Raw genomic sequence first — 57,000 nt, forward strand, 5'->3', positions numbered from 1 at the left:
GGCGAGGCGTTCCGCCACGCGTTCAGCCTGGTCACGGCCCCGGTCGGAGAGGTGCAGGCCAGGGGCGCGGCCCGGCAGCACCATGCCGGTGGTGGGCGTTTCACCGTGCCGCACCAGGAGCAGAAGGGTGCTTTGCGGTTCCGTCGCCGCCGCAAATTGTTCCGGGGGAGTGGCTGCAATCATCAGGATCCAGAGTATCGTTCACCGCCGGCGCCGGCAGGAATTGTGGAAAATTCCTCGGTTCCCGCTGGTTCGGGGTCTACCGTAGAGGAGTGAGTGATCGCCCCGATATCTTCACCGTTGGTGAATTGCGTGCCGCCGGCCATGTCCGCAAGGACCTGCGCCACGAAATCCGCGACAACCTGCTGGCCGCGCTCGCCGCAGGCCGGGACCCCTGGCCGGGAATCTACGGGTTCGGCCGGACTGTCCTGCCCCAGTTGGAGCGCGCCCTGATAGCCGGGCACGACGTCGTCCTGCTCGGCGAACGTGGGCAGGGCAAGACGCGGCTCCTCCGCACCCTGGCAGGCCTGCTGGACGAGTGGTCGCCGGTGATCGAGGGATCCGAACTCAACGAACACCCGTACGAGCCAATCACCGAGCAGTCCCGTGCGCAGGTCCTCACCGAAGGGGACCGGCTGCGGGTGGCGTGGCGCCACCGCTCGGAGCGTTACGTTGAGAAGCTCGCGACGCCGGACACTTCCGTTGCGGACCTCATCGGCGACGTCGATCCGATGCGTGTGGCCGAGGGCCGCCGGCTCGGGGACCCGGAAACCATCCACTACGGCCTCATTCCGCGCTCCAACCGCGGCATCGTCGCCATCAACGAACTGCCGGACCTCGCGGAGCGGATCCAGGTATCGATGTTGAACGTGATGGAGGAACGCGACATCCAGATCCGCGGCTACGTGCTGCGGCTGCCCCTTGACGTGCTGGTGGTCGCCTCCGCGAACCCGGAGGATTACACCAACCGCGGCCGGATCATCACGCCGCTCAAGGACCGCTTCGGCGCCGAGATCCGCACCCACTACCCCATAGAGCTGGAGGACGAGGTCTCCGTGATCAGGCAGGAAGGCCAGCTCGTGGCCGACGTCCCGCCTGTCATCCTCGAGATACTCGCCCGATACACCCGCGCCCTCAGGCTCTCGCCGGCCGTCAACCAGACCTCGGGGGTTTCGGCGCGGTTCGCCATCGCGGGTGCTGAAACGGTTGCCGCCGCGGCCCTGCGCCGGGCCAGTGTGCGTGGCGAGGATCAGGCAGTTGCGCGGATCATCGACCTGGAAACGGCGGTTGAGGTCCTGACCGGCAAGATCGAATTTGAGTCAGGGGAGGAGGGCCGCGAACAGGCAGTGCTTGACCACCTGCTGCGCACGGCCACCGCCGAAGCGGTGCGGGCGCACTACCAGGGCCTGGACCTGGGCCCGCTAGTGGCCGCCCTTGACGGGCACCGGACGGTGACCACCGGAGACCAGGTCACCGCCCGCGAATTCCTGGAGAACCTCCCTTCGCTCAACGGATCAGGCCTGTACGACGAGATCAGCAGCAGGCTGGGCGCACAAAACGACGGTCAGCGCGCCGCGGCCATCGAACTTGCCCTGGAAGGCCTCTACCTCGCCCGGCGGATCTCCAAGGAGTCCGACGACGAGGAAACCGTCTACGGCTAGCAACCCGGAGAGAGGCGAACCATGAGCCTTCACCACCACTCCTCCAAGTACGGCCGATACGCGGGAGGGCCGGATCCCCTTGCCCCGCCCGTGGACCTGGCCGAGGCCCTTGACGCCGTTGCCGAGGATGTCATGGCGGGGTATTCGCCCCGGCATGCCCTGCAGGAGTACCTTCGCCGCGGCGGCCGGAACCGGGAGGGACTCGATGACCTTGCCTGGCGGGTTCAACAGCGCCGCAGTGAACTGCTCAGCCGTCACCGGCTGGACGGCACGCTGAATGAGGTCAAGAAGCTGCTGGACACTGCCGTCCTGGAGGAGCGTAAGCAACTGGCCCGCGACGCCATGATGGACAACACGGACCGTGACTTCCGCGAAATGCAGCTGCAAAACCTGCCCCAGTCCACAGCCGCGGCCGTCAATGAGCTGGCCTCCTACGACTGGCAGTCCAGCACCGCCCGGGAGGCCTACGAAAAGATCAAGGATCTGCTGGGCCGTGAGGTCCTGGACCAGCGCTTCGCCGGCATGAAGCAGGCACTCGAGGGCGCCACCGAGGAGGACCGCGCTGCCGTGGCCGAGATGCTGCAGGACCTGAACGGGCTGCTGGACAAACACCGCCGCGGCGAGGACACCGATGCGGACTTCCAGGAGTTCATGGCCAAGCACGGCCAGTTCTTCCCGGAGAACCCGCAGTCGGTCGAGGAACTGATCGACGCCCTCGCCCAGCGTGCGGCCGCCGCCCAGCGGCTCATGCAATCCATGTCCCCGGAGCAGCGGGAGGAGCTGATGCGGCTTTCCGCCCAGGCCTTCGGTTCGTCCGAGCTGATGGCGCAGCTGGGCCAACTGGACGCCAACCTGCAGGCATTGCGCCCCGGCGAGGACTGGACCGGTTCCGAACGGTTCGAGGGACAGGAAGGCCTCGGACTCGGTGATGGCACGGGCGTGCTCCAGGACCTCGCCGAACTCGACGAGCTGTCTGAACAGCTCTCCCAGTCCTACAACGGATCACAATTGGACGATCTGGACCTGGACGCCCTCGCCCGGCAGCTCGGGCAGGATGCCGCCGTGACAGCACGCACCCTCGCCGACATCGAGCGGGCCATGCAGGATGGCGGCTATTTGCGCCGCGGGGCCGACGGCGACCTGAGGTTGTCCCCACAGGCGATGCGGCGGCTCGGCAGGTCGCTGCTGCGGGACACCGCCAAGCAGCTTGCAGGACGGCAGGGCCGCCGGGATACGCGGGTGGCCGGGGCCGCCGGCGAGCAGACCGGGTCAAGCCGTCCGTGGGAGTTCGGGGACGCGGAGCCCTGGGACGTCACCCGCACCATCACCAACGCCATCCGCCGGACCACGGCCGACGGCGGGGATCCGGGCGGCGGGTTGCGGCTCAGCGCAGAGGATATCGAGGTGGCGGAAACAGAGGCACGCACCCAGGCCGCCGTCGTCCTGCTGGTGGATGTGTCGTTCTCGATGGCGGCCGAGGGACGGTGGGTGCCGATGAAACGGACCGCGCTGGCACTGCACCATCTGGTCTCCAGCCGCTTCCGGGGGGACAGGCTGCAGCTGATCACCTTCGGCCGCTACGCACAAAACATGGACATCGGCGAGCTCACTGCGCTGGCGTCGCGGCGCGAGCAGGGAACGAACCTCCACCATGGCCTGCTGCTGGCCAATCGCTTCTTCCGCCGGCACCCGTCAATGCAGCATGTCCTCCTGGTGGTGACCGACGGCGAGCCCACCGCGCACTTGCTGCCGGACGGAGACTCGTGGTTTGACTACCCGCCCGCCCCCGAGACTATCCGCGTCACCATTGCCGAACTCGACCGCCTTGGCCGGGCCGGCACCCAAGCCACGTTCTTCCGGCTGGGTGACGACCCCGGGCTCGAACGGTTCGTCCAGCGGATGGCCCGCCGCGTGGACGGCCGGGTGGTTGCGCCCGACGCGGGAGATCTGGGCGCGGCCGTTGTGGGCGAGTACCTCAGGGCCCACTTCCGCGACCGCCCCTACAACGACGCCGACTGGGTCTCGTAGCTGGCCAAGGGGTTGTGCGCCTGTGCCAGGCGGCCCAGCCAGTGTGCGCTTTCCTTCGGTGTCCGTTCCTGGGTTTCCCGGTCCACGGCGATCAGGCCAAACTTCGGGCCGTAACCGAACACCCATTCGTAGTTGTCGAGGGCGGTCCAGGCGATGTAGCCGCGGACGTCGATGCCGTCCGCCAGGCATGAGGCGACGCAGTCCACCGCAGCGCGCAGGTAGTCCACCCGCTGGGTGTCGTCTTCGGTGGCCAACCCGTTTTCGGTCACCATCACCGGAACGCCGGCAATGCGGTGGGCTTCCCGGATGGTTGCCTCGAGGGCCTGCGGGTAGATCTCCTCACCCATCTGGTTGGTGGGCACACCCTCCGGAGCCGGCGCATGCCCGTTCGGGCCGTAGACGGTGCGGCCGTAGGTCTGGATGCCCACAAAGTCGTCACCGCGGGACGCCGCCAGGAAGCGTTCGTTGACGTCGCGGCGAACCTGGTTAGCAAGTTCCTCGCCGCCATCGATGGACTGGATGTCCGAGTTTGCGAGCGTCCAGCCCACCGGAAGTTCCGGCCGCCGGCCTTTGATCGCGGCGGTGGCGGCGCGGTGTGCGGCCACCTTCACGGCGAACCCGGCCTCGGTGGAGCAGAACTGGAACGGAGCCACCGTGCTCGCGTCCACGCCAAGGCGTTCCGCGGCTGCGGCCCACACCGGCACGGAACCACGGTTCTCCGGGGTCTCGCCGCCAATGCCGAAGGATTCCAGCAGCCACGGCAGGTTGGGTTCATTCAAGGTGCAGGCGACGCCGATGAGGTCGCCCAGGTGCGCCATCACCCGGTCGCAGTACCGCGCAAACAGTTCTGCCGTGCGGGGGCCCTCCCAGCCGCCGACGGCGAGGAGCCAGCGCGGCGATGTGAAGTGGTGGAACGTGACCACGGGGGTGAGGCCGTTCTCGTGGCACGCTTCGAGCATGCGGCGGTAGTGGTCCAGTTCGGCGTTCGAGAACAGGCCCTCCTCAGGCTCAACGCGGGCCCACTCGATGGAGAAGCGGTAGCTGGTGAACCCGAGGCCCGCGATCAGGGCAATGTCCTCGCGATAGCGGTGGTAGTGGTCCACCGCGTCCCCGGAAGGCTCGGAAAACATGCTACCCGGCAGGTGCTCCAGGAACCAGGTGTCGCTGTTGACGTTGTTCCCCTCCACCTGGTGCCCGGCGCTGGCAACGCCCCAGAGGAAGTCCTGGGGGAATGGTGATGCGGTGGTCATGTAGTTCCTTTCGGTTCAGCGCCGACGAACAGCGCACGGGCTTCTCTGCCCTGGCTTCAATCCTTTCCTGTCGCGTGACCGGGGCCACAATACCTTTTCAATCAATGACATTCTCATGTAAGCGCCGAACGTCTCCGGCTGATGCTGGATGGGAGCCGGCCCGTGTGCCAGCCCCAAACACTTTTCCTCCCGTTGTCACCTCAGAATGCAAAGGCGCACCACATGAAACTGAACTCCACCGCCCGTGCGAGCTCCGCCGTTCTGGCCGGAGCGCTCCTGCTGGGATCGCTCACCGCCTGCGGCGGCGGCTCCAGCCAGGCCACCGCCAAAGCGGACACCAGGTCCCTGACCCTCGCCGTCGACAGCGACGCCGCATCGTTCGGCTTTGACCCGCTGCGCGTTTCGGCCGCCCAGCGGCAGTTCTTCGAGGGCCTCTACGAGAGCCTGATGACGCTGCAGCCGGACGGCTCGGCAGCTCCCGGGTTGGCCAAGGAGTTCAGCTACAACGCCGACAACACTGTCCTGACACTGACACTCAAGGACGGAGTGACCTTCACCGACGGGTCCAAGCTCGACGCCGACCTGGTCAAGGCGAACCTGGACCGCCGGTCCGATCCGGCGTTGAGCGCCTACTCAGCCGTGGCCAAGGGCGGCGCCCAGGAAATCACTTCCGTGAACGTTGTCAGCCCCACCCAGGTGGCTGTGACTTTCGCCAAGCCGCAGCCCGGCTTCGAGAAGAACCTGGCGTCGACCACCGGCATGATTGTCGGCAAAAATGGCGTCACGGACACCGCAAGCCTCGCCGCCACTCCTGACGGATCCGGCCCCTACACCCTCGATCCCGCCACGGTTAAGGGCAACAAATACGTCCTGGTGAAGAACAGCAAGAGTCCGGAAGCCACGAAGTACGCTTTCGACAAGGTCAACTTCAGTGTGGTCCAGGACCCGCAGGCCCGGGCCAACGCCCTGGTGTCCGGCCAGGCCGACGTGGCCATGCTGACCTCAAACACCGTTGACTTCGCCAAGTCCAAGGGCGTGGGCGTGACCCAGATCGGCGGCACCGTCAACACCATGATTTCCTTCGACAAGATCGGCAAGACCGCCCCCGCATTCGCCCAGGAGAAGGTCCGGCAGGCCATCCAGTACGCCATCAACCGCCAGGCCCTGGTGGACGCGCTGCACAAGGGTGACATCCCCGCCTGGAACGCCCTGCCCAAGGACTCGGCAGGCTTCACCAAGGACCTGGACACGCAGTTTGCCTACAACCCGGACAAGGCCAAGAGCCTGCTGGCCGAGGCCGGCTACGCGAACGGGTTTGACTTCACCATCATCGCCAGCGCCCAGACCCAGACGGACCTGCAGGCAGCCCAGAAGGACCTGGCCGCCGTCGGGATCACCATGAACGTGAAGATGGCCTCCTCCACTGACGAGGCCTTCGCAGCCGTCGCCACCACACCCCTGGGCTACGCGCCGCTGAACTGGGACAACCCCGTGGGCGTGATGTACGGAGCCATCCTGAACGGCTTCACCAACGTGCAGAAGGCCACCGATGAGAAGCTGACCGCAGCAACCGGCGAGTTGGCAGCCGCCAAGGATGATTCCGCTGTCAAGGCCGCGGCCACGAAGCTGAACACCCGGCTGGTGGAATCCGGCTGGATGATCCCGCTGTATGAGGCGCTCACCAACCAGGGCTACAACACGAAGAAGATCGCCCCGGTGACGTTTGCAGGCACCAACGCCTACCCGCTGCTCTCGTCCTACAAGCCAGCCAGCTAATTCCCGAACTTTCCGGGCGGCCATCCCTGCCGGGACGGGCGCCCGGAAAGTCCTGACCGATGGAGGTCACCATGGCACTATTCATCTCCAAGCGCCTGCTGATGGCGCTGGCCACCGTGCTGGTGGTTGCGGTGCTGGCATTCATGCTGGTGCACGCAATGCCCGGCAGCCCGGGAGCCGTTTCCCTCGGCGCCGGCGCCACGCAGGAGGCGATCGACGAGGTCAACCGGCGGCTCGGCTGGTCCGATCCTCTCATTGTCCAGTTCTTCAGTTGGCTCGGCGCCGCAGTCCAGGGTGACTTCGGCATTTCGCTCATTGATGGACGTTCCGTCAGCGCGGACCTGGCCAGCAGGCTTCCCGTCACAGCGTCCCTTGCTGCCGGCGCCACCCTGCTCAGCGGAATCCTCGGCATCGCGCTGGGCGTCACCGCGGCCGTCCGGGGCGGCATGGTTGACCGCATCATCAGCGGCGTCTGCGGCATGGCGGTGGCACTCCCGGCCTTCTGGATCGGCATCATCTTTGTGTACCTCCTGGCTGTCCAGTCCTCCGTCTTTCCAGCCACCGGTTATGTTCCCTTCGAGGACTCCCCGCAGGACTGGGCATTGTCCCTGGCCTTGCCGGTGATCACCCTGGCGGTGGGTGGCGGGGCGTTTATTGCCCGGCAGACCAGGGCCTCCATGCTCGAGGCGCTCCAGCAGGAACACATCCGCACCCTCCGTGCCACCGCCACCCCCACCTGGAAGATCCTCTACATCCACGCCCTGCGCTACGCCAGCCTGCCGATCGTGGCAGCCATCGCGCTGCAGTTCATCCAGCTTTTCGGCGGTTCCGTCATCGCCGAGCAGCTGTTCGCCATGCCTGGCCTCGGCCAGGCCGTCCAGAACTCCGTCAGCACCCATGACGCCCCGTCCGTGCAGGGCGTGGTGGTGATCGCCACGGTGGTGGTGGTCGCCGTGAACCTGGTGCTGGAACTCGCCACCAAGTTCCTCGACCCGAAGTTGCGTGCCTCATGATCCCCAACGTTGCCCCCGCCCCCGCGTACGCGGACCAGACAGAAACGACGACGGCGGCTGCCGTCCCTCCGCCAGCCCTGCGCCAAAGCGCGGCGAATAAATTCGCAGGCAGCAAGCTCTTCGGCTCACCCGCGAGCATCGCCGGGGTCATCTGGCTGGCCGCACTGGTGGCCGCCTCCCTGACCGCGCCGCTATGGCTGCCCTTCAAGACCGAGGACCAGGACTTCACCGCGGTCCTGTCCGGACCCACGCCCGCCCACTGGCTCGGCACGGACGAACTGGGCAGGGACCTCCTGAGCCGCATCTTCGCTTCCGCGGCCGGCACGTTGGGGACGTCCATGATCACGGTGATTGTCGCCGTCGGACTCGGAACCCTCCTGGCGATGCTGGCAGCAGCCGCGGGTGAACGCGTGGAGAACGTGATCAGCCGCGTCACCGAAATCATGATGTCGCTGCCCGGCACGGTGATCATCCTGGCCGTCATTGGCGCCGTGGGAACCAACATCCCGCTGGTCATGGGAATCCTCGGCGTGCTCATTTCGGCGGGCATCTACCGCGTGATGCTGGGCCAGGCTAAGTCCCTGCAGTCCCAGCTATACGTGGACGCAGCCAAGGTGGACGGTATGGGCTTGGCGGGCATCAGCCTCCGCCACGTGCTGCCGGGCCTGACCAACACCATCGTGGTCCAGGCCGCACTGATCTTCGCCGTCGGCATGCTCATCCAGGCCGGCCTCGCGTTCATCGGCTTCGGGCCGCCCATCCCTGAACCGAGCTGGGGCGGCATGATCCAGGGCGCCTCACAGCACGTCTACGATGCTCCCTGGCTGATGGTTCCCACCGGCGCCGTGCTGGCCCTGACAGTGCTGGCCGCCAATGCCATCGGCAACGCCCTCGGCAAGGCGCCCAACGCCACCGCCTCCCATCTTCCTTCCGCCGCCGCCCGGCGCCAGCGGACGAAATCCGTTGCCGCAATCGCGGCAGCTACTCCGGCTCTTGAGACGGCGGCTGCGAAGGACACGCTCAGTGTCCGCAACCTCTCTGTTGGGGTGGACAACGGAGTCCGGCTGGTCACGGACGTCTCATTCGACGTCGAGCCCGGCACTGTCCTGGGACTGGTGGGCGAATCCGGTTGCGGCAAAACCATGACCGCGCTCTCCCTCCTGGGCCTGTTGCCTTCCGGCGTGTCCGTGACGGGAGGCCAGATCCTCTGGAACGGCAGGAACCTGGCTGCGGCCACTGACAAGGACATGGAGGGCATCCGCGGCCGCGGAATCGCCCTCATCTCGCAGGAACCCATGCGCGCCCTGGATCCCATGTTCACCGTGGGCTACCAGCTCACCGCCGCCATCCGGCGGCTCGGCAGGACCGGCAAGGCCGAAGCAAAAACCGAAGCCCTTAGCCTGCTGGAGAAGGTGGGGATCGTGGATGCCGCGCGCATTTTGAAGACCTACCCGCACCAGATCAGCGGCGGCATGGCCCAGCGTGTGGCCATCGCCCTGGCCCTTTCGGGACGTCCCCGGCTGCTCGTTGCCGATGAACCCACCACCGCGTTGGATGTCACCGTACAGGCCGAGATCCTTTCGCTACTGCGCAGCCTGGTGAAAGACACCGGAATGTCGGTAGTCATGGTCACCCACGACCTCGGCGTGGTGGCCGACCTCTGCGACCAGGTGGCTGTCATGTACGCGGGCCAGGTGGTGGAAAACGGCCGGACGGACAGCATCCTGGACAACCCGCGCCACCCCTACACCCTGGCCCTGCTGGCCGCGGACCCGCACGCCACCGACGCCACGGACATGCCCGAGCGGCTGGCCACCATCACCGGCCAGGTTCCCCAGCCCAAGGACTGGCCAAGCTCGTGCCGGTTTGCTGCACGCTGCCAGTTCGCCGGCTCCGCCTGCCGGGTCCCCGTCCCGCTGCTGGCCTCCGGAACCGGTGACGGGCTGGTCCGCTGCGTCAAGGCGGATGAACTGGCCGTTGAAGGCCTGGACTGGGTGGCCACGGAGGTCCCGGGCCGGCACGTTTTGAGCCTGTCTGAAACCCGGACTGTTGAAAAGGATCACGCATGAGCACCGCAACCCGGGCCCGCCCCGAAGCCCCCCTGCCCACCCCTGCCCAGTCACTGCTGGGGGTCAAGGACCTGGTGGTCCGCTACGGACGCGGCCGCAAGGCAGCCGCCGCTCCCGCCGCCGTCGACGGTGTCAGCTTCCACATCGCGCCCGGCGAAACCGTGGGGCTCGTGGGGGAGTCCGGCTCGGGCAAGTCCACCATCGGCAAAGCGATCCTGGGGCTGCAGAAGGTCTCCGGCGGGTCCATCGCCTACCAGGGCAAGGACATCACCGCGGCCGGTGCCGCCCAGCGCCGGGCTTTGGGCGGCGAGCTGCGGGCCGTCTTCCAGGACCCCAATTCCTCGCTGAACCCACGGAACACGGTGGGTTCCTCGCTGGCTGAACCGCTCCGGCTTCGCGGGGTGTCCGCACCCGAGGCCCGGCAGCGCGCGGAGGACATGCTGGAGCGCGTGGGCCTGCCCCGTGAGGCCGTTGACCGTTACCCCAGCCAGTTCTCGGGCGGCCAGCGGCAGCGGATCTCTGTGGCCCGCGCCCTCATCTGTGACCCCAAGCTGGTGGTCTGCGATGAAGCCGTGAGCGCACTGGACCTTTCAACCCAGGCCCAGGTGCTGAACCTGCTGGCCGACCTGCGTGATGAGCGCGGTCTGGGCTATCTGTTCATCGCCCACGACATCGCTGTGGTCCAGTTCCTGGCCCAACGCGTGGTGGTCCTGTACCGCGGGCAGGTGATGGAAAGCGGGCCGGCCGCCGCCGTCACTGAGAACCCCAAGCACCCGTTCACGCAAGAACTCGTGGCGGCCTCCCCGGTGCCGCGGCCCGCCGAGCAGGCCGCACGCCGCCAGGCACGGGAGTCTTTGGGCGTCCGGACTGCTGCGGCAGCGACGGCGGCACCCGGCGGCTGCCCGTTCAGCCAGCGTTGCCCGCTCGCCACCGACCTGTGCCGGACGGAGCGCCCGGCGCTCCGGCAGGTGGGCGCCTCCGACGTCGCCTGCCACTACGCTTCCTGACCCTTTTATCTCAAACGACTGGCCCTCCGTCACCTCCTGACGGCAAGCAGAACGGAACACCCTCCATGCCACTGGCACCCTGGCAAGCAGCCATGATCACCCCCGATGAAGACTTCGACGGCGCCCCGCTGCTCCGCAAAGAGTTCCAGTTGGCGGAAGGGCACGGAGCCGTCGCCAGGGCGACGCTCCGCGCCACCGCATTCGGCATCTACGAGGCCTTCATCAACGGCGTTCCCGTAGGCGACGACGTCCTCAGCCCGGGCTGGAGCTCCTACGAATGGCGCCTCCGCTACCGCAGCTATGACGTGACCGGGCTGGTGGCACCCTCCACCGTGCTCGGCGTCTCCCTGGGGAACGGCTGGTACCGCGGGCGACTGGCCTGGCACGGCATGTCCGGGCTCTACGGCCAGGAACTGGGCTTCTTCGGGCAGCTGGACGTCGAGTTTGAGGACGGTCACATTCAGTCCATCGCCTCAGATTCCTCCTGGCAGTCGGGCCCTTCGGCCACCGCCTTCAATGACCTTTATGACGGGCAGACCATCGATGCCCGCCGGAACCAGCCCGGCTGGGCGGACCCGAACGTCGGCGCCGGAGACTCGCATGCCAGCACCACCTGGGCGGGCGTGCACACGGTCGAGTTCGACGTCGACCGGCTGGCTGAACCGGTGGGCCCGCCTGTGGTGCGCACCGACGTTCTCCAACCGGTGCGGATCTTCACCTCACCCGGCGGCAAGACGCTGGTGGACTTCGGCCAGAACCTGGTGGGCTGGCTCCGGTTTACCGTCCGGGGCGAGGCAGGGGAGACCATCACCGTCCGCCATGCCGAATTGCTGGAAGACGGCGAACTCGGTGTCCGCCCCCTGCGCTCCGCCAAAGCAACGGACACGTTCATCCTGTCCGGCGGCGAGGACTTCTTCGAGCCCACCAAGACCTTCCACGGTTTCCGCTACGCGGAGATCTCCGGCTGGCCCGGCACGCTCACCGAGGACTCTCTGGAGGCCGTGGTGGTACATTCCGAGCTGGAACGCACCGGCACCTTCGAATGCTCCAACGAACTGGTCAACCAGCTGCACCGCAACATCGTCTGGGGGCTCCGCAGCAACTTCCTGGACCTGCCCACCGACTGCCCGCAGCGGGACGAGCGGCTCGGCTGGACCGGCGACATCGCCGTCTTCGCGCCCACCGCGGCGTTCCTCTACGACGTCAAGGGCTTCCTGCAGGACTGGCTGCTGGACCTTGCCGCGGAACAGCGGGCCCAGGGCGGGCTCGTGCCCATCACCGTCCCCGACGCCCTGAAATACTGCCCGCAGCCGCCAGAGTTCCCCGCGCCGGAATCATCAGCGCTGTGGAGCGAAGCCTCGGTGTGGGTGCCGTGGGCGCTGTGGGAGGCCTACGGGGATGATGCCGTCCTGAGGAACCAGTACGAATCGATGACCTCGCACACCCGCCGCGTGGAGGGGCTGCTGTCCTCCACCGGGCTCTGGGACACAGGTTTCCAGTTCGGTGACTGGCTGGATCCGGACGCCGATCCGGACAAGCCGTGGGATGCGAAGGCGGACACCGGCGTCGTGGCCACCACGTGCATGTTCCGTACCGCATCCATCACCGCCAACACAGCGCGGCTGCTGGGCCAGCAGGCGGACGCCGAGTACTTTGAGCAGCTGGCTGCACGGGTGCAGGCCTCGTTCCTGGAGCATTACGTGGCTGCCGACGGCACCATCCGCAGCGACTGCACCACGGTCTATGCACTGGCGATTTCGTTCGGGATCCTGCCGAGCGCCGAGCATGTGGCCTTCGCCGGGGAGCGCCTTGCCGAGCTGGTCCGGAAGAACAACTACCGCGTGTCCACCGGCTTTGCCGGCACGCCGTTCATCACTCACGCCCTCACGGACACCGGGCACAGCGAGGAGGCCTACCGCCTGCTCCTGGAGGAGGGCTGCCCGTCGTGGCTCTACCCGGTGACCATGGGTGCCACCACGGTCTGGGAGCGCTGGGACTCCATGCTTCCGGACGGAACCATCAACCCCGGCGAGATGACCAGCTTCAACCACTACGCCCTCGGCGCCGTGGCGGACTGGCTGCATAAATCAGTCGGCGGGATCAGCCCGCTTGCGCCGGGCTACAGCAAAGTCCGGATCGCCCCGGTGCCGGGCGAAGGCATCGACTGGGCCAAAACTTCCTTGAAGACGCCGCACGGAACTGTCCGCGTGGAGTGGAAGCTCGACGGCGACGCCTTCCACCTTGAGGCGACCGTCCCGGCGGGCGTGGTGGCCGACGTCGTACTTCCGGGCGGTGAGCACCGCAGCGTCCCCGGCGGCACGCACCGCTTCACCGCGCCCACCGCGCTGGCCGTCCCGTCGTGAGCGTAGGCGCTGTGTCTGAAGCGTCCGGAGATTTACTGATCGTCGATAACGACTTCGCTGGCGACCCTGACGGCCTCGCTGCCCTGGCGCACATCCTTGTGCGGTCCGGGCCGGATGTTGCCGTGCTGGTCACCACATCGTCACTTGATCCGGGACTGGCCTCAGCGGCAGGCGTGGACCCAACAACCACAGCCGCGCGGGGACGGGAGCTCGTCGGGCGCCTCGTCGAGCTGATGGAGCGACACGACGTGCGGGTCATTGCCGGCGCAGAATCCGCCGGGATCACTGAGAAGCAGGTCAGCGCAGCAGCACAAGCGATCGTGGACACCTCCGACCGCTTTGACCGGACCACGGTGCTGTGTGGAGGACCGCTGACCAACGTAGCTGCTGCGCTTCGGCTCGACCCAAGCCTCGCCGAAAGGGCAGCGCTGGTGTGGGTGGGCGGCACGCTGGCAGAAGCCGGCGGGGGAGAGTACAACTCCGGCACCGACCCTGACGCGGCGACGGAGGTACTGGCATCGGGGATGCCGGTTGTCCGGATTCCCTTCGAGGAGTACGTAGGAATGACCGTTCCGCTGGATGCCGTGAAGAACGACCTTGCTGCCGCCTCGCCGGTCGGTTCGTGGCTGGCGGAGCGCCTGCTCGACGTGCCCCCGTTCGTGCAGCTCGGCAGCACGCTGACGCTTGGCGACAGCGTTCTGGTGCCGTTTGTTCCGCGTCTCGACGCCCGCACGAGTCAACCTGCGCCGGGAACCGTGGTCCACAACCAAATTGACGCCGCGGAATTGTGGGTGGACCTGATCCGTCGGCTCGGGGGTGCGTCGGCAGTGCAGCGGCTTGCCTGAATCTGCGACGATGTGCGAAGGAAAATTCACAGGAGGATGCATGCCGTACACCGTTGATTTCAAGAACGTGTCCACCGTTGGTCTGGAATCCTCGCCAGTCGCTGAAGCGCTGGCAGGGCTGCGCGCCAACGAGGCGCGCTACTTCAAGAACAAGTACGACCACGATTTCACGGTGACGCCCGCAGACGAGGCGCCGGAAACGCTCGACTGGATCCAAGGGATTCTCTCCAGCGAGCGCAACCTCGCAATCTCCTCCCGCCCGCTGGAGGTCTCATCCTTCGAGGTGGACGGCACCCGGATGGCGTACGTGTTCTATGAGTCTGGCCTGTCCATCAACGTGATGTACGGCATCGAGGACGGAAGCAAGCGGGCAGTCGGTTTCAAGCTCTCCGACGGGATGGACGTTCCGGAGGAGCTGGCGTCGAGCTTCAAGTTCGCGCGCCAAAAGTCAAAGCTCGCCGGCACAATCCGCGGTTCCTACTTTGTGATCAAGGGCCAGCACTGAGTCCAGGGCGTGCGGAGTCCGGAGGAATGCCTTCGCCGACGAAACCACGGCAACGCTAAATGATTGAGAGACGCCGCACCGATGAAGTCCAACCCCATCCTCTCGGGGTTCAATCCTGATCCGAGCATCGTCAGCACGCCAGCGGGCTACTACGTTGCCACGTCGTCGTTCGAATACCTTCCGGGGCTCCCCATCTATCACAGCAGGGACCTCGAAAACTGGCAGCTTGTGGGCCACGTAGCAATGCGCGAACAACAGGTCCAACTGGCCGACGTTCCCACCCCCGGGGGTGTCTGGGCGCCGACCCTCAGGTTCCGGGACGGTGTGTTCTACCTGATCGTCTCGGTCTTCCTCGGCGGCCGGGGCTGTGTCCTGTTCACTGCAACCGACCCCGCCGGGCCTTGGAGCGACGGGACCGTCATCGAGGCAGTCGACGGCATCGACCCCGATCTTGCCTGGGACGAGCAGGGCGTCGCTTACGTGACGTTTGCCCGGCACCCCGACGCGATCCAGCAGGTGCGCGTGGACCTTGCGACGGGAGTAGCGCTCGAAAAGCCACGTCTTTTATGGTCCGGTAGCGGGCTCTTTGCCCCTGAAGGGCCGCACCTTTACCAGCGCGGCGACTGGTGGTACCTGATTGCGGCCGAAGGTGGAACCGACAGGGGCCATGCGGTGACCGTCGCCCGCTCGCGCCGGCCCGACGGACCCTTTGACCCGGCCCCGCACAACCCCATCCTCACCGCCGCGGGAACAGGCGCTCCGGTCCAGAACACCGGGCACGCGGACCTGTTCGAACTTGCCGACGGCGGCACAGGCATGGTGCTGCTCGGCGTGCGTCCCGTGGGCCTCACCCAGGCGTTCTCGCCCCTGGGCCGGGAGACGTTCCTGACCACGGTGGACTGGATTGACGGCTGGCCCCATCCCCGGACGCCACAGCTGGCCGGCACGCGTTCGGAACGGCTCGAGTACCACTTCACCAACGGGGCGGGCCTGGAGGACCCGGCGTGGATAGCGGTGCGCAGGCTGCCTGCGGAATTCGCAGCACGCACGCCCGATGGTCTTGTTCTCAAGGGCGACGGGAACAGCCTGGATTCGCCCCGGCCCAGCTTGCTCGCCCAGCGGCAGCGCCACATCGGGATCGAATGCCGGGCGTTGCTCGACGTCAGTTCCGGCACGGGCGGGTTGGCTGTTCGCAACGCCGAAGACAACTGGTTCGGCATCGAAGCCAAACAGGACGGGGACGTTATCAGGGTCACTGCCCGCGCAGTAGTGGCCAGTTTTGAACGCACCTGGGACGCAGTAGTGTCCCATGGCGACGTTGAGCTGGCGATCGTGACAACGCCTCCCTCACGGGACTTCAGCGCCGGCGCCGTCGGCGGCGACAGAATCCGCCTCCTCGTCAGGGCTTCAGGGGCTGACGAGAGTGGGGAAGGGCTGCTTCTGGCCGAACTGGACGGCCGGCACTGGGCCTTCGAAACCGCCAAGGCGTTCACCGGCCGGACCGTCGGTGTCTACGCCGTGGAAGGTGAAGTCCTGGTGCGGCGTCTGCGATACACCGGTGAGGGCTGAGACCCTCACCCCTCGGAGTGCGTCCTCACACCGGGGCTGACTTCGGCGTGGTGGCCCAGGTTCCTCGACACCGCCCGCGCAGTGGCGCGGACCGCCGGGGCCAGCACGTTGGGCGGGGTGGAACCATCAGGGACCACGATCGAGAGCGCGGCCACCACGGCGCCCTGCGCGTCAAAGATCGGCGACGCCACCGAGACCGTCCGCGACGGGGCTGAGCGGCGGATCATCGCGATCCCGGTGCGCCGGACATCGGAGAGGGTGCGTCGCAGCTGGCCTTCGGGCATGGGGTCCACTCCGGGTTCGTTCTCCGGCGGTTTCCGCAGCGTGGCCTCCTGGAAGTGCTGGTCCGCGCCGGCCAGCAGCACCAGCCCGACGGCGGTTGACCGCAGCGGCGCCCTGCCGCCCACCCGGTACGCGACTTCGGTAGCGTCCTTCGAGGACAGCCGCTCGATCAGCACGGCCTCTTCGTTGTCACGGACGGCAAGCAGCACGTGGTGCCGCGTCACCTCGAAGAGGTCCTCGAGGTAGGGCAGCGCGATCTCGCGCACCCCGTGGCCCCGCGGCGACAGGGATGCCACTTCCCATAAGCGCACCCCCACGACGTACCGGCCGTCGTCGAGCCGCTCCAGCGCGCCCCACGCCACCAGCCGGGCGATCAGGCGCAGCGCGGTGGGCGCGGGCATCCCGGCATGCCGGGCCAGTTCCGAAAGGGTCAGCGCCCGACGGCGGTCGGAAAAGACGGCGAGCAGGCTCAGCGCCCGGTCAATGACCGGTTCGCCCTGCTTGGGCCGCTTCCCGCGGGTTGGGCTGGTGTCGGTGTCCGGTTGGACAGTCATGGCCTGTGGTCCTTGCGCTGTTATGAGTTCGGACGGCAGTCCGTGAGGTAGAGCACAATACCATTCCAACCAATGAAAGAACTGTGTGGGCCTCACCCCGCCGGATACCAAGCTGGAACTCCAGCCGCCCCACGTTCAGGAGCCCTTGCGCATGACCGCCCCCACCCGGCTTCGCGCCGAGCACCTCCGGGAAGCCCTCGGCGTCACCGTGTCCGAGCCACGGCTCAGCTGGACACCTCCGGCAGGAACAAGGGAACAGACGGCGTACCAAATCACGGCCAGCAACGGCTGGGACACGGGCCGGGTTACGTCCCGGCGGTGCCGGGCGCCGTACTCCGGACCCGCACTACAGTCGCGCAGCCGGTTCGAGTGGCGGGTCCGCACCTGGAACACCGGAACGGACGGAGCCGAAAGCGCCTCCGACTGGTCAGAGCCCATGACCGTGGAGCTGGGCCTCCTGCAGGCTTCGGACTGGACCGCGCAGTGGATCGGTCCTGAGGAACCCGCTGTTGGAGTGCCCGGCGAACGCCCCGGCTACGCCCTGCATAGGACCTTCGCCCTGGACGCAGCACCGGAGACAGCCCGCGCCTATGCCACCGCCCACGGAATCTACGAGCTCTTCCTCAACGGCCAGCGGGTGGGGGACCAGCAGCTCACCCCCGGCTCCACCAGCTACAACACCACCCTCCAGGTCCAGACGTACAACATCACCGCGCTGCTGCGGCCTGGCACCAACATCATCAAAGCCGTCCTCACCGACGGCTGGTACCGCGGAACATTCGGGTACACCCGCGACGCCGACATGTACGGCACGCAGACGGCATTGCTCGCGCAGCTGGAACTGGAGTCCGGAAACAGGCGAACGGACATCGGCACGGACTCGTCGTGGCTCGTATCCCCAACGGAAATCGTCAGTGCGGATCTGATGGCGGGCCAGCGGGTCGACTTCCGCATGCCGCACGCAAGGGACGGCAGAGCACCTGCGGCGAGCGCCGCCGTCGTCCGTCAATGCAGTTACGAGATGCTGACCGGCCCGGTGGCGCCGCCTACCCGGATCGTGGCGGAACTCCCGCCGGTATCCATCACTCGGCTGGCCAACGGACACCAGGTGGTGGATTTCGGCCAAAACATCCACGGCTGGGTGCGCCTCAGCAGGCTTGGTGCGGCGGGGGAGCCAGTCACCCTTCTCTACGGCGAGGCGCTGGATTCCAACGGCGATGTCACGCAGGACCACCTGCGTCCGCACGACTTCACGCGCCCCGGCCGGTTCCTGTCCGCCGGGCAGGTTGATGAGGTGACGGCGTCGGGCGGTCCCGGAGAAGTGTTCGAGCCCCGGCACACCACCCACGGCTTCCAGTACGTGTCCGTCCAGGGCCTGGCCCTGGACCTGGCGCCGGAGGACATGACGGCCTGCATGGTCCAGACCGACCTGGAGCCTTTGGGCACTTTCACCTGCAGCGACAGCCGCCTGAACAAACTGCACGAAATCGTGCAGTGGAGCTTCCGTGACAACGCCTGCGAGGTCCCCACCGACTGCCCGCAGCGGGAGAAGGCCGGCTGGACGGGGGACTGGCAGCTGTTCGTGCCCACCGCCGCGTACCTCTACGACGTGACGGGTTTCTCGCGGAAGTGGCTCAACGACGTCCGCGCCGACCAGTGGGAGAACGGCGTCATTGCGAACATCTCGCCGTCGCCGGGCCCGGAAACCACATCGGCTGATTTCATGGCCTTCGTGAACGGCTCGGCGGGCTGGGGCGACGCGATCGTGATGGTGCCGTGGGAGCTCTACCTGGCCACCGGCGATGCCGCCATCCTCGCCGAGAACTGGGACGCGATGACGCGCTGGCTGGACTATGTCCGGACCACGGCCGAATCCTACCGGCACGTGTCCCGGGCAACTGCCAGTCCAACACCGGCCGCGCACGAGAAATACCTCTGGGACACCGGGTTCCACTGGGGCGAATGGATGGAGCCGGACGGCCCGGAACCGGACCTGTTCGCCGCCCGCTCCGCCGACCACGGCATCGTGGCCACCGCCTATTACCGGAACACCAGCGCGCTGATGGCGAAGATTGCCCGGGTACTGGGCCGCGGGCAGGAAGCCGCAGGGCTCGCTGCACTCTCCGAGAACGTCCGGCAGGCCTGGGAGACGGAATACGTGGACTCCTCCGGGCAGGTCGTGCACCCCAGTCAGGCCAACTATGTCCGGGCGCTGGCCTTCCACCTTGTCGGCGGAGAGCAACGCCCCGCCGTCACCGCCCAGCTGGTCGCACTAATCCGGGCCGCCGGCACCCACGTGGGGACCGGCTTCCTGGCCACGCCCTACCTTTTGCCCGTCCTCGCCGGGAACGGTCAACTGGACCTGGCCTACGAACTCCTCATGCAGGACTCGGAACCGTCGTGGCTCACCATGGTGGACCGCGGCGCCACTACCATGTGGGAGCTGTGGAACGGCCTCGACGCCGACGGCACCGCGCACCAGTCCCTGAACCACTACAGCAAGGGGGCAGTGGTCTCCTTCCTCCACTCCTACACGGCGGGACTGCGGCAGGCTCCCGGCAGCGCGGGCTGGGAGCGCATCATCATCGAGCCGCGCCCCGGCGCCGGCCTGACCTCTGCAGCCACCTCGCACCACGGCCCGCAGGGCCTGATTGACGTGCAGTGGACAACGGACGACGGCGGGCTGCAGCTCAGCGCGAACATTCCCCCCGGCACCACCGCCGAAGTCCGCCTTCCCGGCCAGCCTGCCTCCGTCGTCGGACCCGGAACCTACAGTTTCACGGCCGCCAGCGGCCAAACCACCCACAACCAACAGCTTGTAAGGAGCGCCCCATGAGTGTCAACGAAGCCACCGAGGTCCACGAAACCGAGCCCTTTGATACGGTCCGGCCTGGCGGAGTGAAGGTTCCGCCGTTCCCGGTCTACAACGCCCCGGGCGTTCCCGAAAACGTCTCGGACGTTTCGGCGGTCCACCGGGAAGTCACCTACGCCCGGGCCATCGGCTTCCGGCCGCTCAAGATGGATATTTGGCTTCCGCGCCAGGCCGCCGGGCCCGTGCCGCTGGTGGTGTGGGTCCATGGGGGCGCCTTCCAGCTCGGTGACCGGCGCGAGCTGCCGCCCACTTTCGCGCCGGATTCGGTGTTCCGCCTGCTCAACGAAGCCGGGATGGCCGTGGCGACCGTTGACTACCGTCATTCCCTCGAGGCGCCCTTCCCGGCGCAGCTGCACGATGTGAAGGCCGCCGTCCGCTACCTGCGCGAGTTCGCAGCGGACCTCGGTGTCGATCCGGACCGGTTCGGGGCGTGGGGCGAATCCGCAGGCGGCCAGCTGGCGGCGATGCTGGGCCTGACCGGAAACCGGGAAGACTTGCATGGCGGCCTTGGCGCGCAGGGGCACGCCTGCAGCATTAGCGCCGTCGTGGATTTCTACGGAACCTCCTCCCTCGCTCAGATCCCGCCCAGGGACGAGTTGGCTGGACTGTTCCCGCCGGCGCTGACTGCCGCGGTGCCTGCCGGGATGCCGCTTCAGCCCGGACCCATGCTGGTGGGCGGCTCCGACGATCCCGCACTCCTGGCTGCGGCGAGCCCGGTCAGTTACGTGACGGCGGACGCCCCGCCGTTCCTGCTGATCCACGGCGACAGCGACGGTCTGGTGCCGCATGAGCAGACGGACCTGCTGGCGGCGGCGCTCACCGACGCAGGGGTGGAGCATGAAGTGGTCACCATCAAAGGCGCTGACCACTGCTTCTTCGGCGCGGAGGACCAGGTTGATGCCATCCTTGCTGCCGCCGTCGCATTCTTCGCGGAAAAGCTGGGCACGCCATGACAGCCGGGCCGCGGGAGGCGTCCGCTCCTGCCGACGGCGGACAGCTGGCACCGGACGCGGGCTTCGCGCAGTACCTGGCTGCTCCTGAGGGCCCGGAAACCCTCGCGGGACAAGCGGGCCCCGATGTTCCCCTCCGCACCGTCACCGCCGATGGCCGGCATGGGCCGGTGGCGATTCGTATTTATGGCGAGGTGGCCGGCGCGGCCGGAGCCGGGCTGGTGTGGCTGCACGGCGGCGGATTCGTCAGCGGCGGCCTGGACATGCCGGAGTCCGACTACTTGGCACGGGTGCTGTCGTCCACCGGGACGCCGGTCCTGTCCGTGGACTACCGGCTGGCCCGCGACGGCGTGCACTTTCCCGTGCCCCACGACGACGCCCTCAGCGGCTGGTTCTGGGCCCGCAGCAATGCCGCCGGGCTCGGGCTGGATCCGGAACTCCTGTGCCTGGGCGGAGCGGGCGCGGGCGGCAATCTCGCCGTAGGCGCGGCACTGTACCTCACCGACGCCGGAAAGCCGCTCCCGGCGAAGCTCCTGCTGGCCTACCCCTTCCTCCACGCCGAGCTGCCGCCGCCCGCCGGCGGACTGGACGAGGCCGTGATGGTGACACTGCCCAGGCACCTGCGCTTCACCCCCGAGGACGGTCTGCGGCAGGCGGAAAACTACGTGGGCGGCCCGGTGAGCATGGCGTCCTCGTACGCCATGCCCGGCTACGCCTATCCTTCCGGGCTGCCGCCCACGGCCATCGTCGCCTGCGAGTACGACGACGCCCGCGGCTCATCGGAGAGCTTCGCCGCCAACCTGCAGCGCGCCGGTGTCCCGGTGTCCTATTTCCTTGCCCGCGGTGCGGTCCATGGCCACCTCAACCATGCGGCAGGCAGCCCGGAGGCGCAGCCCGTGTTGGACTTCCTGGCCAAGGAGCTGGCCTCGGCGACGGCGCATTAGCGGCACACCGTCCGCACCTTCCCACGCGGGACCGATGCCGGTTACGCGCGCGCCGTCATGAATTCGCGCAGACCCGGCGCAAAGTGTCAGCATTATTGGATGCTCGAGGCAACCAAATCACAGAACACCCAGGGCGAGACGCCCCTTAACCCGGCACTGGCCGCGGAAAGCCGGATCGCCCGCGTCGCCGTAACGGTGTTTCCGCTCCTGGTGGTGATTGCAGGCATCGTGGGCTTCCTCGCGCCTGGCGCCTTCAAGCCCATGGCGCCCAGTGTGCCGTACCTGCTGGGCATCATCATGTTCTGCATGGGCCTCACGCTGACGCCGCCCGACTTCGCCGCGGTGGCCAGGCGTCCGTGGGCCGTGGCCCTGGGCATTGTGGCGCACTACGTGATCATGCCCGGCGCCGGCTGGCTGATTGCCGTCGGGCTGAACCTGGAACCGGAACTGGCCGTGGGCCTGATCCTGGTGGGCTGCGCGCCGTCCGGGACGGCCTCCAACGTGATGGCCTTCCTGGCCAAGGGCGACGTGGCCCTTTCCGTGGCAGTGGCATCCGTCTCGACGCTCATCGCCCCCGTGGTCACGCCTTTGCTGGTCCTGTTCCTCGCCGGTTCCTACCTCCAGATCGATGCCGCGGGCATGGTCCTGGACATCGCCAAAACAGTCCTCCTGCCGGTGGTGGCCGGCCTGCTGGCCCGGCTGTTCCTCAAGAAGCTCGTGGCGAAGGTTCTGCCCGCACTTCCCTGGGCCTCCGCCGTCGTCATCTCCCTGATTGTGGCCATTGTGGTGGCCGGCAGTGCCTCCAAGATCGTGGCAGCAGGCGGCATTGTGTTCCTGGCAGTGGTGCTGCACAACGGGTTCGGCCTCGGGCTGGGCTACCTCGCGGGTAAGTTCGGCCGCCTTGACAGCAAGGCACGCCGCGCGCTCGCCTTCGAGGTGGGGATGCAGAATTCCGGGCTCGCCGCGACGCTGGCCACCACCCACTTCAGTCCGCTGGCTGCCCTGCCGTCGGCCGTGTTCTCGCTGTGGCACAACATTTCCGGCGCCATTGTGGCCGCCTGGCTGGCGCGCCGGCCGCTGGGTGATGCCAAGGGCTGACCAGTCCCTTCACCGGTCCCGAACCTGTTTCATTGAGTGAAACCGGCCACGCGGGACCGACTCCCTGTACGCCAGAGTTGAGTAGTGACGCGGTCCACAGTGGTGGGCCGGCGCATGAACGAAACGGCGCGGTAAGACATGGAGTCAACGATGACGGCAGGGCGGGTTCTGAAGGGCATCGAGTTTGCTCATCCTGAAGGCTCAGCCCCGCTGCTGCTTGACCTCTACCTTCCCGCAACCCCGAAGCAGTCCGGGGCTTTGCCGGCGGTCATCCATTACCACGGCGGCGGCTGGCGTGTCGGGGCCCGATCTTCCCTTGGCCCTACCGTGGACGCGCTGGTTTTGAGCCCGATTGAGCGTCTGGTGGACGCAGGGTTCGTGGTGGCCTCGGCGGATTACCGGCTGAGTTCGGTGGCCACCTTTCCTGCCCAACTGCTGGACGCGAAGGCCGCCGTACGGTGGCTTCGGGCTCACGCGGCTGACTACAACGTGGACCCGGACAGGATCTACGCCTGGGGCGATTCGGCTGGCGGACATCTCGCCAGCCTGGTGGGACTGACGGGCGGATCCCCGCAGTGGCGGGACGATGCCGGCGGGCTCACGGATGTCAGCGACGCCGTTGCCGCAGTGGCCGCCTGGTACCCGCCCACTGACCTGCTCCGCATGGGCGAACAGGCGCTGCCTGACGCCGTGGCCAGCGCCGATGATCCCGGCTCGCGGGAGGCGCTGCTTCTGGGCGCCCAGCCGGCTGAAGCGCCGGAGCAGGCCGCCGCCGCAAGCCCCATCACCTACGCGGGAACGCAGGCCCCGCCGTTCTTCCTGGCGCACGGCACTGCCGACCGCTTTGTTCCGCCGGCCCAGTCCGGCACGCTGGCCGCGGCGCTGGAAGCCGCGGGCACCGACGTCGAACTTTTGCTCATTGAGGGCGCCGACCACATGTGGCAGCTGCCGGGGCAGGATCCTGCCGCGGCCGCCACGGCCGCTGCCGCCACCATGAATTTTTTCCGCCGCCAGGCGCACTCCTGACCCAAGCATCCCGGGCACGCGTGCCCGGGCAAGAATTGAAAGGCCCCTAATGCAGTTTGTTGGTATCAACCACCGTGGCGAATCCTGGGTTGCAGCCCTCGTGGACCCGCACCTTTTTCCGCTCGCACCCGTCGCCGAGTTCTGGACCGATCCAGCGGGCTGGCAGGACAAGGCCGCAACCTTAACGGCCGACGCCGGCACCTCGCTGGAGCGCGGAACCGTCACCGAAGTGCCGCTGGTTCCCGCGTCCGCACGCGTGATCTGCGTGGGACTAAACTACAAGGCTCACGCTGCCGAAGGCAGCTACAAGGACCAGGACCTGCCGCCCTATCCCACGCTGTTCGGGCGCTGGACCGCGTCGTTGTCCGTGGGTAACGTCCCGGTTCCCGTACCGGACGGCGAAGCAGGGCTGGACTGGGAAGGCGAAGTTGCGGCCTACATCGGCAAGCGCGTCGAGTCCGCGGACGAGGCCGCCGCTGAAGAAGCCGTCTTCGGGTACTCCACCTTCAATGACCTCACCGCCCGGCGCGCCCAGAAGCTGACGTCCCAGTGGACGCTGGGCAAGAACGGCGACTTCACCGGCCCGCTCGGCCCCTTGGTGAGCCGCAACGAGGTGGGGGACCTCCGCGACGGCCTTCAGGTCCGCACCCGGGTGAACGGCACCGAAGTCCAGAACGGCAACACCCGGGACATGATCTTTTCCGTGCCGGCCATCATCTCCCTGATCAGCGAAACCTTCACCCTCCACCCCGGCGACGTGATCGCCACCGGCACCCCGGAGGGCGTGGGCTACGCCCGCACCCCGCAGTGGCTCCTGCAGGCCGGGGACACCGTGGAAGTCGACATTGACCGGCTGGGCACGCTGACCACCCCCATCGGCGATGCCGCGCTCCGGGCGAGGGCCTGATGACCGCCGTTGTCTACGCCCGCCTGGAGGACCTTCCGGAGGACACCCCGGTCCTGATCTCCGGCGGAGGCCCCAGCGGATTGTTCCTTGCCCTTGACCTCGCCCAGCGGGGTATCCGCAGCGTTGTCATCGAACCGCGCACGTCCATCGATCCGGACCGGCCGCGTGCCAAGACCACCAATGCCCGCACCATGACGCACCTGCGCCGCCTGGGCCTTTCAACGGCACTGCGCGGTGCGGCACCGCTTCCGGTGGAGTACGCGCAGGACATCATTTTCTGCACCTCGCTGACGGGCCGCGAAATCCGCCGCTTCACCAACGCCTTCCAGCTCGAATCAGGCCGCTACGAACCCCAGCCGGAGTGCGGGCAGCAGGTGCCGCAGCCGGTGCTGGAATCCGTGCTTCGTGAAGCCGTGGCGGCGTCGGCGCGTGCCACTCTGCTGACGGGCCTCCGGGTCGAGTCGTTTGCAGGCTCGGGATCCGGCCGGCAGGTAACGGTGGCAGACACCGCAGGCCGGCGCCGCACCGTGGGGTGCACGTTCCTCGCAGGAGCCGACGGCGGTTCCTCCACCGTGCGCCGTGGCCTGGGACTGCGGCTGGAGGGAGGCTCTGCAGCACTGTCCAACATCAGTATTCTCTTCCGGTCCGCTGACCTGGCCGAAACCATCACCTTGGACCCCGCCGTCCAGTATTGGGTACTGGGCCCGGGGGCTGCCGGCATGGTGGGCCGCATGGACCTGGACCAGACCTGGTGGGCGATCATCCAGGGCGTGGAAGCCCAGGGCGACGACGCAGCGGCAGACCTGGATGCCGTGGCACTGGTCCGCTCCCTGGTGGGGGCCGACGTCGATGTTGACGTCATCGCCACGGATCCGTGGACCGCACGCATGCTCCTGGCTCCCTCCTACGGTCACGACGGCGTGTTCCTGGTAGGCGACGCCGCACACCAGAATCCGCCCTGGGGCGGCCACGGTTTCAACACGTGCATCGGCGACGCCGCGAACCTCGCTTGGAAAATCGCGGGTGTCCTTGACGGCTGGGCCGGACCCGGCTTGCTCGGCAGCTACGAGCTCGAACGGCGCCCCGTGGCCGGGCGCACCATCAACGACGCCGCAGCCAACGGCAAGGCCCTGGCCTACCACTTCGCGGACCCTGCCCTGGAGGCGGAAGGTGTCGCCGGAGACGCCGCCCGGGCCAGCGCGCACGCGGCGCTTGGCGTCAAGCAGAGTGAATTCGATTCCCTCGGGCTGGTGCTCGGCTACAGCTACGCGGCATCACCGCTGGTGGTCCCGGACGGGTCACCCGTTCCGGCCGAGGATCCCATCCGCTACACCCCGTCCGCCACCCCCGGCGCGCTCCTTCCGCACGTGTGGCTTGATGACGACACGTCCGTTTATGACGTTCTGGGCAGCGGCTTTACCTTGCTGGTCGACGCCGGAACATTGGCCGGCGCCGCCGTCGAGGACGTGTACGCCCCAGTTCCGACCACGGCAGCCGCCCTGGGTGTTCCGGTCACCGTTGGAACGCTGGGGCCGGCCCGGACCGGCACCCCCATGGCTGACGTCTGGGCCGCCGACGCTGTGCTCGTGAGGCCGGACCAGCACGTGGCGTGGCGGGGCTCGTCCGCGCAGGCTGCCGCCAACGCCCTGCGGATCGCCGCGGGCTGGACCCACCCACAATCTTTGGAACCAGAGGAGACCAGCCATGTCAGCGCCGTCATTTCGTGATTACCTGTTTCAGCCCGACCATCCGCGGGTAGCCAAGGTCCGCGGCTTGGATGCCCGGTCCTACGCCGAGGCGGCCAAAGACGATCCGTTCGCCGGCCCCATGATCGAAGGCTGGAAGAAGCTCTACCCCCAGCCTTTCACCGGCGTAACCAGCGACGGCGTGGTCCGCGAAGGCCTGTTCCCCCTTGCTGACGCGTTGCCCGGAGAGCAGGCTCCAACGCAGCACATGGTGGCGGCGGCCGAAAAGCTGCTGGCGCTCGCCTCGCTGGAACACGTGAGCAGGCTGAGCTACCCGGTGGCTGCCCACGAGTGGCAAAGCTGGGCCAACCCCGAGTTCATGCAGCACGACACGGGCCTGCGGCTGGACGAGCTGGATCCGGCTTTGCGCGACGCCGCGCTGGCCGTGGTGGAAGCGAGCCTGAGCCCGGAGGGTTATGCGCTGGCGCGGAACCTGATGCGGATCAACGGTTTCCTGGGTGACTTGGTGGACCTGCCGCTGCTCATGAACGAGTACAGCTACAACTTTGCCCTCTACGGGGTGCCATCCGAGACCGAACCGTGGGGCTGGCAGCTGTTCGGCCACCATGTGGCGCTCAATTGCCTGGTAGCCGGCAGTCAACTGGTGGTCTCGCCGGTGTTCCTGGGCGCCGAGCCGGACATCATCGACGCCGGACCGCACGAGGGCGTCAAGGTCTTCAAGGAACGCATCCGGTGGGCCCGGGAGCTCATGGCTGAACTGCCGGACCAGCTCCGGGCCGAAGCCGTGATCTTCGAGCACATGGAGGATCCCGCCATGCCCGAAGGGCGGCTGCATCCAGGGGACGAACGGCACCTCGCCGGCTGCTTCCAGGACAACCGCGTGATCCCCTACGAAGGCATTCCAGTCAGCTCGATGCCGGCATCGGCGCTGGCGCTGCTGGACAGGATTGTCGAGGACTCCATCTCCTATCTTCCCGCCGGGCCGCGCGCTGCCCGGCTCCGGGAAATCCAGGAACACTACGCCGAAACCTGGTTCTCGTGGATCGGCGGCTGGGAGGGTGAGGAGGCCTTCTACTTCCGCGTCCAGAGCCCCGTAGCCATCGTGGAACTCGACCACCACACCGGGGTCTTCCTCAACAACGACATCCCTGCGCCGTTCCACATGCATACGGTGGTGCGGACGCCCAACGGCAACGACTACGGCCGGGCACTGGTCAAGCAGTACGCAGCTAGCTAGACACCAACGCGGGGTCACTTCCGGCCAAATGAATTCACTTCGATGGGCCGGAAGTGACCCCGCGTTGGCTTAAAGCAGTTGGCCCGGACTTCCTTTCGGAGGTCCGGGCCATTGTTTTGCCTGGCGAGGAGCTAGGAGATTTCCAGGGCAGTGCGCCGCTGCGGGGGAGGACCAACCACTGTAAGGTCCAACTCCGCCTGTGCCCGGCCGAAGCCTTCCATGTCCATGTACGGCGTGCCGCCTTCTGAGTACATGTAGTCCTCGGTGGGCTTGTTGAAGTACTCAAAGAACCCGTTGAAGACCGACGGCGTCAGGAAACCCACCATCTGCGTGTTGTGGGAATCGAAAGCGAACGAGTGGATGGTGCCCGCCGGGGCGTGCACAAAATCCCCCTTGGTCAGCAGCATCTCGCGGCCGTTCGCATAGAGCCACATCCGGCCCTCCGTGCACAGGAAGTTCTCGGTGTGCTCGGAGTGGAAATGCAGCGGGATGTAGGGGCTCTTGGCGCCCTTGGTGTGCACGGCGAAGTAGTTCGAGCCCGTGTTGGCCGGCCGGGACAGGTACGTGAACATCGTCTGATAGCTGACCAGGCGCTCACCTTCGTGAGCACTGAGGAAGTACGGGCTCTGCGTGGGCGGCAGGCCGGCGTCGTGCTTGAACGTCGGGGTGACCCGCTCAACGTCCGGGAAGGTCATGCCGAACTCGGCGCCGATTTCCGCCTGTTCCTGGACGCTGGCCTTGTGGCCGGCGCGGACGGGAGGGATGTGGGAATCGATGGGCGTGCCCACGCGCTCATAGTAGGCCTCCGCGCCGCCGGGGGTCATCCAGTTCAAGAAGCGGGTGTAGTGGCTGGCCATCCGGTAGGCGTGCGGCGTGTTGGGCGGAATGACCACCGAGTCGCCCGGCGTGAGAATGCGGCTTTCGCCCGGGAGCCAGACATGCAGGATGCCGTCGAAGACGTAAAGGGTCTTGTGCTCCACCTTGTGGCTGACGAAGGGTGATTCCGCCCCCATGCCGCCGGAGATGTAGGCGGCGCTAAAGATCCCGCCGGTGTCGGCCGCGCGGGCAATCACCGTCACGAGCTGTCCGTTGATCTCGTAGCGGGCGCCTTCCCCGGAGGCCATGTAGTACGGCACAGCCTCGCCCGGCAAGGCATTGGACACCGGCAGCTGCTGGTTCATTTCCTCAACGCTGAGGGACATCGGTTCCTTCTTTCCTGGTTCGCCCTGATGTGGGGTCTCGAACCAGCATCCCTGACATCGCCGGCTGAGAGGAGACAGGTTTTCATTGGTTGAAAGCATCCCTGACCGCCTAGCGGCTTTGCGTCCACTGCAAAGCTAGCCAAAGAAATTTCTGTGCATTTGCATCCAAATCCGATGCCGGGCCAGTAGTGCAGGTGTAAGCCAAAAAACGCCCGCGAGCCGGGCCGATGAAGGAGAAGGACATGCGCAGAAGCATTTTCACGGCGGGAGCCGGCGCGGTGGCACTTGCGGCAGCAATCGCGCTCGCCGGCCCCGCCCAGGCAGCCGAAGGGGACGCCCATCTTTCAGTGCTGCACGGCGTGCCCGGGCTGACAGTGGACGTGTGGGTGAACGGCGCCCGCACCCTGGATGATTTCGCCCCGGGATCGCTCGCCGGTCCGCTGGCACTGCCGCCGGGCGCTTATGAACTAGCGATCACAGCCTCGGATGCCGCGGACGCCTCGGCACCCGTCATTGGGCCAGTCACCGTCAACCTGGCTGCGAGCGGCAACTACACCGCAGTGGCCAACCTCGACGCAGCAGGCAAGCCGACCGCGAACCTTTTTACCAATGACGTGTCACGGATTGCAGCAGGCAAGGGCAAGCTGACCGTACGGCACGCGGCCGCGGCGCCCGCCGTGGATGTGCTCGCCGGCGGCGCCGCCGTGGTGTCCAACCTTGCCAACCCGGCCGAGCAGACGCTCAGCCTGGATCCCGGCACCATCTCGGCTGCGGTGGCTGCAACCGGCACTACGGCCCCGGTGATCGGTCCCGCCGATGTAAAAGTCTCCGAGGGTACGCACACCATCGTTTACGCGTGGGGCAGCCTTGCGGACAAGAACCTGAAGCTCGCCGTACAGACCATCGAAGGCCTGCACTCGGCTCCCGGCTCGGTGCCGGGAGCACGTGACGGCTCATCTGACGCTGGAATGCCGGCCAGCAGCATCTCGGCCAACGCATCGGCCGGATCCATTGTGGTCTGGGTTGGATTCGGCGCCCTCGCCTTGGTCCTGCTCCTTGGTGGCCTCGGGATGGCGCGCACCATCGCCGAACTGCGGGAACGCTAACGCACCCGGCAGCAAGACGGGAACATCAGCATAGGTCCCGGCCGCCCACACCACCCGGCGGCCGGGCCGCCCTTCGTTATCAACCAGGCAGCAGACGCAAGCTGCGGAAAGGCCGGTCATGAAACCGAACACGACGACGGCAGGTAAGTCCCGCCGTCGTACTCCCATTCCGTGGGGGGTTGCCTTTGCCGCCGCTGCGGCGCTGCTGCTTCCGGCCTGTGCCCCGGCCCCGCCGTCGGTGCCACGACCCTCCATTGCGGCCGCGAGCGTTAGCGCGGCGGACGCAAGTCCTGCCCCCGCGGCCACCCCGCCGGCAGAAATCCCTACCCCGGCCCGACCCCCTGCCGTCATTCCGGTGCAGCCGGCCACGCTGCCGGCGGCCGCCGACCCAGCCCCTGTTCCGACGTCGCTCACGGTGGCCGGTACCTCAATCAACATGACTGTTGTGCCCGTGGGCGTGGCAGCCGGTGCAGCCATGGAGATACCGGCCGCCTTCGACCGGGCCGGGTGGTACCGATATGGCGCCGCCCCCGGGGCCGCCGCCGGTACAGCCGTCATAGCCGGACACATCGACACCACCTCTGAGCGGGCGCCGTTTTCGCTGCTGAAGACACTGGCAGCTGGGACGGTCATCGAAGTGGGACGGCAGGACGCGCCGGCACTGAACTATCGAGTGGTCTCGGTGGAGCTCATGGCCAAGGACAACTTTGACGGTGATTCGCTGTTCCGCCGTAGCGGCCCGCACGAACTGAAAGTGGTTACCTGCGGCGGCCGGTGGCTAGACGAACGAATGGACTACAGCGACAATGTGATTGTCACCGCGGTCCTTGAGTGAGCGTTGATACAGCCGTGGTTCTCGTCACCGATGCCGGGAAGGAGTCCAGCTTGGCACTCCCTGACCAGGCGTCCTCCGGGTGGGACGATGTGTTGACTGCCTCCTTCATGGCGGGAGATGAGCGTGCCCTGGCAGCGGCCTACCGGGAGTTCGCGCCGCTGGTGCACACGCTGGCCCTGCGTGCCATGCGTGACCGCTCCTCGGCTGACGACGTCACGCAGGAGGTCTTCATCCGGGTCTGGCGCTCACGGAACACCTTCAACCCGCAGGTGGCACGGCTCCCCGCCTGGATCGTCGGCATTACCCGGAACGCCATTGCCGACGCCCAATCCGCCTCAACGCGGGAATTCCGGAAGGTCCTGGCGGTCGCCGGGGTGCGGGGGCCGGGCGAGGCAGACGCGGGGCAGGAAGCCGCCGAGGCTCTCGCCGACAGGCTGCTCCTGGACGGAGAACTGGACAGGCTCGGCGAACCCCAGGGATCCATCATGAAGCTGGCCTTCTTCGAAGACCTGACGCATGAGCAGATCTCCCGGAAACTTGAACTTCCTCTTGGTACCGTCAAGAGCCATATCCGCCGCAGCTTGTCCCACTTGAGAAACAGATTGGAGGTAGACCATGCCGCATCTTGATCCGGAACGGTTGAGCCTCCTCGCGCTCTACGGCGACTGGCTGGACGACGACGGCCGGGACCACCTGAGCAGCTGCGCCGGCTGCTCAGCGGACTACGCCGCCCTGCTCCGCGCGGTGACCGCCGTGAAGACTGCACCGGACGCCAGCAGCCTCGAGGTCCCGGGCCCGCAGGTATGGGCCGGCATTCACCGGGAACTGGGCTTGTCTCAGGCTGTGCAGGAAGATCCGCTGGCCGCCGCACCGGAAAAGGCTGCTGGGCCGGTGCAACCTGCCGCACCGGAGCAGCCCGCTGCACCGGAGCAGCCCGCTGCGCCAGGACAGGCCCAAGTACGCGAAGGCAGCGCGCCGCTGTACGCCGTTCCCGACCGTCAGCAGGGAGCGACGCCAGGGCAGCCCACGGCCCGTGCCGCCCGCCGTCGGACTGCCGCATGGTGGCAGCGCCCCGGCACCTGGCTGACCGCCGCCGCGGCGACGCTGCTAATTGCCGGAGGTACCATATGGACGCTGAACCAGGCACCCCAGCCACTCGCGAAAGCCGACCTGACACCGCTGGCCCAGTACTCCGCCACAGGCTCGGCCAAGGTCGTCAAGGCGCCGGACGGCTCCCGCATGCTGGAAGTGAAGCTCAGCAAGGACGAAGCCAAGGGTTATCAGGAAGTCTGGCTGATAGCCCCCGACCTCTCCCGGCTGGTTAGCCTGGGCGTCATGAATTCGGACTCGGGTACCTTCGAGGTGCCTGCCAGCCTGCAACTTGCCGACTTCCCGATTGTCGACGTCTCTGACGAGCCCATGGACGGAAATCCTGCGCACTCAACCGTCAGCATCGTCAGGGGCACGCTCAACTCCTGAGACGCCCCGCATGGTTAAGCCAGGGCTCGGACCGTGGCGCCGCCTCGCCGCCGGTGGCCGCAGGACTTGACACCCGACGTCGTCCTCCGGCTGGAAGACCGGCCAGCCAGCTACGATGATGTGGCTGCCGGTCCCAACCCGGCCGCAACGCTCAAGAGCAAGGAACGCTGATATGGCACAGACATACTTCGACGTGGTTGTCCGCTACCAGGTGAAGCCTGAAGAAACGGAAACCGTTCTCCGTCTGCTGGGCGAGATGGCCGCGGCCACCCGCGCGGAGGAGGCGAATCTGTCCTATGAGTACTTCCAGAGCGTTGAGGACCCCACGCAGATCGTGATCCTTGAGCGGTACACAGACGCCGCCGGCTTTGCGGCCCACCGTGAATACGAGCACGTCCGTAGCATCGGCGCCGCACAGATCATTCCGCGGCTGGCACGCCGTACCATCCAAACCTTCGAAGCCACGGCCGATGCTTAGCTCCGTCCTTTACCGGGCCGGCGCTACCCGGCCGTACGCCGTCAGTGCCCCGCTGGTACTGGAGGACGTTGCGGTGCCGCAGCCGCGCGCGGGCGAAGTGCTGGTGAAGATCGAACGGGCCAGCCTGTGCCACTCCGACCTGTCCGTCGTGGACGGTTCGCGGGTCCGGCCGCTGCCCATGGCCCTTGGCCACGAAGCTGCCGGGACTGTGGCCCAGGTCGGTCCCGGGGTGTCCGGCGTGAAAAGCGGGGACCGTGTAGTACTGGTTTTTGTGCCCGGCTGCGGTCAGTGCCGCGCCTGCGCCGGCGGCCGGCCTGCCCTCTGCCACCGGGGCGCTGAAGCCAACGGTAGCGGCGACCTGCTGCATGGGGAGGCCGTGCTCAGGACCGCTGCCGGCGAACGGATCAACCACCACCTGGGCGTTTCCGCCTTCTCGGAATACGCCGTGGTTGCGCGGGAGTCTGTCGTTGTCATCGACGACGACGTCCCTTTTGACGTTGCCGCCATGTTCGGTTGCGCTGCGCTGACGGGTATTGGTGCCGTGCTCAACACCGCCGACGTGAAACCGGGCCAGTCGGTCATTGTCTTTGGACTGGGTGCCGTTGGCCTGATGGCCGTCATGGGTGCCGCCCAGATTCCCGGGACGACTGTCATCGCCATCGACCCCCTGGCCGAGAAGCAGGAGCTGGCACTTCGCTGCGGTGCGGACTACGCCGGAACTCCGGACCAGGCGGCCGCCCTGGTGGCCGGACACGCAGGCGACGGGGTCGACGTGGCAGTCGAGGCCGTTGGCAGTGCCCGCGTTATGGAGGCCTGTCTGGGACTCCTGACCAGGGGAGGCGCCCTGGTATCAGTGGGTCTGCCCCACCCGGACCAGACCATCACTGTGAACGCGCTGCAATTTGCCGGTATGGGCAAACGCCTGCTCGGGTCCTACATGGGCGACTCGGTCCCTGCCCGGGATATTCCGCTCTACCTCCGGATATGGCGGGATGGCCGGCTGCCGGTTGAGCTCTTGCACACCGACACCAGGCCGATTACCCAGATCAATGAAGCACTCGACGCACTCGCCGACGGCCAGATCGTGCGGCGCCTCTTCCGGATGCCCGGCGAGGCCTAACGCGGGTCCCCGCTTTCTTCCGGTGGCTGCCGGCGCGCGGCGTTCGAGCAGGCGCCTGACTCGATGAATCCGGTCACGGTGTGTGGCCCGTGGGGATGTCGTTTGTGGCGGCCCATTCACTAACGTCCCGGCGTTCGATCGCGGCCGCCATCAGCTCAGGAAACAGGTCCGGCGTGCAGGCGAAGGCCGGGACGCCGATGCCCGCGAGCGCAGCGGCATGAGTGGCATCGAAGGTGGGATGGCCACTGTCGCTCAGGGCAAGCAGCGCAATCAGCGTGGCACCCGACCCGACGATTGCGGCGGCCCGCTGCAGCATTTCCTCGGCGATTCCGCCCTCGTAGAGATCGCTGATCAGAACGAGGATGGTGTCCGTCGGCTGGGTGATCTGGTCCTGGCAGTATGCCAGCGCCCGGTTGATGTCCGTGCCGCCACCGAGCTGCACTCCGAAGAGCACATCCACCGGATCGTCCAGTTCCTCGGTCAGGTCAACCACCTCGGTGTCAAAGACCACCAGCCGCGTTCGCACGGAGCGCAGCGAGCTGAGGACGGCCCCGAACACACTCGAGTACACCACCGACTCAGCCATTGAACCGGACTGGTCGATGCAGAGGATGATTTCCCGCTGCACCTCGGTGCTGCTCCGGGCGTAACCGACCAGCCGTTCGGGCACCACAGTGCGGTAGTCCGGCTGATAGTTCTTAAGGTTGGCGGCGATAGTGCGGTTCCAGTCGATGTCCGCGTGCCGGGGCCGGCGTGTACGCGCGGCGCGATTCAATGCCCCGGAGACCGCCTGGACTGTCTTGGCCCGCAGCCGTTCCTCCAGCTGCCTGGTTACCTGCCTGACTACCGCCCGGGCGGTCTCGCGGGAGCGCTCGGGGATCACCCGGCCCAGCCCGATAAGCGTGCTGACCAGGCTGATGTCGGGCTGAACGGTACGAAGCATCTCCGGTTCAAGCAGCAGCTGCCGCAGGCCTAGCCGGTCCATGGCATCCGCCTGCATCACCTGCACCACGGTGGACGGGAAGTAGCCCCGGATGTCGCCGAGCCACCGGGCAACCCGCGGGGTGGACGCACCGAGGCCTCCCGGGCCTTTGTTTGGCGCATCATAGAGCGCCCCCAGCACGCTGTCCCGGCGGGCGTCCTCGGCCGAAAGTACAACGCTTTCGCCGCCGCCCCTCCTGATGCCGTCAGCCTCATGCCCGCCGAGCACCAAACGCCAGCGGCTGAGCCGGTCACGGCCCTCCGGATTCGTGTCAGTCATGCGATCGCCTCCCAGCCCAGGATTCGTGCCATCGTGCGGATTGCGGGGCCCGCGTTGCCCAGGTCCGGCTCCGCGGCGTCGGGCCCCTGCGACGGTCCGTGTCCGCGGCTGAGCTGTTCGCCGATCTCGCGCCGCTCAGGCCGGCTGAATTCGGAGAACGTCCTGCGCAGCAACGGCAGGACGTCGTCGAACATGTCGTCCTGGACGCCGGCAACCCACTCATCGACGATCCGCAGGAGGCGCCGGTCGTGGATCAGCAGCACCGCGTCGCCGGACAGGAAGCCGTCCAGCCAGGCTGCGGCCTCAGGCGCCGGCGTCGCGATGGACAGCCGGCGGCTGAGCCGGGCGGCCACCTCGTCCCGTTCCACCAGCCCGGCGTCCAGCAGCAGGCGGGTGGCGCGGCCTGCCACCGACCCGTGGATCCGGTCCGAACCGGCGACGGAGGACAAGGCCTGGTGCCAATCGTCCAGTGGCAAGTCCGGCAACAACGACAAACCGTACTGGGCTGAATCCATGGCGCGCCGCATGGCTGTTGCCGCGGTGTCGTCCAAACCGGCGCAGGCAGTCGGCAGGCCCACGCAGGCCCGCACCACCGTGGCATCGAGGATTGTGTGCACGCCGGTGACATCCACTCCGCGCACGTTCCCGTACCGGCAGGTCCGGGCGAGCGGGGCGATGGTTGCCAGGAGCGGCGCAACATCCTGCTGCACTGCGCTTCGCTCGGCGAGGACCGACACCACAGCGCCAATGGCGTCCGGCAGGTCAGCGAGCAGGCAACTTTCGAGCAGTCCGCTGAGGTCCGCGAGGCTACCGGAAGCCTCGGCACGTTCGGACACGCATGCTGCCGCTGCCCCGGCGATGGTGGTCCCGTAACGGCCGGCATCCACCACCGCCACGGCCAGTTCGGGCTGCCAGAGGAGGGTCCAGGCCTCCTTGAAAGTGCCCGTAGTGCGTCCGGTGTCAGCCGGCGTTCCCCAGTCCACGCCCAGAAGGACCAGCCGGTGCAGCAGCACTGAACGGGCCAGCTGGGCAGGTTTGCGGAGGTCGATCGACACGACCTCTTCCATGGCTTTGGGCTGTAACCGCAGGCGGCGCTGGGTTGCAGCCAGGTCAGCGGCGAGCGGGACGGTTGGAGCGGACTCCGGCACGCTTCCCAGCCCGAGTCCTATGGTGAGCTCACGGCGCACCAAAGCCAGGGGGAGGGGGGAGCCGTCACAGAGAACGGCCTGGGCAGCGTCGTCCAGTTCAACCAGACCGGGGCTGGGACGTCCCCGGACGGCGGCCAGGGCGACAGCCAACCGGCTCGCCTCCACCACGGAGGCCGGCGACGCATCGAGGTTTTCCCGGCGCAGCGTCTGTGCGACGCGGACCAGCCATGTGGTGGCCACATCAGCCACGGGGTCCTGGGCCGTCCAGTGGGCGAACAGATGCTGATACCAGCCGGGTGCCGTGACACCGGCGCCGTAGCCGGTTTCCAGGCTGAGCCGGTCCGAGGTCCAGGGCACCCACGTGACCGACACCTTGGTCTTGGGCAGGCCCGACAGCAGCTTGCTGTCCGCCGTCGCCGCGGGAAAGTTCGCCGGAACCAGGGCGGGGGCGTGATAGGCCCCGCACACCACCGCGATCCGCGCGTGTCCCTCGCGCATGGCGGCCCGCAGGAGCCGCCGCATGGCCGCTTCGCGCCGGCTGTTCTCGAGAACATCCGGGTGTCCGTCGGCCCTGTTGTCCGTCGCGCGGATTTCCGCGATGGCGTCGGTAATGGCCGCGAACCTTTCGATGGGGTCGGACGTGCGGTGCTCGACGGCGTCTTCCCACCAGCGTTCTGCATCGCTGTACCCGGCGGCCTGGGCCAGCATCGAGATCGCGTCGGGCCGGTAGGGCTGGTGCGACGGTGATGGCTGAACGGACTCGGCCTCATCGCGGGCCGCGTGCAGTGCGAAGCTGTGTGCTGCCGGCAGGTCGATGGTCCGAACCGGTATCCCCACTGAGTGGGCCCACCGGATCGCTACCCACTCCGGCGAAAATTCCGCCAGCGGATAAAACGTGGCCAGGCGCGGCTGATCCGCGGCGTAGATGAGAGCCGCCACCGGCGGGACCATCCCGGGATCGGCAACAAGCGGTATGACCGGATCGAGCTCAGGGGGTCCCTCCACCAGCACCAGATCCGGCCGGATGGTTGCCAAAGCCTCGGCCACCGAACGCGCCGAACCCGGCCCATGGTGCCGGATCCCCAGGACATGGACGTCCGTCATCGATCAGTTCGAGCTTTCGAGGTCGCGGCAGGCCCGGTAGAGGTCCTTCCACTCCGGCCGGTTCCGGACAACCGTCTCCAGGTACTCCTGCCAGATCACCCGGTCCTGAACGGGGTCCTTGACCACAGCTCCGACCAGGCTGGCAGCCACATCCTCGGCGCGGACGCTGCCGTCCCCGAAGTGTGCTGCCAGGGACAGGCCATTCGTCATCACCGAGATCGCTTCGGCGGTGGATAACGTGGCGGACGGGGATTTGAGCGTGGTTCGCTGGTCCTGGGTAAGACCGGCACGCAGCTCGCGCATCACGGTGACTACCCGGCGGATTTCTGAAAGTGCCGCCAGATCCGCCGGAAGTTCAAGGGCCGTACCGAGGCTGCGCACACGGGTGGTGACGATCTCCACTTCCTGGTCGAGGGTGTCGGGCAGCGGCAGCACCACTGTGTTGAACCGGCGGCGCAACGCCGAGGACAGGTCGTTGACGCCTTTGTCGCGGTTGTTCGCGGTGGCGATGACGTTGAATCCCTTCCGGGCCTGTACTTCAGCATTGAGTTCCGGGATCGGCAGGGTCTTCTCGCTCATGATCGTGATCAGGGAATCCTGCACATCCGAGGGGATCCGGGTGAGTTCTTCGACCCGCACCAGGCTGCCGGACTCCATGGCCCGCATCACCGGCCCGGCTACCAGGGCGGCGCGGGACGGACCATCGGCGAGCAGCCGCGCGTAGTTCCAGCCGTACCTGAGTGCCTCTTCAGGTGTACCGGCGGTGCCCTGCACCACCAACGTGGATGTACCGGAAATGGCGGCGGCCAGGTGCTCGCCGAGCCAGGTCTTTGCGGTGCCCGGCACGCCCAGCAGCAGCAGGCCCCGGTCAGTGGCCAGCGACGCGACGGCAATTTCCACCAACCGGGCTGAACCCAAGTACTTCGGGCTGACCTGTGTCCCGTCACGCAGGGTGCCGCCCAGGATGTACGTGGCTACCGCCCAAGGGGACAGCCGCCAGCTGGGCGGCCGGGGCCGGTCGTCGGCGGCGGCCAGTGCCTCCAGCTCGTCGGCGTAGGTGGTCTCCGCATGGGCGCGGAGAATCTCCGGGGCGGCGGTCTGGGCATCGGTCATCGGAAGGCCTCCGTCAGGGATTGTCGGAACGAGTGGTATTGCACGACATCGCGGAACACGCGGCGCCGTGCGGCGTTGTCGTCGGATTGTTGAAGCAGGCGCTGACATTGGGCTGCGGCTTCCCGCGGCAGTGCCAGCGGGAGGAACGGGGCCACCAGCTCCGCCAGGTAGCCCCCGCCTTTGGCGGCGAGCAGCTCGACGACGGCGTTGGCCAACGTCAGTCCCCACGGCCTCGGCGCGTCGCGCAGCAGTCCTGCCAGGGCCATGGGCTGCAGCGCTCCGCTGTTGATGTGGCGCAGCAGCGCCGCTTCCCGTTCGTCTGCCGGCAAACAGCCCAGCAGCCGTGGATCAGCGCGAAGATCGAGCAGGGGGCGCGCCCATTCCGCGTCGGAGCGAAGTGCCGCGGCCGTGAAGATGCTCTCCACCACGCGGGGTTCACGGTCGAGCATTGCCAGGGTCGCCGCCGGGCTCCGCCCGGAGACGGAGGTCCAGACGTCCAGCGGGGCGCCGCGGATGATCGTGTCCAGCCGTCCCAGCCGGTTGGGTTCGCCGGTGCGGGGCAGCGGGGCGATTCCGTCGCGCACGGCTGCGGGGTCGGGGTCGGGTGGCAGGTCGATTTCGAACTGCTTGCGCAGCAGCCCTTTGACGCGGAGCAGGGCCGTCAGCCGGGCGGCCATCCGCTGGGCGCGGGCGCTGGCGGGGAGCCGGTCCAGCAGGGCCGAGGCGGCATCCCGCACGGTTTTGGCTTTGTCGTCCAGCGCCCGTTCCAGCAGGACTTCGTCATCCGGGCCGAGGCCGGTACCGAGAATGCCCAGGTGTGCGGCCCGTTCCTTGGCGCTGATCGAATCCCAGTGCTCGGCCAGCCGGTCGCGTGCTGCGGCAGGATCGCTGCGGCGCAGCTGTTCCAGTTCGGTCGCAGCGTCAGCCGCCTTGAGCCCTGACCAGTCGGCCGGAGCCGGGGGAGCCGCTCCCGAAGCCGTGGAAAGGAGTTCCTGGAGCCAGCGGCCACGGCTGCCGATGGCCGGAAACAGCTGCGCCGCCACCGCCGGCCGTGCCTCCGCCAGGGTGAGCAGGGCGGGGAGCAAACGGTGCGGGACGCTCAGGCCGGAGTCGGCCGCAAACTGCAGCCAGTCAGCCACCAGCCGCGTTCGCAGCTCCTGGCCCACCGGGGGCTGGTTGAGCAGCAGGTCCAGCAGGCGTGCGGCTTCCCCGGCGGCCTGAGGCGTAGCGTCGGCCGGCGCGGGATCAGGAATCCCTGGGGCGTCCGGCGCGTCCGGCCGCCGGGCTGCGCGGCTGACGACGTCGGCCAGCGCCGCCTGGTCGAGCAGCAGTTCCTCAGGGGCCAGGCCTGCGGGAGGGCGGATACCAATCACCGGCGCCGGTGGCGGTACTGCGTGCCGCCCTGTTCCGATCAGCGCTGAGCTGCGAAGGTCCGCCAGCCAGGTCATGGTGTCACCACCGCTCCATCGACGACGACGGAGAGCGGCCGGACGCGGCCGTCCTCCAGTTCCCCGAACAGATGGACCGGATGGCCGCCGGTCTGTGCCAGCAGGGACGCCACGGGCGCGTCAAGCAACGGGAGGGCGTCACCGGCACCGTCCCGAAGCCAGCCGTGTCCACCCGGGAAAAGCCGGACGCCGCCGAACACCACCGGGTGACGCTGACGCCACGGTGAGAGCGAGACGGCTGCCGCTTCCATGGCGAGCGCGTCGGCAACACTGCACCCAGCGCCAAGGCCGTCGGACAGTCCCCGCGGGGATATGGGCCCGGTGAACATCGCCCGCCGGGGTTCACTGCCGGGATACCGGGCAATTGGCACGTCCAGCAGGGCGCCCGCCAGTTGGGGTGTGGCGAGGGCTTGCCCCTGTGCGGCGAAGTCGAGCACCATCACGACTGTGCCGTCGGGTCCGCGGAGCCACGTGCGCTGTTGTTGGAGCCGGCCGTCGTCCCCACGGTGGGCACCAAGCACCAGCCACGGACCGGGAAGGGCCTCCGCTGCCTGGACATCGGCCGACGGGGTTGTCCAGCCGAGTGCCGCCCGAAGGTCCGCGAGTTCGGGGGGAGCCAGTTCTTCGCGTTTGCTCCATGCTTTGGTCATTGCCCACCAGCGGCCACTCCGGTACAAAAGGTGCTCGGCCCAATCGGCGCGGCCATGCACCTCAGATCCCATGGCCCGCACCTGCTCGGCCAGGCCGGGGAGCTGAGCGTCAACCAGGCGACCCGCCGCACCGTCCCACCAGGCATAGGGCTGGGTGTGGGCGGCGGCCAGGCCTGTTCGCACTAGATCAGTAAGCCAGCGGGCGAAGTCGGCCATTCCCGCGTCCATCAACGACATTCTGTCGGCCAGCCGTTTGGCTTGGGCGGCGGGATCAGCCGGCTGCTCCGACTGGCGCTTCTCCTTGGCGGCGGTCCGGTCCGCCCGCTGGCTCGCCCACTCTTCGGCGAACGCGGCAGTCTCCGCCCCGCCGTCGGCCATTTCCTCCCGGGCCCACATCAGGAGCAGCGCCAGCGCGTGCTTGCAGGGGAATTTTCGGCTCGGGCACGAGCAGCGGTACGCAGGGGCGGCTACGTCCACGCTGACCTGGTAGGGAGTCTTTCCGCTGCCCTGGCATTTGCCCCAGACCAAGGTGTCGTTGCTGCCAGTCTCTGACCACGGGCCCGGACTGGCAAGTTTCCGGGCAGCCGCCAACGAAGAGGGGTCAGTCGCGACGCCGATCACTTTCGCTTCGCTCCAACGCCCCATGGGACACATTCTGCCCGACGCCTGCAACTCCGCAAACAGGCGGGGCGGTGTGGCGGGCCTATGTCTGTGGGAGCCGCTTCCGTGTCAGGATCAGGTATGTCCGAACGCCTGATGCTGCTCGACACCGCGTCCCTGTACTTCCGCGCCTTCTACGGGCTGCCGGACACGATCCGCCGCACCGACGGCACACCGGTCAACGCCATCCGCGGTCTGATGGACATGATCGCTCGGCTCACCACTGATTATCAGGCGACCCACCTCGTGGCGTGCTGGGATGACGACTGGCGTCCGCAGTGGCGCGTGGACCTCATCCCCACGTACAAGTCGCACCGGGTCGCCGAGGTGGTGGCCAACGCCCCTGACGTTGAAGTTGTCCCCGATGCGCTCGAGGCACAGCTTCCCATGATCCGCCGGGTACTGGCGCTCGCCGGCATCGCGGTGGTCGGAGCCGCGAACCATGAGGCCGACGACGTTGTGGGCACTTACGCCAGCGACGCTGACTTTCCCGTCGATGTGGTCACGGGCGACCGCGACCTTTTCCAGCTCATCGACGACGACCGCCAAGTGCGGGTCATCTATACCGCGCGCGGTATGCGGAACCTCGAAATCCTGACTGACGCCGTCGTGGTCGGCAAATACCGGGTCCTGCCCCAACAGTATGCCGACTACGCGACCCTCCGCGGCGACGCCTCGGACGGGCTTCCGGGTGTCGCCGGCATCGGCGAGAAAACGGCAGCGGCCCTGCTCGGCGAGTACGGCACGCTCGACGGGCTGCTCGCGGCTGCGGCGGACCCGGGAAGCGGGCTGTCCGCCTCCGTGCGGTCCAAGCTGGGCGCGGCCACTGACTACCTCAAGGTCGCGCCGACGGTGGTGAATGTCGTGCGTGATCTCGCGCTGCCATCACTGGAGCAGGCAGGCGCGCAACTGCAGCCCGTCGCCGCCGATGCGCGGACGGAACTTGAGCGACTCGCCGGTGAATGGAACCTGGGCGGCTCGATCGCCCGGCTCCTGGCCGCCCTCGACCTTCGTTAGTGACGGCGCCTACTTGTGCGAATACGTGAGGCAATCTGTCGTGTGCTAGTCAGCAGGAGGCAGGAACTGGCTGTTCCGGATGCGGGACGGCCCGCAGGCCACGGCGACCGGCGGAATCTTCCAGGGCCCGCGCTCACGCAGCGGGGGCCGTCCGACGGCGACATGTGGCACCCAATGGGGATACCTGAAGCCGAGTGCCGGTGAGCCGAGGATGAAGTCATCCACGTTGTCGACCAGGAGGGCGTCCAGCATGGTCCGCAGGCCCTGCACCAGGGAAACCTGGTAGTCATGCACGCGCTGGGGCACCTGCACTTCGAGGCCGGAAATCCTGCCGCCGCCCAGCACGATCAGCCGGTCCGAGGTTGCGCCGAAGCCTTCCAGCTCAGGCAGGGAACGGAGCCAGCGCACGGTTGCCCGGCTCGCATTGCCGGCCGGGGTGACGCCCTTGGTCCAGTCCTCGATGTCGTGTGCCAGGTCGTCGAGGATGCCAAGATGCAGCAGGGTCAGATGCAGTCCCTGCGGCCTGCGGAGCGACTGGACGAAGCTACCCAGTGACTCGTAGTCAGCCTGGCCGGAGCCGACGCCAAGGACAGGCACCTCCACGGTGATGCGGGGCGGCGCTTGCATGCGGACCTCCTCAGGCCGGTGTTCCCGCTGCCATTATCCTCCGCCGGGGAACCTCTCCACGTGGGAACCTATTGCCGTTCAGACCGCAAGGGTGTCGAATCAGAGGACACGATTCGGCCCGGTGCACGGCACGACGCCAGGAGGTTCCCATGTCAGTGAAAGGCGCAAAGGACGCAGCACGGATACCGGGACGGAACGGACCCGAGTCGCGGAGGGGAGACGCGGCGGCCAGCCTGGCAGCAGGCAGCCCGGAACAGGTGCGCAACGTGGCTCTCATCGGGCATTCGGGGGCGGGGAAGACCTTGCTGATCGAGGCATTGCTCGCGGCCCACGGCATGATTTCCCGCAAAGGCTCCATCGCCGACGGCACCACCATCAGCGACTCGGACCCGGCCGCGGTCCGGCAGCAGCGCTCCGTGGGGCTCGCCGTGGTGCCGCTGCTCATTAACGACATCAAGGTGAACCTGCTGGACACGCCGGGCTATCCGGACTTCATCGGCGAATTGCGGGCAGGGCTGCGGGCGGCGGACGCGGCACTCTTTGTTGTCTCTGCCGTGGACGGCATCGACGCCACTACCACCGCGCTGTGGGGAGAGTGCCACCACGTAGGGATGCCGCGCGCCGTGGCCATCACCCGCGTTGACCATCCCCGGGCGGATTACGACGGCGTCCTGACCGCCTGCCAGCAGGCCTTCGGGGACTCGGTGGTGCCGCTTTACGTCCCGGTCCGCAGCGGCGGCGGGATCACCGGACTGCTGGGGCTGCTGCAGGGGACGGTCTCTGACTACTCAGAAGGGGAGCCCGGCACGCCGCCCCGGGACGCGAACCCCGGCGAGCTCGGCGGCTCAGAAGCGGCACGGGGCCAGCTCATTGAAGGAATCATCGCCGAAAGCGAGGACGAAACCCTGATGGACCGCTACCTCGGCGGCGAGGACATCGACACGGATGTTCTGGTCGCCGACCTGGAAACCGCCGTCGCCCGCGGGTCGTTTTTCCCGGTGGTTCCCACCTCGGCAGTGACCGGGCTGGGTGCCCCCGAGCTGATGGAAGTCCTGACCAAGGCGTTCCCGTCCCCGCTGGAACACGGGCTGCCGGAGGTGACGGACCTGTCCGGCGCTCCGGTGGGAGAACTCTCCTGTGACCCCGACGGGCCGCTGGCGGCGGAGGTGGTCCGCACGACTGTTGATCCTTTCCTGGGCCGGGTCTGCCTGATCCGGGTGTTCTCGGGCACCTTGCGCGAGGACACCCCGGTGCACGTTGCGGGGCACGGGCTGGCGGACCGCGGCCACCAGGACCATGACACGGACGAGCGGGTCACGCATCTGTACTCCCCGCTGGGCGCCAACCTCCGGCCGGTGGCCCAGTGCGTTGCCGGCGACATCTGTGCGCTGGCCAAACTGGGAAGTGCCGAGACCGGCGACACCATCTCGTCCCGGGAACAGCCACTGCTGCTGTCCACGTGGGAGATACCTGAGGCGCTGATGCCCGTGGCTGTGGAAGCGGACTCGCGCAGCGACGAAGATGCCCTGTCGCGGAGCCTGGCGAAAGTTGCCGCAGGGGATCCCACCCTGCGCGTGGAACGGAATGCCGAAACGCACCAGTTGATCCTGTGGTGCATGGGCGAGGCCCATGCCGACGTGGTGCTGGAGAGGCTGCGCGAGCAGGGCGTGAAGTTGCACACCCAGGATGTGGTGACCCCCCTGCGGGAAACCTTTGCCGGCCCCGCCGCAGGTCACGGCCGGCACGTCAAGCAATCGGGCGGCCACGGGCAGTATGCGGTGTGTGACATCAATGTGGAACCGCTCGCACGCGGCGGCGGGTTCGAATTTGTGGACAAGACAGTGGGCGGGGTGATCCCCGGAACGTTCATCTACTCCGTGGAGAAGGGGGTCCGGACCCAGATGCAGAAGGGCCTGGCCGCCGGCTTCCCGGTGGTGGACCTGCGCGTGACCCTGCTGGGCGGCAAGGCCCACAGCGTTGACTCGTCCGATGCCGCGTTCCAGGCGGCCGGCGCCCTGGCGCTGCGGGAGGCGGCAGGAGCAGGGCGCATCCAGCTCCTCGAGCCAGTCTCCTCGGTCAGCATCACGGTTTCGGACGAGCATGTTGGGGCGGTCATGAGCGACCTCTCCGGACGCCGCGGCAGGCTGACCGGCACAGCGTCGGCAGAGGGCGAGCTGACCGAAATCAACGCTGACGTTCCGGACCAGGAACTGGTGCGCTATGCCGTGGAGCTGCGGGCGCTGACTGCCGGGACCGGGCGGTTCCGTCGCCGCTACCTGCGGCACGAGCCGGTGCCCAGCAGCTGACGGGGGCCATGACATGAACGCCGCCGCCCGCAAGATCCAACGCATCTACCTCACCCTGACGTTGGGCAACACGTTGGCGGCCTCATTCATCTGGGGGATCAATACGCTGTTCCTCCTGGACGCCGGGCTCACCAACCTTGAAGCCTTCACGGCCAACGCGTTCTTTACCGCCGGCATGGTGCTGTTCGAAGTACCCACCGGGGTGGTCGCTGACGGCTGGGGGCGCCGGGTGTCGTTCCTCCTCGGCACGGTGACACTGGCGGCATCGACGTACCTCTACTATCTGCTGTGGCAACTCTCCGCGCCGTTCTGGGCGTGGGCGGTGGTTTCGGTGCTGCTGGGCCTGGGCTTTACGTTCTTTTCCGGGGCAGTTGAGGCCTGGCTTGTGGACGCCCTCCATTTCTCGGCATACGAGGGCGACCTGGAGACCGTACTGGGGAGGGGACAGATGGTGTCAGGCGTCGCGATGCTGGTGGGCTCGGCGGCCGGCGGCGTGATTGCCCAGGCCACCAACCTTGGCGTCCCGTTCCTGATCCGCGTCGGGGTGCTCCTGGCAATGTTCGGTGTGGCCTTTCTGCTGATGCATGACGTCGGGTTCACACCGGAACGCTCCGCGCATCCGCTGCAGGCAACCAGGGCAGTGCTGACGGCATCCATCGACGGCGGCCTCAAGAACCCACCCGTCCGGTACATCATGCTCGCAGCGCCCTTCAGCGCCGGCGTCGGCATTTACGTCTTCTACGCGCTGCAGCCCTTCCTCCTTCAACTTTTCGGGGACCCCCGGGCCTACTCCATTGCGGGCCTCGCGGCGGCCATTGTTGCCGGCGCCCAGGTGGTGGGCGGCTGGCTGGCACCGACGGTTCGGCGCCTGGTCCGCAAGAGGACAACTGTGCTGATGGCGACCGCCGCCCTGGGCGGGCTCATCCTCATGGCGTTGGGGTTCACCCGGCTGTTTTGGGTGGCGTTGCTGCTGCTGACCCTGTGGGCACTGGTCACCGCGGCAGCCACCCCAGTTCGGCAGGCCTATCTCAACGACATGATCTCCTCCAAACAGAGGGCCACAGTGCTGAGCTTCGACTCCCTGATGGGATCCAGCGGCGGGATCGTGGTGCAGCCGCTGATGGGCCGCGCGGCGGACGTGTACGGTTACTCGTTGTCGCTGGCCATGAGCGGCGTGATCGAACTGTTCGCGGTGCCGTTCCTGCTGGCAAGCCGCCGGCGGCGCTCGCCGGCCGACACCGCCAGCGGCCACTAGAACACCCATCTAACGCGGGTAGCGGGGCGGCTTGGATTTGGCCTTGAGAGTGGCATTCAGGGGGAGTAGTGTGACGCAAACCACACTTCGCAAAACTCTGACGAGGGAGCATCATGCCTACTTTGCGACGTCAAGTGGCTGCCGTCACGGCAGTTCTGGCTTTGAGTGTGACGGCAGGCGCCGTCAGTACCTCCGCCTTCGCGGACGGTAACCGGAAGACAGACAAGACCGCGACGGCCACCGGATACGGCGGAGCTGTGAGCACTGTAGACCGGGACGCTTCCGCCGCCGCCATCGAGGTTCTTCGCCATGGCGGCAACGCCGCCGACGCCGCAGTGGCCGCAGCCGCCACCCTGGGCGTGACCGAGCCGTACAGTGCCGGCATTGGCGGTGGCGGCTATTTCGTTTTCTACGATGCCAAGTCCGGCGAGGTACAGACCATCGACGGCCGTGAGACGGCTCCGGAAAAAATGCCAGCCGACGCGTTCATCAATCCCGCCACGAAGAAGGCCTACCCCTTCGGCGAACTCGTCTCCAGCGGCGTCTCCGTGGGCGTCCCCGGCTCGCTCGCCACATGGGAAAGGGCCTTGAAACGGTGGGGCACCCTGGACCTCGGTGACGCCCTCCGGCCTGCCATCGACGTGGCCCAGGACGGCTTCGTCGTGGATGACACGTTCCGCCAGCAGACCCTCGACAACAAGGTCCGGTTCTCGGCATATACCCCCACCCGCAGCCTCTTCCTGCCCGGTGGCGACGCTCCCGCCGTCGGAAGCATCTTCCGCAACCCGGACCTCGCGGACACGTACCGACTCATCGCCAGCAAGGGGACTGACGCGTTCTACTCCGGTCCGCTGGCCGAAGAGATGGCGGCCACTGTACAGGCTCCGCCGAAGGACCCCGACTGGGTGCCGCCTGCCGGCGCTGCGGCGGCCAGCATCCCGGCCTTTCCCGGCTACCTGACGACGGCGGATCTCGCCGCCTACACGACGCTTGACCAGGACCCCACGCATGTTGAGTACCGCGGCTACGACGTGTACGGCATGGCGCCTTCCAGTAGCGGCGGCACCACGGTAGGCGAGGCGCTGAACATCCTGGAACCGTTCAACCTGGGCGAAATGTCGACGGCGGGCGCGCTGCACCATTACCTCGAAGCCACCGCGCTGGCTTTCGCGGACCGCGGCAAGTACGTCGGGGATCCGGCGTTTGTTGATGTCCCCACCGGTGCCCTCACCGACCCGCTGTTTGGGAAGGAACGGTCCTGCAATATCAACCCCGCAAAGGCGGCCACTAAGCCTGTTGCGGCAGGGGACGTGTCAAACTACGACGGCGTCTGCACGCTTGCGCCCGCACTGGCGGCCCACGAAACGGACACCGAAAATGTCTCCACCACCAACATGACGGTCGCCGACAAGTGGGGCAACGTGGTGGAATATACCCTCACCATCGAGCAGACGGGTGGTTCGGGCATAGTGGTTCCGGGCCGCGGGTTCCTGCTGAACAACGAGTTGACGGACTTCTCCTACGACTCCACGAATCCTCAGGACCCGAACCGGGTGGAGCCCGGCAAACGCCCGCGGTCCTCGATGTCGCCCACGATTATCCTCGAGGATGAAAAGCCGTTCCTCGCACTCGGGTCGCCCGGCGGATCCACGATCATCACCACTGTCCTGCAGACTATCCTCAACCGGGTGGACCTGGGCATGACCGTCTCCGAGGCCATTGCGGCGCCGCGCGCCTCGCAGCGGAATACCGCCAATGTCACGGCCGAGCCGGGGTTCATCAGCGCCTATGGAAGCCAGCTCACGCCGTACGGTCACAAACTCGTGCCGGCCGGTGACGCATTCACGTCGGCTGCTGAGATTGGCGCCGCCACGGCTATCGAGTTCGACCGGCACGGGCTGATGACTGCCGCCGCCGAACCCGTGCGGCGCGGAGGAGGCTCGGCGATGGTGGTCACGCCGGAACGCTAAAGCGCTACCGGCCCATCCCGGGGCGGACAGCAACGAACTCGATTCCGGCCTGCACTTTCTTCGTCGGCCCGCGCGAAAAGCCCTTGGCATCAAGCTGGTTCTGCGCCCGGTACACCGCCAGAGCCTCATCGTAGATCTCGTTGAGCCTGCTGCCTTTGAATTCTTCCTGTGAGCCGTCACTGAAGGTGACGGTCACGGGGGTGTTGGCCGGAAAATGCCGCTTCATGCGGATGAAGCCGTCGGAGTCCTGCTGGAGGTGGATCAAGGGGGTCCCGCTTTCATGATGGATGACCTCCAGTCTGACGTATGCGCCCGCACCCGCACTCACACGGTTCCGGGGATAGCGGCGACAATATACAGGTGACTTCATCGACCAGCCCCGACGACGCCCTGGCTGACGTCTCCGATCCGGGCACTTTTGGGCTGGGGACTATTGAGCAACGCACTATTGAGCAGGGCTCCTTCGACTTGCGGGCGATCGGGACGGGCCTGGCGTTTGCGGCTTCGCTTGCCGAGCTGGCAGAGGTGCTGCGCGCGGGCGGCCCGGCAGCAACGGCAGTGGTGCAGGCCCCTCCGGGTACGGGTAAAACCACGCTGGTCCCGCCCCTGCTCGCCAACCTGGCATCCAGTCACGGGCCCGCGTCGTCGACCGGTCTCGCGCCTTCCCAGGGGGCCTTGCGGGTGGTGGTCACCCAGCCGCGGCGCGTGGCCGCCCGCGCGGCGGCCCGGCGCCTGGCCGCGCTGGACGGCACACAGGTGGGGGACCGGGTCGGGTACACAGTCCGCGGCGAACGGAAAGCCGGGCCGGGCACCCTGGTGGAGTTCGTCACTCCCGGAATCCTGCTGCGCCGGCTCCTGGCTGATCCCGGGCTGGAGGCCACCGGTGCCGTCATCCTCGACGAGGTGCACGAACGCGGACTCGAGACCGACCTGCTCCTGGGCATGCTCAGCGAGGTCCGCCAGCTCCGCGGGGATCTCACCCTGGTGGCCATGTCCGCCACGGTGGACGCGCCCCGCTTCGCCGCCCTGCTCGGAGGAGCCCCGTTTCCGGGAGCCGCGGTTCCGGGAACAGAGCACGACGGCGGCGGCCCGGCTCCCGTCGTCGACTGCCCGTCAGCCCTGTACCCGCTGGAAGTTCAGTGGGCTCCCGCCGGGATCCCGCGGCTGGACGGCCGGGGCGTGGCGCGCGGGTTCCTGGACCACATAGCGGACACGGCGGCGGACGCGCACGCCGGCGCCCTGTCACGGGATCCCGGCACGGATGCCCTGGTGTTTGTCCCTGGAGCCTGGGAAGTTTCGTACGTTGCGGGCCGGCTCCGCGGCAGGGCTGCCCCCGGGACCGAAGTGCTGGAGCTCCACGGCCAGGTCAGCCCGGCCGAACAGGACCGGGCCGTGTCCGGGCGCCGGAAGAGTGGCCCGGCGCGCATCATCGTGGCCACCGACCTGGCCGAATCCTCCCTGACAGTTCCGGGTGTGCGGCTGGTGGTCGACTCCGGACTGACCCGTGAACCGCGCCGGGACGCCAGCCGTGGCATGTCCGGGCTGGTGACGGTCTCCTGCTCCCGGGCTTCGGCGGAACAGCGGGCCGGCCGTGCCGCGCGGCAGGGGCCGGGGCGCGTAGTGCGTTGTTACGACCAGAAGAGCTACGGTGCTGCACCGGCGCACGTCACCCCCGAAATCAGGGTTGTAGACCTGACGGGCGCCGCGCTGATCCTCGCCTGTTGGGGATCACCCGGTGGCCAAGGGCTGGCACTTCCGGATGCGCCACCGGCGGCTGCCATGGTGGAAGCCATCGAAGTGCTGAGGGAACTTGGCGCCGTTGCCGGTGACGGGCATCCCACCAAACTGGGCAGGACGTTGGCCAGGGTCCCGGCCGATCCCAGGCTCGCCCGTGCGCTACTGGACGGTGCAGTGGCAGTGGGCCATCACGCGGCGGCTGAAGTAGTGGCACTTGTGGCGGGAGACCAGCGGGCCCAGGGGGCGGATCTCACCACCCTTCTCTCCACCCTCCGCGCCGGCAGGGAGCCTTCCGCCCGGCGTTGGGCGGAGGACGTCCGGCGGCTGGAAACCATCGCGCGAAAGGAAAGCGCCGCCGTCGGCCCCTCCTTGATCACCGCTCGGGTGACGTCCGCCGAAGCAGTCGGCGTCGTCGTCGCGCTGGCGTTCCCGGACCGGGTGGCGCGCCGGGTGCCGGGGGAGGGCCCGGCGCGCTACCTGCTGTCCTCCGGTACCCGCGCGGGACTGCCGGCCGGCAGCCCACTGTCCGGGTACGAATGGCTGGCCGTGGCGGAGGTATCGCGGGCCGCGGGCCGTGACGCCGCCGGGACCGGTGCCCTGATTCGCTCCGCAGCTCCGCTGACAGCGGACCTTGCGCGGGCGGCCGCCGGGCACCTGCTTATCGACACCGTCGAGGCGACATTCAGCCAGGGCCGGGTCATGGCCCGGCGCGAGAGGCGGCTCGGAGCCATCAGCCTGTCCTCCACCCCTGTCCGCCCGTCACCCGCAGAGGGACGGGCAGCAGTCGCCCGCGCGCTGTCGGAGCAGGGGCTTGGAACCATCGGCTGGTCGACGGCGGCAGACGCGTTGCGCCGCCGTCTCGCCCTCCTGCACCGTGAACTCGGCGCGCCGTGGCCGGACGTTTCTGAGCGGGCGCTGCTCGCAGCCCTGGACACCTGGCTGGGGCCCGAGCTGGAGAAAATGGCCGGCGGGGCTGCCGTCAGCGGCATTGACCTCACCGACCCGCTGCGCCGGTTGCTGCCCTGGCCGGAGGCAGTCCGCCTGGGCGAGTTGGCCCCGGAGACACTGAAGGTGCCCAGCGGATCGATGGTACGCATCGATTACCCGGACGTGTTGGAGAAGGCGGTGCCCGAGAACACAGGTCCGGGTGCCACCGGAGGACCGGGCGCGGACGACGGCGGCCGTCCGGTCGTGGCGGTCAAGCTGCAGGAATGCTTTGGCTGGGCCGAGACCCCGCGGCTGGTGGACGGCAGGGTGCCGGTCCTGTTCCATTTGTTGTCGCCGGCCAGACGTCCCCTGGCTGTGACTGATGACCTCGCATCCTTCTGGTCCGGGCCCTATTCGCAGGTCCGGGCCGAGATGCGGGGCCGCTATCCCAGGCACCCCTGGCCGGAGGATCCGTGGACGGCACAGGCGACCGCCAGGACCAAGGCCAGGATGTGAGATGTCCGATACGTAGCTGAAACCTTGCGTCGACCCCCTGAAACATCCCGCCGTTAGGCTCGTGGCTACTTGGACACAGTGGTCCAGTCACCATACGAAGGGATGCACCAATGTTGATTTTGAGTAGCCTAAACCTCCTGTTTGATGCTGGACGCCGCGGGCACGCCCAGGGGAGCGGGGAGAACGAATTTCCCACCGGACAGCTGACTTCCACGGCTTGGGAAGGCTGGTGGCACGACGACGCGGCGTGACCCGCGCTTCAGCCGCGTGACCGCATAAAGTCCGCGACCGCCGGCGCCAGGGACGCGCCGATCTCGGCGGCGTCACGTTTCTTTCCCGCCACGGCAAAGGAATGGTCGCCGCCGTCGATCCACTGCAGCACCGCGGACGGGCCGATCCTTGACACCACAGCTTCCAGCAACTCCGGCGTTGCGAAGGTATCGCGGGAACCCTGCAGGAACAACATGGGCAGCGTGAGGCCATAGAAGTGTTCGTCGCGGAGCTTTTCGGGCTTGCCCGGCGGGTGCAGAGGATACCCGAGGTAGATGAGCCCGGCAGCTTCCATTCCCTCCGCGACAGCCATGGAAGCCATCCGCCCTCCGAACGATTTGCCTGCGGCCCAGATCGGACCCGTGTTTTCGTGGGACTGCGCCTGGCGTGCGGCCTCCTCCATGGCAGCGCGCCAGGTGGCGATCGCCGCAGGCGGGCGGTCCGGGAACTTCCGCCCCGCTTCGCGATAGGGGAAGTTGAAGCGCAAGGTGGCAACGCCGTCGTCGTTCAATGCGCGGGTGAACCCGCTCATAAAGGGATGCTCCATTCCCGCGCCGGCCCCGTGCGCCAGCACAAGCGTGGCGAAGGGGCGCTCCGGGCGGGCGTAAAGGGCCGAAACCCGGGCGTCGCCAGCCGTGATGGTCAGTGTGGACTCTGCGACAGTCATTGCTCCATCATGCCGGATCAGCGGCTGCCGGGCGCGCCGGAGCAAAGTGGACGCCTGACCGGGAACGCCGCGGCAGTGTAGGTTGTCCCCATGGCGAGCGAGCAGACCACCATCACTGTCCCCGGACCCAACGGCGAGCGCGAAATGCGCATTTCCAGCCCCAGCAGGGTTTTGTGGCCGGAGTTGGGACTGACCAAGCTTGACCTGGCGCGCTACACGGTTGAGGTGGGGGAGGCGTTCATCGCTGCCAACGGCGACCGGCCCGTGGCCTTGCAGCGCTACTCTGACAACGTCGAGGGTGAGCAGTTCTTCTCAAAGAACCCGCCCAGGGGAACCCCGGATTTCATGCGGTCGGTCAAGGTAACTTTTCCCAGCGCGCGGTCGCATCCCATGCTGGTCCTGGACGAGCCTGCCGCCGCGGTCTGGGCCGTCCAGATGAACACCGTGGTGTTCCATCCGTGGCCCTCGCGTGCGGAGAACGCTGACAACCCGGACCAGCTGCGCATTGACCTTGACCCCCAGCCGGGCACGGACTTCGACGACGCTGTTCCCGCCGCGCTGGCGCTGAAGGAGGTGCTCGCGGAGGCCGGCCTGGAGTGCTTCATCAAGACCTCCGGAAACCGCGGGCTCCACGTCTATTCGCCGATTACGCCCAGGCACGAATTCCTGGATGTCCGGCATGCCGTGATCGCCGCGACCCGGGAACTTGAACGGCGCATGCCTGAGAAGGTCACCACGGCCTGGTGGAAAGAGGAACGCGGCGAGAAGGTGTTCCTGGACTTTAACCAGGCCAACCGCGACCGGACCATCGCCGGCGCGTACAGTCCCCGCGCCCTGGCCCACGCACCCGTGTCCTGCCCCATCACCTGGGACGAACTGGAAAGCATCAGCCCGAAGGACTTCACCATCCTCACCGTCCCGGAACGGCTGAAAACCGTGGGCGATCCCTGGGCAGACATGGACGCGAACCCCGGCAGTATCGACACGCTGCTGGGCTGGTGGGACCGTGACGTGAAGTCCGGGCTGGGTGAGTTGCCCTTCCCGCCCGATTACCCCAAGATGCCGGGCGAGCCGCCCCGCGTGCAGCCCAGCCGGGCCCGCAAACCGGACTAAGGCCGTGGGCCGGCCTATTCGAAGCGGGACGGATCTCCCGCGCCGCGGCGCACCACTTCGGCTACTCCGCTGGAGAAATCCACTACCGTGGTGGGCTCCGACCCGCAGTCGCCTGCATCGATCACGGCGTCCACCTCATGGTCCAGCCGCTCCTTGATCTCCCATCCCTGCGTCAGCGGATCCTCTTCGTCGGGCAGCAGAAGGGTACTGGAGAGGATCGGTTCGCCCAGCTCAGCCAGCAGGGCCTGAACCACACGGTTGTCCGGGATGCGCACGCCTACGGTTTTTTTCTTGGGATGCAGCAGCCTGCGCGGAACTTCCTTGGTGGCCGGCAGGATAAACGTGTAGCTGCCGGGCGTCACGGCCTTGATGCTACGGAACACGTCGTTGCCGATGTTCACGAACTGGCCCATTTGGGCGAAGTCCTTGCAGACCAGGGTGAAATGGTGCTTGGCATCCAGCTTGCGGATGGTTCGGATCCGGTCCAGCGCATCCTTGTTGCCCAACTGGGCGCCCAGCGCGTAGCAGGAGTCCGTGGGGTAGGCGATCAGGCCGCCGTCGAGAAGCATGCGGACAGCCTGCGTGATTGCGCGCGGCTGCGGGTCGTGGGGATGAACATCAAAGTATCGGGCCATGCTCTTGAGCCTACGTCCCGGCACCCGTTGGTGCACTGATGATGCGAGGATGAGTTGATGACGCCTGATGGGGAATCGCTTCTTGAGGGACCGCGGGCACGCAGGCTGTGCCTTGAGCTGGCGATGGAGTTGGACCCTGACATCAGGCTGATGGTCTTCCAGCTGGGATACGACCTTGATTCGGGCCGCGGAAAGTCCCGGGTGCTGTTGACCGCTGCCTCCCCGGACGACGCCGGGACTCCTCCGGCTGCAGCGTCACCGGAGGTGTTGGCTGCCGCCCTCGGGGACCTGGACCCGGCAGGCCTTGATGGTTGGCGCGTGCAGGCTGCTTTGGAGCGCGCCGTAGACGCCGCACGGTATTGGCAGCCGCCCGACGGCGAGGATGTCCTTGCGGGGCTGCCGCTGGTCCGTGTGGCCCTCCGGTCCCTGGCTGACCGGGTTCTGGGTACACAGGGCACGGACTGGTGGGGTGAGTCCCGCGGCGTTGAACAGTGGGCCATCGACTGGCGCTCGGGGGCTGACCCGGCACCGTTGCCGAAGCATCTCTCGTTGGCCGAATGGGGCCGGCGCGAACGTGCTGAGGAGACTCAGGCGGCAAGGGAGCGCCCGAGCGACCCGAACGCCCCGTGGTCCGGATGGTGGTGGTCGGTCCCGCAAGGTATCGCCCGCACCGCGGGACGCATCCCCGCCGCGTTGAGCCTTGTGGAGGATTCCCCGGGGTGGGAGCTTGCTGCCGTGATTCCTGTCCGGGGTACGGGGCGTACGTTGGAGATCCGCACCCCGCAGGACTGGACGTCATTGTGCCGAAGGTTTCCCTTGGAAGTGACGGCGTCGCGTCGCCACGCCTGGTTTAGCGCCACCGGCCGCAATGGCCGCTGGGTGATCCCGGACTGGGAACTGGTGGCTGCTGAGTGGGACGCTGTGCACCTAACGGTCCTTGGCTACCTCAACGGAGCGGGGCGCGCGCTTCCGGTCGGCCCTGGCACGGCGACAGTCATGGCGGGGTGGGATCCGGACAGCACCATCTGGCTCACGGATGTGGTCCGCGAGTGGGAGGGTCCGCGGCAGTCATGGCATCGCGTACCGCAGGACCGCTCCTGGCGCCCGGCACATTAGGCTCCTTTGGGCCGCGCTAAGCACCCCTTCAAAGGTGGCCGGAGTTGCGGCAGGATGGGGATTGTTCCACGACCCTTTCGTCCCGTCTGCAAGGAGTACCGGCCATGCCCACGACCCTCAATCCATACCTTGGTTTCCGCGACAACGCCCGGGAGGCCATGACCTTTTACCACTCCGTCTTCGGCGGCGACCTCGCCCTCAGCACGTTTGGGGACTTCCACGCGAGCGAGGATCCTGCCGAAAAGGACAAGATCATGCACGGCATGCTGACCGCTCCCGGCGGCCTGGTCCTCATGGGGTCTGACACCCCGAACAACATGGATTACACGCCCGGCAGCAACATTTCAGTCTCGCTCAGCGGCGAAGACGAAGCTGAACTGCGCGGCTACTGGGACAAACTCGCCGGCGACGGCGGCACCGTGACGGTACCGCTGGAGCCCGCGCCCTGGGGCGACGTCTTTGGCATGTGCACTGACAAGTTCGGGACCGCTTGGCTGGTCAACGTCAACGGCGCGGCTCCGGCTCCGGCGTCCTAGGCGGTCACAACAAGTTAGGCCCCCTCGGTTGAGGGGGCCTAACTTGTCAAAGCAGGATCCTAGATCCATTTGGGAGCGGCTGGCACTGTGTCCAGGGGTGCCCCGTTCCGGGTGGCGGTGACGCCGTCGGTTCCCCTGCCGGTCGCCCACCGGGTCACTCCGGCAAGCGTGCCGGTGATCACCAGGGGAGCGTCCGGGCCGGCGCTGCCGAATTCAAGCCCGGGTTGCTGGCCGGTGACCCGGACCAGCAGCCCGCTGTCCGTGCCCCGGGTCTTCCACGCTCCCGTGATGTCTTTGAGGAGGCGTTCGAGGACCGGTGCGGGGATATCGGAGAACGTGGCGCCGTTGTCCAGGTCCACGGCGTGGGTCCAGACCTCGCGGGTGCGCATCCAGACTGTTTCCTCGGCCGGGACGATCCGGCCCTGGGCGGTTTTGACCTTGTGGTGCCAGGCGTCTGCTGGCAGGTCACGCCATTCGACGTTCAGGTGCACGGCTGAATGGTCAAAGAGGTGCCGCAGCGCGATTGCCGGAAGGGTGGCCCCGAAATTGATTTCGTGGTCCCGGATCTCGGTGGATGCGTACATGGGTGTTTCCACCCCGGTCGCGGCCCACTCGATGAGCCGGGCGATGGCCCGGGCGTTGTAGCCGATGTGCGCGGTCACGTGGCGGCGGGTCCAGCCCGGCAGCAACGACGGGCCGTCGAGGTCCGCGTCGGAAAGCTCGTTGAGCTTGCGCGCGAAAAACGCGGTCCCGCGCCGGGCCTGCAGCAGCGATTCAAGCAGCTGCGGGTCCGACGTCTGGTCGTGGCGTGCGACCATCAGGACTCCTTGACCACGCGGTTGTTCAGCTGGCCCAGGCCCTCGATGGTGGTGACCAGGAGCTGGCCTTCCTGCAGGTACCGCTTCGGATCCTGGGCGTGGCCCACGCCGCCGGGGGTGCCGGTGGCGATGACGTCCCCCGGGTTCAGGGTGATGATGGTGGAGATGTAGGAGACCAGGAATTCCGGCGTGAAGACCACGTCGTTGGTCGGCGTTGACTGCTG

Annotated in this window: 47 protein-coding genes (2 of these 47 running past the window's edge); 32 read left to right on the forward strand and 15 right to left on the reverse strand. The window is 67.5% G+C overall.

Annotated elements, in window-relative coordinates:
- A protein-coding gene (locus AB4Y73_RS07575) for an MSMEG_4193 family putative phosphomutase (RefSeq protein WP_441870490.1) crosses the window boundary here: on the reverse strand, nucleotides 1–183 show its start. 507 nt of this gene lie to the left of the window's left edge; the window shows 183 of its 690 coding nt (coding positions 1–183); the start codon lies at nucleotides 181–183; the stop codon falls past the left edge of the window.
- A gap of 89 nt (nucleotides 184–272) precedes the next feature.
- Between AB4Y73_RS07575 and AB4Y73_RS07580 the strand changes: the two genes are divergently transcribed.
- Nucleotides 273–1,661, forward strand: a complete 1,389-nt coding sequence (locus tag AB4Y73_RS07580; protein WP_441870492.1) for a sigma 54-interacting transcriptional regulator — start codon at nucleotides 273–275, stop codon at nucleotides 1,659–1,661.
- A gap of 21 nt (nucleotides 1,662–1,682) precedes the next feature.
- Nucleotides 1,683–3,689, forward strand: a complete 2,007-nt coding sequence (locus tag AB4Y73_RS07585; protein ID WP_441870494.1) for a vWA domain-containing protein — start codon at nucleotides 1,683–1,685, stop codon at nucleotides 3,687–3,689.
- Here the strand turns inward: AB4Y73_RS07585 and AB4Y73_RS07590 are convergent.
- A complete protein-coding gene (locus AB4Y73_RS07590) occupies nucleotides 3,662–4,939 on the reverse strand; it encodes a glycoside hydrolase family 1 protein (protein WP_441870496.1) in 1,278 nt (425 codons plus the stop codon). The two genes, AB4Y73_RS07585 and AB4Y73_RS07590, sit on opposite strands and share 28 nt — an antisense overlap.
- A 222-nt stretch (nucleotides 4,940–5,161) precedes the next feature.
- On the opposite strand from AB4Y73_RS07590, the gene AB4Y73_RS07595 reads away from it, so the two are divergent.
- The 8 genes from AB4Y73_RS07595 (at nucleotide 5,162) to AB4Y73_RS07630 (ending at nucleotide 16,086) form a co-directional block, all read left to right on the forward strand.
- Nucleotides 5,162–6,715, forward strand: a complete 1,554-nt coding sequence (locus AB4Y73_RS07595) for an ABC transporter substrate-binding protein (RefSeq protein ID WP_441870498.1) — start codon at nucleotides 5,162–5,164, stop codon at nucleotides 6,713–6,715.
- A gap of 59 nt (nucleotides 6,716–6,774) precedes the next feature.
- Entirely contained in the window at nucleotides 6,775–7,728 is a 954-nt protein-coding gene (locus AB4Y73_RS07600; protein ID WP_441870500.1) for an ABC transporter permease, read from the forward strand.
- Complete coding sequence (locus AB4Y73_RS07605; RefSeq protein ID WP_441870502.1) at nucleotides 7,725–9,797, forward strand: dipeptide/oligopeptide/nickel ABC transporter permease/ATP-binding protein; 2,073 nt, start codon at nucleotides 7,725–7,727, stop codon at nucleotides 9,795–9,797. The genes AB4Y73_RS07600 and AB4Y73_RS07605 overlap by 4 nt, the downstream gene beginning before the upstream one ends.
- Nucleotides 9,794–10,804, forward strand: a complete 1,011-nt coding sequence (locus tag AB4Y73_RS07610; RefSeq protein ID WP_441870504.1) for an oligopeptide/dipeptide ABC transporter ATP-binding protein — start codon at nucleotides 9,794–9,796, stop codon at nucleotides 10,802–10,804. The genes AB4Y73_RS07605 and AB4Y73_RS07610 overlap by 4 nt, the downstream gene beginning before the upstream one ends.
- A gap of 65 nt (nucleotides 10,805–10,869) precedes the next feature.
- Nucleotides 10,870–13,167, forward strand: a complete 2,298-nt coding sequence (locus tag AB4Y73_RS07615; protein ID WP_441870506.1) for a family 78 glycoside hydrolase catalytic domain — start codon at nucleotides 10,870–10,872, stop codon at nucleotides 13,165–13,167.
- A gap of 11 nt (nucleotides 13,168–13,178) precedes the next feature.
- On the forward strand, nucleotides 13,179–14,012 hold the full coding sequence (locus AB4Y73_RS07620) for a nucleoside hydrolase (protein WP_441870508.1): 834 nt from the start codon (nucleotides 13,179–13,181) through the stop codon (nucleotides 14,010–14,012).
- A gap of 40 nt (nucleotides 14,013–14,052) precedes the next feature.
- Nucleotides 14,053–14,517, forward strand: a complete 465-nt coding sequence (locus AB4Y73_RS07625) for a phage tail protein (protein WP_441870510.1) — start codon at nucleotides 14,053–14,055, stop codon at nucleotides 14,515–14,517.
- Nucleotides 14,518–14,580: 63 nt separating this feature from the next.
- Nucleotides 14,581–16,086 carry a family 43 glycosylhydrolase gene (locus AB4Y73_RS07630; RefSeq protein ID WP_441870512.1) on the forward strand — a complete coding sequence of 502 codons (1,506 nt, stop codon included), beginning with the start codon at nucleotides 14,581–14,583 and terminating at the stop codon, nucleotides 16,084–16,086.
- Between the two features lie 5 nt (nucleotides 16,087–16,091).
- On the opposite strand, the gene AB4Y73_RS07635 is transcribed toward AB4Y73_RS07630, so the two are convergent.
- The gene (locus AB4Y73_RS07635) at nucleotides 16,092–16,922 is read right to left on the reverse strand and encodes an IclR family transcriptional regulator (RefSeq protein ID WP_441870514.1); all 831 of its coding nucleotides are present in this window, start codon (nucleotides 16,920–16,922) and stop codon (nucleotides 16,092–16,094) included.
- A 151-nt stretch (nucleotides 16,923–17,073) separates the two neighbouring features.
- Here AB4Y73_RS07635 and AB4Y73_RS07640 point away from each other — a divergent pair, with 151 nt between their 5' ends.
- From AB4Y73_RS07640 to AB4Y73_RS07675, 8 genes are all read left to right on the forward strand, one after another.
- On the forward strand, nucleotides 17,074–19,758 hold the full coding sequence (locus AB4Y73_RS07640; protein ID WP_441870516.1) for a family 78 glycoside hydrolase catalytic domain: 2,685 nt from the start codon (nucleotides 17,074–17,076) through the stop codon (nucleotides 19,756–19,758).
- Nucleotides 19,755–20,747: an alpha/beta hydrolase fold domain-containing protein gene (locus AB4Y73_RS07645; protein WP_441870518.1), complete on the forward strand. Its 993-nt coding sequence runs from the start codon at nucleotides 19,755–19,757 to the stop codon at nucleotides 20,745–20,747. Before AB4Y73_RS07640 ends, AB4Y73_RS07645 begins: the two co-directional genes overlap by 4 nt.
- Complete coding sequence (locus tag AB4Y73_RS07650; protein ID WP_441870520.1) at nucleotides 20,744–21,688, forward strand: alpha/beta hydrolase; 945 nt, start codon at nucleotides 20,744–20,746, stop codon at nucleotides 21,686–21,688. The genes AB4Y73_RS07645 and AB4Y73_RS07650 overlap by 4 nt, the downstream gene beginning before the upstream one ends.
- 99 nt (nucleotides 21,689–21,787) lie before the next feature.
- Complete coding sequence (locus AB4Y73_RS07655; protein ID WP_441870522.1) at nucleotides 21,788–22,786, forward strand: bile acid:sodium symporter family protein; 999 nt, start codon at nucleotides 21,788–21,790, stop codon at nucleotides 22,784–22,786.
- A 150-nt stretch (nucleotides 22,787–22,936) separates the two neighbouring features.
- Nucleotides 22,937–23,812, forward strand: coding sequence for an alpha/beta hydrolase fold domain-containing protein (locus AB4Y73_RS07660; protein WP_441870524.1), 876 nt, complete (start codon nucleotides 22,937–22,939; stop codon nucleotides 23,810–23,812).
- Nucleotides 23,813–23,861: 49 nt separating this feature from the next.
- On the forward strand, nucleotides 23,862–24,719 hold the full coding sequence (locus AB4Y73_RS07665; protein WP_441870526.1) for a fumarylacetoacetate hydrolase family protein: 858 nt from the start codon (nucleotides 23,862–23,864) through the stop codon (nucleotides 24,717–24,719).
- The gene (locus tag AB4Y73_RS07670) at nucleotides 24,719–26,446 is read left to right on the forward strand and encodes an FAD-dependent monooxygenase (RefSeq protein ID WP_441870528.1); all 1,728 of its coding nucleotides are present in this window, start codon (nucleotides 24,719–24,721) and stop codon (nucleotides 26,444–26,446) included. Before AB4Y73_RS07665 ends, AB4Y73_RS07670 begins: the two co-directional genes overlap by 1 nt.
- Nucleotides 26,424–27,662 (forward strand): DUF3500 domain-containing protein, encoded by a 1,239-nt coding sequence (locus AB4Y73_RS07675; RefSeq protein WP_441870530.1) that lies wholly within the window; start codon nucleotides 26,424–26,426, stop codon nucleotides 27,660–27,662. The genes AB4Y73_RS07670 and AB4Y73_RS07675 overlap by 23 nt, the downstream gene beginning before the upstream one ends.
- Before the next feature lie 131 nt (nucleotides 27,663–27,793).
- On the opposite strand, the gene AB4Y73_RS07680 is transcribed toward AB4Y73_RS07675, so the two are convergent.
- Complete coding sequence (locus AB4Y73_RS07680) at nucleotides 27,794–28,864, reverse strand: quercetin 2,3-dioxygenase (protein ID WP_441870532.1); 1,071 nt, start codon at nucleotides 28,862–28,864, stop codon at nucleotides 27,794–27,796.
- A 242-nt stretch (nucleotides 28,865–29,106) separates the two neighbouring features.
- On the opposite strand from AB4Y73_RS07680, the gene AB4Y73_RS07685 reads away from it, so the two are divergent.
- The 6 genes from AB4Y73_RS07685 to AB4Y73_RS07710 all read left to right on the forward strand — a co-directional run bounded on the left by AB4Y73_RS07685 (nucleotide 29,107) and on the right by AB4Y73_RS07710 (nucleotide 33,882).
- The gene (locus tag AB4Y73_RS07685; protein WP_441870534.1) at nucleotides 29,107–29,970 is read left to right on the forward strand and encodes a DUF4397 domain-containing protein; all 864 of its coding nucleotides are present in this window, start codon (nucleotides 29,107–29,109) and stop codon (nucleotides 29,968–29,970) included.
- A gap of 118 nt (nucleotides 29,971–30,088) precedes the next feature.
- Nucleotides 30,089–30,805 (forward strand): class F sortase, encoded by a 717-nt coding sequence (locus AB4Y73_RS07690; protein WP_441870536.1) that lies wholly within the window; start codon nucleotides 30,089–30,091, stop codon nucleotides 30,803–30,805.
- Between the two features lie 50 nt (nucleotides 30,806–30,855).
- Nucleotides 30,856–31,434 (forward strand): RNA polymerase sigma factor, encoded by a 579-nt coding sequence (locus tag AB4Y73_RS07695; protein WP_441870538.1) that lies wholly within the window; start codon nucleotides 30,856–30,858, stop codon nucleotides 31,432–31,434.
- Nucleotides 31,421–32,284, forward strand: a complete 864-nt coding sequence (locus tag AB4Y73_RS07700; RefSeq protein WP_441870540.1) for an anti-sigma factor — start codon at nucleotides 31,421–31,423, stop codon at nucleotides 32,282–32,284. The genes AB4Y73_RS07695 and AB4Y73_RS07700 overlap by 14 nt, the downstream gene beginning before the upstream one ends.
- A 172-nt stretch (nucleotides 32,285–32,456) precedes the next feature.
- Entirely contained in the window at nucleotides 32,457–32,762 is a 306-nt protein-coding gene (locus AB4Y73_RS07705; protein WP_441870542.1) for a putative quinol monooxygenase, read from the forward strand.
- Complete coding sequence (locus tag AB4Y73_RS07710) at nucleotides 32,755–33,882, forward strand: alcohol dehydrogenase catalytic domain-containing protein (protein ID WP_441870544.1); 1,128 nt, start codon at nucleotides 32,755–32,757, stop codon at nucleotides 33,880–33,882. The genes AB4Y73_RS07705 and AB4Y73_RS07710 overlap by 8 nt, the downstream gene beginning before the upstream one ends.
- Before the next feature lie 73 nt (nucleotides 33,883–33,955).
- Here the strand turns inward: AB4Y73_RS07710 and AB4Y73_RS07715 are convergent, their stop codons facing one another.
- From AB4Y73_RS07715 to AB4Y73_RS07735, 5 genes are read right to left on the reverse strand one after another with little or no spacing between them, the layout of a single operon-like run.
- The gene (locus AB4Y73_RS07715) at nucleotides 33,956–35,143 is read right to left on the reverse strand and encodes a VWA domain-containing protein (protein WP_441870546.1); all 1,188 of its coding nucleotides are present in this window, start codon (nucleotides 35,141–35,143) and stop codon (nucleotides 33,956–33,958) included.
- Nucleotides 35,140–37,395, reverse strand: a complete 2,256-nt coding sequence (locus tag AB4Y73_RS07720; RefSeq protein ID WP_441870548.1) for a DUF5682 family protein — start codon at nucleotides 37,393–37,395, stop codon at nucleotides 35,140–35,142. Before AB4Y73_RS07720 ends, AB4Y73_RS07715 begins: the two co-directional genes overlap by 4 nt.
- Before the next feature lie 3 nt (nucleotides 37,396–37,398).
- Nucleotides 37,399–38,508 carry an ATP-binding protein gene (locus AB4Y73_RS07725; RefSeq protein ID WP_441870550.1) on the reverse strand — a complete coding sequence of 370 codons (1,110 nt, stop codon included), beginning with the start codon at nucleotides 38,506–38,508 and terminating at the stop codon, nucleotides 37,399–37,401.
- A complete protein-coding gene (locus AB4Y73_RS07730) occupies nucleotides 38,505–39,956 on the reverse strand; it encodes a DUF5691 domain-containing protein (RefSeq protein ID WP_441870552.1) in 1,452 nt (483 codons plus the stop codon). The genes AB4Y73_RS07725 and AB4Y73_RS07730 overlap by 4 nt, the downstream gene beginning before the upstream one ends.
- Nucleotides 39,953–41,251, reverse strand: coding sequence for an SWIM zinc finger family protein (locus AB4Y73_RS07735; protein ID WP_441870554.1), 1,299 nt, complete (start codon nucleotides 41,249–41,251; stop codon nucleotides 39,953–39,955). Before AB4Y73_RS07735 ends, AB4Y73_RS07730 begins: the two co-directional genes overlap by 4 nt.
- Before the next feature lie 96 nt (nucleotides 41,252–41,347).
- Between AB4Y73_RS07735 and AB4Y73_RS07740 the strand changes: the two genes are divergently transcribed.
- Complete coding sequence (locus AB4Y73_RS07740; protein WP_441870556.1) at nucleotides 41,348–42,283, forward strand: 5'-3' exonuclease; 936 nt, start codon at nucleotides 41,348–41,350, stop codon at nucleotides 42,281–42,283.
- A 45-nt stretch (nucleotides 42,284–42,328) separates the two neighbouring features.
- Here the strand turns inward: AB4Y73_RS07740 and AB4Y73_RS07745 are convergent, their stop codons facing one another.
- Nucleotides 42,329–42,910, reverse strand: coding sequence for a hypothetical protein (locus AB4Y73_RS07745; RefSeq protein WP_441870558.1), 582 nt, complete (start codon nucleotides 42,908–42,910; stop codon nucleotides 42,329–42,331).
- A 149-nt stretch (nucleotides 42,911–43,059) separates the two neighbouring features.
- Here AB4Y73_RS07745 and AB4Y73_RS07750 point away from each other — a divergent pair, with 149 nt between their 5' ends.
- The 3 genes from AB4Y73_RS07750 to AB4Y73_RS07760 all read left to right on the forward strand — a co-directional run bounded on the left by AB4Y73_RS07750 (nucleotide 43,060) and on the right by AB4Y73_RS07760 (nucleotide 48,441).
- Nucleotides 43,060–45,216 carry an elongation factor G-like protein EF-G2 gene (locus AB4Y73_RS07750; RefSeq protein ID WP_441870560.1) on the forward strand — a complete coding sequence of 719 codons (2,157 nt, stop codon included), beginning with the start codon at nucleotides 43,060–43,062 and terminating at the stop codon, nucleotides 45,214–45,216.
- A gap of 13 nt (nucleotides 45,217–45,229) precedes the next feature.
- Nucleotides 45,230–46,471, forward strand: coding sequence for an MFS transporter (locus tag AB4Y73_RS07755; RefSeq protein WP_441870562.1), 1,242 nt, complete (start codon nucleotides 45,230–45,232; stop codon nucleotides 46,469–46,471).
- 113 nt (nucleotides 46,472–46,584) lie between these two features.
- A complete protein-coding gene (locus tag AB4Y73_RS07760) occupies nucleotides 46,585–48,441 on the forward strand; it encodes a gamma-glutamyltransferase family protein (RefSeq protein ID WP_441870564.1) in 1,857 nt (618 codons plus the stop codon).
- A gap of 4 nt (nucleotides 48,442–48,445) precedes the next feature.
- Here the strand turns inward: AB4Y73_RS07760 and AB4Y73_RS07765 are convergent, their stop codons facing one another.
- Nucleotides 48,446–48,706, reverse strand: a complete 261-nt coding sequence (locus tag AB4Y73_RS07765) for a hypothetical protein (RefSeq protein ID WP_441870566.1) — start codon at nucleotides 48,704–48,706, stop codon at nucleotides 48,446–48,448.
- Nucleotides 48,707–48,873: 167 nt separating this feature from the next.
- On the opposite strand from AB4Y73_RS07765, the gene hrpB reads away from it, so the two are divergent.
- The gene (gene hrpB / locus AB4Y73_RS07770) at nucleotides 48,874–51,621 is read left to right on the forward strand and encodes an ATP-dependent helicase HrpB (RefSeq protein WP_441870862.1); all 2,748 of its coding nucleotides are present in this window, start codon (nucleotides 48,874–48,876) and stop codon (nucleotides 51,619–51,621) included.
- Nucleotides 51,622–51,880: 259 nt separating this feature from the next.
- On the opposite strand, the gene AB4Y73_RS07775 is transcribed toward hrpB, so the two are convergent.
- Complete coding sequence (locus tag AB4Y73_RS07775; protein WP_441870568.1) at nucleotides 51,881–52,558, reverse strand: alpha/beta hydrolase family protein; 678 nt, start codon at nucleotides 52,556–52,558, stop codon at nucleotides 51,881–51,883.
- A gap of 90 nt (nucleotides 52,559–52,648) precedes the next feature.
- Here AB4Y73_RS07775 and ligD point away from each other — a divergent pair, with 90 nt between their 5' ends.
- Complete coding sequence (ligD, locus tag AB4Y73_RS07780; protein ID WP_441870570.1) at nucleotides 52,649–53,671, forward strand: non-homologous end-joining DNA ligase; 1,023 nt, start codon at nucleotides 52,649–52,651, stop codon at nucleotides 53,669–53,671.
- Nucleotides 53,672–53,685: 14 nt separating this feature from the next.
- Here ligD and AB4Y73_RS07785 read toward each other — a convergent pair whose 3' ends face one another.
- Nucleotides 53,686–54,306 (reverse strand): L-threonylcarbamoyladenylate synthase, encoded by a 621-nt coding sequence (locus AB4Y73_RS07785; protein WP_441870572.1) that lies wholly within the window; start codon nucleotides 54,304–54,306, stop codon nucleotides 53,686–53,688.
- Between the two features lie 57 nt (nucleotides 54,307–54,363).
- On the opposite strand from AB4Y73_RS07785, the gene AB4Y73_RS07790 reads away from it, so the two are divergent.
- The gene (locus AB4Y73_RS07790; protein ID WP_441870574.1) at nucleotides 54,364–55,422 is read left to right on the forward strand and encodes a hypothetical protein; all 1,059 of its coding nucleotides are present in this window, start codon (nucleotides 54,364–54,366) and stop codon (nucleotides 55,420–55,422) included.
- A 104-nt stretch (nucleotides 55,423–55,526) separates the two neighbouring features.
- Nucleotides 55,527–55,958, forward strand: coding sequence for a VOC family protein (locus AB4Y73_RS07795; RefSeq protein WP_441870576.1), 432 nt, complete (start codon nucleotides 55,527–55,529; stop codon nucleotides 55,956–55,958).
- A gap of 59 nt (nucleotides 55,959–56,017) precedes the next feature.
- Here AB4Y73_RS07795 and AB4Y73_RS07800 read toward each other — a convergent pair whose 3' ends face one another.
- Entirely contained in the window at nucleotides 56,018–56,776 is a 759-nt protein-coding gene (locus AB4Y73_RS07800) for a maleylpyruvate isomerase family mycothiol-dependent enzyme (protein ID WP_441870578.1), read from the reverse strand.
- Nucleotides 56,776–57,000, reverse strand: partial view of a fumarylacetoacetate hydrolase family protein gene (locus AB4Y73_RS07805; protein WP_441870580.1) — the 3' end only. It continues 609 nt past the right edge of the window; the window shows 225 of its 834 coding nt (coding positions 610–834); its start codon lies beyond the right edge, outside the window; the stop codon is at nucleotides 56,776–56,778. The genes AB4Y73_RS07800 and AB4Y73_RS07805 overlap by 1 nt, the downstream gene beginning before the upstream one ends.

Source organism: Pseudarthrobacter sp. TAF60_1 (genome assembly GCF_052113505.1).
Classification (GTDB): domain Bacteria; phylum Actinomycetota; class Actinomycetes; order Actinomycetales; family Micrococcaceae; genus Arthrobacter.

Coding starts and splice junctions, on each gene's coding strand:
- AB4Y73_RS07585 (WP_441870494.1), top strand. CDS start 1,683: ATGAGCCTTCACCACCACTCCTCCAAGTACGGCCGATACGCGGGAGGG.
- AB4Y73_RS07590 (WP_441870496.1), bottom strand. CDS start 4,939: ATGACCACCGCATCACCATTCCCCCAGGACTTCCTCTGGGGCGTTGCC.
- AB4Y73_RS07595 (WP_441870498.1), top strand. CDS start 5,162: ATGAAACTGAACTCCACCGCCCGTGCGAGCTCCGCCGTTCTGGCCGGA.
- AB4Y73_RS07600 (WP_441870500.1), top strand. CDS start 6,775: ATGGAGGTCACCATGGCACTATTCATCTCCAAGCGCCTGCTGATGGCG.
- AB4Y73_RS07605 (WP_441870502.1), top strand. CDS start 7,725: ATGATCCCCAACGTTGCCCCCGCCCCCGCGTACGCGGACCAGACAGAA.
- AB4Y73_RS07610 (WP_441870504.1), top strand. CDS start 9,794: ATGAGCACCGCAACCCGGGCCCGCCCCGAAGCCCCCCTGCCCACCCCT.
- AB4Y73_RS07615 (WP_441870506.1), top strand. CDS start 10,870: ATGCCACTGGCACCCTGGCAAGCAGCCATGATCACCCCCGATGAAGAC.
- AB4Y73_RS07625 (WP_441870510.1), top strand. CDS start 14,053: ATGCCGTACACCGTTGATTTCAAGAACGTGTCCACCGTTGGTCTGGAA.
- AB4Y73_RS07635 (WP_441870514.1), bottom strand. CDS start 16,922: ATGACTGTCCAACCGGACACCGACACCAGCCCAACCCGCGGGAAGCGG.
- AB4Y73_RS07640 (WP_441870516.1), top strand. CDS start 17,074: ATGACCGCCCCCACCCGGCTTCGCGCCGAGCACCTCCGGGAAGCCCTC.
- AB4Y73_RS07645 (WP_441870518.1), top strand. CDS start 19,755: ATGAGTGTCAACGAAGCCACCGAGGTCCACGAAACCGAGCCCTTTGAT.
- AB4Y73_RS07650 (WP_441870520.1), top strand. CDS start 20,744: ATGACAGCCGGGCCGCGGGAGGCGTCCGCTCCTGCCGACGGCGGACAG.
- AB4Y73_RS07655 (WP_441870522.1), top strand. CDS start 21,788: ATGCTCGAGGCAACCAAATCACAGAACACCCAGGGCGAGACGCCCCTT.
- AB4Y73_RS07660 (WP_441870524.1), top strand. CDS start 22,937: ATGACGGCAGGGCGGGTTCTGAAGGGCATCGAGTTTGCTCATCCTGAA.
- AB4Y73_RS07665 (WP_441870526.1), top strand. CDS start 23,862: ATGCAGTTTGTTGGTATCAACCACCGTGGCGAATCCTGGGTTGCAGCC.
- AB4Y73_RS07670 (WP_441870528.1), top strand. CDS start 24,719: ATGACCGCCGTTGTCTACGCCCGCCTGGAGGACCTTCCGGAGGACACC.
- AB4Y73_RS07675 (WP_441870530.1), top strand. CDS start 26,424: ATGTCAGCGCCGTCATTTCGTGATTACCTGTTTCAGCCCGACCATCCG.
- AB4Y73_RS07680 (WP_441870532.1), bottom strand. CDS start 28,864: ATGTCCCTCAGCGTTGAGGAAATGAACCAGCAGCTGCCGGTGTCCAAT.
- AB4Y73_RS07685 (WP_441870534.1), top strand. CDS start 29,107: ATGCGCAGAAGCATTTTCACGGCGGGAGCCGGCGCGGTGGCACTTGCG.
- AB4Y73_RS07690 (WP_441870536.1), top strand. CDS start 30,089: ATGAAACCGAACACGACGACGGCAGGTAAGTCCCGCCGTCGTACTCCC.
- AB4Y73_RS07700 (WP_441870540.1), top strand. CDS start 31,421: ATGCCGCATCTTGATCCGGAACGGTTGAGCCTCCTCGCGCTCTACGGC.
- AB4Y73_RS07705 (WP_441870542.1), top strand. CDS start 32,457: ATGGCACAGACATACTTCGACGTGGTTGTCCGCTACCAGGTGAAGCCT.
- AB4Y73_RS07710 (WP_441870544.1), top strand. CDS start 32,755: ATGCTTAGCTCCGTCCTTTACCGGGCCGGCGCTACCCGGCCGTACGCC.
- AB4Y73_RS07715 (WP_441870546.1), bottom strand. CDS start 35,143: ATGACTGACACGAATCCGGAGGGCCGTGACCGGCTCAGCCGCTGGCGT.
- AB4Y73_RS07720 (WP_441870548.1), bottom strand. CDS start 37,395: ATGACGGACGTCCATGTCCTGGGGATCCGGCACCATGGGCCGGGTTCG.
- AB4Y73_RS07725 (WP_441870550.1), bottom strand. CDS start 38,508: ATGACCGATGCCCAGACCGCCGCCCCGGAGATTCTCCGCGCCCATGCG.
- AB4Y73_RS07730 (WP_441870552.1), bottom strand. CDS start 39,956: ATGACCTGGCTGGCGGACCTTCGCAGCTCAGCGCTGATCGGAACAGGG.
- AB4Y73_RS07735 (WP_441870554.1), bottom strand. CDS start 41,251: ATGGGGCGTTGGAGCGAAGCGAAAGTGATCGGCGTCGCGACTGACCCC.
- AB4Y73_RS07740 (WP_441870556.1), top strand. CDS start 41,348: ATGTCCGAACGCCTGATGCTGCTCGACACCGCGTCCCTGTACTTCCGC.
- AB4Y73_RS07745 (WP_441870558.1), bottom strand. CDS start 42,910: ATGCAAGCGCCGCCCCGCATCACCGTGGAGGTGCCTGTCCTTGGCGTC.
- AB4Y73_RS07750 (WP_441870560.1), top strand. CDS start 43,060: ATGTCAGTGAAAGGCGCAAAGGACGCAGCACGGATACCGGGACGGAAC.
- AB4Y73_RS07755 (WP_441870562.1), top strand. CDS start 45,230: ATGAACGCCGCCGCCCGCAAGATCCAACGCATCTACCTCACCCTGACG.
- AB4Y73_RS07760 (WP_441870564.1), top strand. CDS start 46,585: ATGCCTACTTTGCGACGTCAAGTGGCTGCCGTCACGGCAGTTCTGGCT.
- AB4Y73_RS07775 (WP_441870568.1), bottom strand. CDS start 52,558: ATGACTGTCGCAGAGTCCACACTGACCATCACGGCTGGCGACGCCCGG.
- ligD (WP_441870570.1), top strand. CDS start 52,649: ATGGCGAGCGAGCAGACCACCATCACTGTCCCCGGACCCAACGGCGAG.
- AB4Y73_RS07785 (WP_441870572.1), bottom strand. CDS start 54,306: ATGGCCCGATACTTTGATGTTCATCCCCACGACCCGCAGCCGCGCGCA.
- AB4Y73_RS07790 (WP_441870574.1), top strand. CDS start 54,364: ATGACGCCTGATGGGGAATCGCTTCTTGAGGGACCGCGGGCACGCAGG.
- AB4Y73_RS07795 (WP_441870576.1), top strand. CDS start 55,527: ATGCCCACGACCCTCAATCCATACCTTGGTTTCCGCGACAACGCCCGG.
- AB4Y73_RS07800 (WP_441870578.1), bottom strand. CDS start 56,776: ATGGTCGCACGCCACGACCAGACGTCGGACCCGCAGCTGCTTGAATCG.